Annotated in this window: 71 protein-coding genes (2 of these 71 running past the window's edge); 13 read left to right on the top strand and 58 right to left on the bottom strand. The window is 44.1% G+C overall.

What is annotated here, in order from left to right; genetic code table 11:
* The 23 genes from NCCP2331_RS08065 to NCCP2331_RS07955 form a co-directional block, all read right to left on the bottom strand.
* On the bottom strand, positions 1-1,414 hold the 5' portion of the coding sequence (locus tag NCCP2331_RS08065; protein ID WP_251669859.1) for a phage/plasmid primase, P4 family. 893 nt of this gene lie to the left of the window's left edge; only the first 1,414 of its 2,307 coding nucleotides appear in the window; its start codon is at positions 1,412-1,414; its stop codon lies off the left edge, out of view.
* 34 nt (positions 1,415-1,448) lie between these two features.
* A complete protein-coding gene (locus tag NCCP2331_RS08060; RefSeq protein WP_376776808.1) occupies positions 1,449-1,832 on the bottom strand; it encodes a MazG-like family protein in 384 nt (127 codons plus the stop codon).
* 11 nt (positions 1,833-1,843) lie between these two features.
* The gene (locus NCCP2331_RS08055) at positions 1,844-2,038 is read right to left on the bottom strand and encodes a hypothetical protein (RefSeq protein WP_251669857.1); all 195 of its coding nucleotides are present in this window, start codon (positions 2,036-2,038) and stop codon (positions 1,844-1,846) included.
* A complete protein-coding gene (locus NCCP2331_RS08050) occupies positions 2,035-2,256 on the bottom strand; it encodes a DUF3310 domain-containing protein (RefSeq protein ID WP_251669855.1) in 222 nt (73 codons plus the stop codon). Before NCCP2331_RS08050 ends, NCCP2331_RS08055 begins: the two co-directional genes overlap by 4 nt.
* 5 nt (positions 2,257-2,261) lie before the next feature.
* On the bottom strand, positions 2,262-3,047 hold the full coding sequence (locus NCCP2331_RS08045; RefSeq protein WP_251669853.1) for an FAD-dependent thymidylate synthase: 786 nt from the start codon (positions 3,045-3,047) through the stop codon (positions 2,262-2,264).
* Entirely contained in the window at positions 3,031-3,207 is a 177-nt protein-coding gene (locus NCCP2331_RS08040) for a hypothetical protein (protein WP_251669845.1), read from the bottom strand. The genes NCCP2331_RS08045 and NCCP2331_RS08040 overlap by 17 nt, the downstream gene beginning before the upstream one ends.
* A complete protein-coding gene (locus NCCP2331_RS08035; protein ID WP_251669843.1) occupies positions 3,204-3,413 on the bottom strand; it encodes a hypothetical protein in 210 nt (69 codons plus the stop codon). Before NCCP2331_RS08035 ends, NCCP2331_RS08040 begins: the two co-directional genes overlap by 4 nt.
* Complete coding sequence (locus NCCP2331_RS08030) at positions 3,410-3,829, bottom strand: hypothetical protein (RefSeq protein WP_251669841.1); 420 nt, start codon at positions 3,827-3,829, stop codon at positions 3,410-3,412. Before NCCP2331_RS08030 ends, NCCP2331_RS08035 begins: the two co-directional genes overlap by 4 nt.
* 159 nt (positions 3,830-3,988) lie before the next feature.
* On the bottom strand, positions 3,989-4,153 hold the full coding sequence (locus NCCP2331_RS08025; RefSeq protein WP_251669839.1) for a hypothetical protein: 165 nt from the start codon (positions 4,151-4,153) through the stop codon (positions 3,989-3,991).
* Positions 4,154-4,317: 164 nt separating this feature from the next.
* Positions 4,318-4,800: a DUF669 domain-containing protein gene (locus NCCP2331_RS08020; protein ID WP_251669837.1), complete on the bottom strand. Its 483-nt coding sequence runs from the start codon at positions 4,798-4,800 to the stop codon at positions 4,318-4,320.
* Positions 4,800-5,741, bottom strand: coding sequence for an AAA family ATPase (locus tag NCCP2331_RS08015; RefSeq protein ID WP_251669889.1), 942 nt, complete (start codon positions 5,739-5,741; stop codon positions 4,800-4,802). Before NCCP2331_RS08015 ends, NCCP2331_RS08020 begins: the two co-directional genes overlap by 1 nt.
* 45 nt (positions 5,742-5,786) lie before the next feature.
* Positions 5,787-6,143 carry an organic solvent tolerance protein OstA gene (locus tag NCCP2331_RS08010; RefSeq protein WP_251669836.1) on the bottom strand — a complete coding sequence of 119 codons (357 nt, stop codon included), beginning with the start codon at positions 6,141-6,143 and terminating at the stop codon, positions 5,787-5,789.
* A 45-nt stretch (positions 6,144-6,188) separates the two neighbouring features.
* Complete coding sequence (locus tag NCCP2331_RS08005; protein WP_251669835.1) at positions 6,189-6,743, bottom strand: host-nuclease inhibitor Gam family protein; 555 nt, start codon at positions 6,741-6,743, stop codon at positions 6,189-6,191.
* Positions 6,743-6,991: a hypothetical protein gene (locus NCCP2331_RS08000; RefSeq protein ID WP_251669833.1), complete on the bottom strand. Its 249-nt coding sequence runs from the start codon at positions 6,989-6,991 to the stop codon at positions 6,743-6,745. The genes NCCP2331_RS08005 and NCCP2331_RS08000 overlap by 1 nt, the downstream gene beginning before the upstream one ends.
* 74 nt (positions 6,992-7,065) lie before the next feature.
* Positions 7,066-7,401 (bottom strand): hypothetical protein, encoded by a 336-nt coding sequence (locus tag NCCP2331_RS07995; RefSeq protein WP_251669830.1) that lies wholly within the window; start codon positions 7,399-7,401, stop codon positions 7,066-7,068.
* A 15-nt stretch (positions 7,402-7,416) separates the two neighbouring features.
* Positions 7,417-7,701 carry a hypothetical protein gene (locus tag NCCP2331_RS07990; protein ID WP_251669828.1) on the bottom strand — a complete coding sequence of 95 codons (285 nt, stop codon included), beginning with the start codon at positions 7,699-7,701 and terminating at the stop codon, positions 7,417-7,419.
* 3 nt (positions 7,702-7,704) lie between these two features.
* Positions 7,705-7,944, bottom strand: a complete 240-nt coding sequence (locus tag NCCP2331_RS07985) for a hypothetical protein (protein ID WP_251669826.1) — start codon at positions 7,942-7,944, stop codon at positions 7,705-7,707.
* Positions 7,941-8,150, bottom strand: coding sequence for a hypothetical protein (locus NCCP2331_RS07980; RefSeq protein ID WP_251669824.1), 210 nt, complete (start codon positions 8,148-8,150; stop codon positions 7,941-7,943). The genes NCCP2331_RS07985 and NCCP2331_RS07980 overlap by 4 nt, the downstream gene beginning before the upstream one ends.
* The gene (locus NCCP2331_RS07975) at positions 8,151-8,825 is read right to left on the bottom strand and encodes a FliH/SctL family protein (protein ID WP_251669822.1); all 675 of its coding nucleotides are present in this window, start codon (positions 8,823-8,825) and stop codon (positions 8,151-8,153) included.
* Entirely contained in the window at positions 8,822-8,968 is a 147-nt protein-coding gene (locus NCCP2331_RS07970; RefSeq protein WP_251669820.1) for a hypothetical protein, read from the bottom strand. Before NCCP2331_RS07970 ends, NCCP2331_RS07975 begins: the two co-directional genes overlap by 4 nt.
* Positions 8,965-9,213 (bottom strand): hypothetical protein, encoded by a 249-nt coding sequence (locus NCCP2331_RS07965; RefSeq protein ID WP_251669818.1) that lies wholly within the window; start codon positions 9,211-9,213, stop codon positions 8,965-8,967. The genes NCCP2331_RS07970 and NCCP2331_RS07965 overlap by 4 nt, the downstream gene beginning before the upstream one ends.
* Positions 9,210-9,389, bottom strand: a complete 180-nt coding sequence (locus NCCP2331_RS07960; protein ID WP_251669816.1) for a hypothetical protein — start codon at positions 9,387-9,389, stop codon at positions 9,210-9,212. The genes NCCP2331_RS07965 and NCCP2331_RS07960 overlap by 4 nt, the downstream gene beginning before the upstream one ends.
* 267 nt (positions 9,390-9,656) lie before the next feature.
* Positions 9,657-9,890: a helix-turn-helix transcriptional regulator gene (locus NCCP2331_RS07955; RefSeq protein ID WP_251669814.1), complete on the bottom strand. Its 234-nt coding sequence runs from the start codon at positions 9,888-9,890 to the stop codon at positions 9,657-9,659.
* A 156-nt stretch (positions 9,891-10,046) separates the two neighbouring features.
* Here NCCP2331_RS07955 and NCCP2331_RS07950 point away from each other — a divergent pair, with 156 nt between their 5' ends.
* The 5 genes from NCCP2331_RS07950 to cls all read left to right on the top strand — a co-directional run bounded on the left by NCCP2331_RS07950 (position 10,047) and on the right by cls (position 15,415).
* On the top strand, positions 10,047-10,451 hold the full coding sequence (locus NCCP2331_RS07950; protein ID WP_251669812.1) for a helix-turn-helix transcriptional regulator: 405 nt from the start codon (positions 10,047-10,049) through the stop codon (positions 10,449-10,451).
* A 129-nt stretch (positions 10,452-10,580) separates the two neighbouring features.
* Complete coding sequence (locus NCCP2331_RS07945) at positions 10,581-10,805, top strand: helix-turn-helix transcriptional regulator (protein ID WP_251669811.1); 225 nt, start codon at positions 10,581-10,583, stop codon at positions 10,803-10,805.
* Positions 10,806-10,973: 168 nt separating this feature from the next.
* Positions 10,974-12,095, top strand: coding sequence for a tyrosine-type recombinase/integrase (locus NCCP2331_RS07940; protein WP_251669809.1), 1,122 nt, complete (start codon positions 10,974-10,976; stop codon positions 12,093-12,095).
* Between the two features lie 598 nt (positions 12,096-12,693).
* Positions 12,694-13,863 (top strand): MFS transporter, encoded by a 1,170-nt coding sequence (locus NCCP2331_RS07935; protein WP_153723208.1) that lies wholly within the window; start codon positions 12,694-12,696, stop codon positions 13,861-13,863.
* A gap of 100 nt (positions 13,864-13,963) precedes the next feature.
* On the top strand, positions 13,964-15,415 hold the full coding sequence (gene cls / locus NCCP2331_RS07930) for a cardiolipin synthase (RefSeq protein ID WP_153723207.1): 1,452 nt from the start codon (positions 13,964-13,966) through the stop codon (positions 15,413-15,415).
* A 644-nt stretch (positions 15,416-16,059) separates the two neighbouring features.
* Here cls and NCCP2331_RS07925 read toward each other — a convergent pair.
* Positions 16,060-16,986, bottom strand: a complete 927-nt coding sequence (locus NCCP2331_RS07925) for a M15 family metallopeptidase (protein WP_153723206.1) — start codon at positions 16,984-16,986, stop codon at positions 16,060-16,062.
* 178 nt (positions 16,987-17,164) lie between these two features.
* On the opposite strand from NCCP2331_RS07925, the gene NCCP2331_RS07920 reads away from it, so the two are divergent.
* Positions 17,165-18,328, top strand: a complete 1,164-nt coding sequence (locus tag NCCP2331_RS07920; protein ID WP_251669807.1) for an MFS transporter — start codon at positions 17,165-17,167, stop codon at positions 18,326-18,328.
* Positions 18,329-18,365: 37 nt separating this feature from the next.
* Here the strand turns inward: NCCP2331_RS07920 and NCCP2331_RS07915 are convergent, their stop codons facing one another.
* The 4 genes from NCCP2331_RS07915 to NCCP2331_RS07900 form a co-directional block, all read right to left on the bottom strand.
* The gene (locus NCCP2331_RS07915; protein ID WP_153723204.1) at positions 18,366-18,614 is read right to left on the bottom strand and encodes a hypothetical protein; all 249 of its coding nucleotides are present in this window, start codon (positions 18,612-18,614) and stop codon (positions 18,366-18,368) included.
* An 82-nt stretch (positions 18,615-18,696) separates the two neighbouring features.
* Complete coding sequence (gene yidC / locus NCCP2331_RS07910) at positions 18,697-19,479, bottom strand: membrane protein insertase YidC (protein WP_153723203.1); 783 nt, start codon at positions 19,477-19,479, stop codon at positions 18,697-18,699.
* 57 nt (positions 19,480-19,536) lie between these two features.
* The gene (locus NCCP2331_RS07905) at positions 19,537-20,319 is read right to left on the bottom strand and encodes a helix-turn-helix domain-containing protein (RefSeq protein ID WP_194841197.1); all 783 of its coding nucleotides are present in this window, start codon (positions 20,317-20,319) and stop codon (positions 19,537-19,539) included.
* Between the two features lie 177 nt (positions 20,320-20,496).
* Positions 20,497-20,877 (bottom strand): hypothetical protein, encoded by a 381-nt coding sequence (locus NCCP2331_RS07900; RefSeq protein ID WP_228551132.1) that lies wholly within the window; start codon positions 20,875-20,877, stop codon positions 20,497-20,499.
* Between the two features lie 295 nt (positions 20,878-21,172).
* Between NCCP2331_RS07900 and NCCP2331_RS07895 the strand changes: the two genes are divergently transcribed.
* The gene (locus NCCP2331_RS07895; protein WP_194841196.1) at positions 21,173-21,670 is read left to right on the top strand and encodes a GNAT family N-acetyltransferase; all 498 of its coding nucleotides are present in this window, start codon (positions 21,173-21,175) and stop codon (positions 21,668-21,670) included.
* A gap of 35 nt (positions 21,671-21,705) precedes the next feature.
* Here NCCP2331_RS07895 and NCCP2331_RS07890 read toward each other — a convergent pair whose 3' ends face one another.
* From NCCP2331_RS07890 to mntR, 5 genes are all read right to left on the bottom strand, one after another.
* Positions 21,706-22,179 (bottom strand): DUF4064 domain-containing protein, encoded by a 474-nt coding sequence (locus NCCP2331_RS07890; RefSeq protein ID WP_153723199.1) that lies wholly within the window; start codon positions 22,177-22,179, stop codon positions 21,706-21,708.
* A 116-nt stretch (positions 22,180-22,295) separates the two neighbouring features.
* Positions 22,296-22,610 carry a GNAT family N-acetyltransferase gene (locus tag NCCP2331_RS07885; protein ID WP_153723198.1) on the bottom strand — a complete coding sequence of 105 codons (315 nt, stop codon included), beginning with the start codon at positions 22,608-22,610 and terminating at the stop codon, positions 22,296-22,298.
* Positions 22,611-22,668: 58 nt separating this feature from the next.
* Complete coding sequence (locus NCCP2331_RS07880) at positions 22,669-23,553, bottom strand: DUF1002 domain-containing protein (protein ID WP_153723197.1); 885 nt, start codon at positions 23,551-23,553, stop codon at positions 22,669-22,671.
* Positions 23,554-23,617: 64 nt separating this feature from the next.
* A complete protein-coding gene (locus NCCP2331_RS07875; protein ID WP_153723196.1) occupies positions 23,618-24,472 on the bottom strand; it encodes a CvfB family protein in 855 nt (284 codons plus the stop codon).
* A gap of 15 nt (positions 24,473-24,487) precedes the next feature.
* Positions 24,488-24,895: a transcriptional regulator MntR gene (mntR, locus tag NCCP2331_RS07870; RefSeq protein ID WP_153723195.1), complete on the bottom strand. Its 408-nt coding sequence runs from the start codon at positions 24,893-24,895 to the stop codon at positions 24,488-24,490.
* 111 nt (positions 24,896-25,006) lie between these two features.
* Here mntR and NCCP2331_RS07865 point away from each other — a divergent pair, with 111 nt between their 5' ends.
* Complete coding sequence (locus tag NCCP2331_RS07865) at positions 25,007-25,162, top strand: lmo0937 family membrane protein (RefSeq protein WP_153723194.1); 156 nt, start codon at positions 25,007-25,009, stop codon at positions 25,160-25,162.
* A gap of 39 nt (positions 25,163-25,201) precedes the next feature.
* Here NCCP2331_RS07865 and NCCP2331_RS07860 read toward each other — a convergent pair whose 3' ends face one another.
* The 9 genes from NCCP2331_RS07860 to NCCP2331_RS07820 form a co-directional block, all read right to left on the bottom strand.
* Positions 25,202-26,299, bottom strand: coding sequence for a GNAT family N-acetyltransferase (locus NCCP2331_RS07860; RefSeq protein WP_251669804.1), 1,098 nt, complete (start codon positions 26,297-26,299; stop codon positions 25,202-25,204).
* A gap of 52 nt (positions 26,300-26,351) precedes the next feature.
* On the bottom strand, positions 26,352-26,714 hold the full coding sequence (locus NCCP2331_RS07855; protein WP_153723192.1) for an ArsR/SmtB family transcription factor: 363 nt from the start codon (positions 26,712-26,714) through the stop codon (positions 26,352-26,354).
* A gap of 959 nt (positions 26,715-27,673) precedes the next feature.
* Positions 27,674-28,051 carry a Na+/H+ antiporter subunit G gene (locus NCCP2331_RS07850; RefSeq protein WP_153723190.1) on the bottom strand — a complete coding sequence of 126 codons (378 nt, stop codon included), beginning with the start codon at positions 28,049-28,051 and terminating at the stop codon, positions 27,674-27,676.
* Positions 28,029-28,313 carry a Na(+)/H(+) antiporter subunit F1 gene (locus tag NCCP2331_RS07845; protein ID WP_153723189.1) on the bottom strand — a complete coding sequence of 95 codons (285 nt, stop codon included), beginning with the start codon at positions 28,311-28,313 and terminating at the stop codon, positions 28,029-28,031. Before NCCP2331_RS07845 ends, NCCP2331_RS07850 begins: the two co-directional genes overlap by 23 nt.
* Positions 28,310-28,792 carry a Na+/H+ antiporter subunit E gene (locus NCCP2331_RS07840; protein ID WP_251669800.1) on the bottom strand — a complete coding sequence of 161 codons (483 nt, stop codon included), beginning with the start codon at positions 28,790-28,792 and terminating at the stop codon, positions 28,310-28,312. Before NCCP2331_RS07840 ends, NCCP2331_RS07845 begins: the two co-directional genes overlap by 4 nt.
* A 15-nt stretch (positions 28,793-28,807) precedes the next feature.
* A complete protein-coding gene (locus NCCP2331_RS07835) occupies positions 28,808-30,292 on the bottom strand; it encodes a Na+/H+ antiporter subunit D (RefSeq protein ID WP_153723187.1) in 1,485 nt (494 codons plus the stop codon).
* Positions 30,285-30,617, bottom strand: a complete 333-nt coding sequence (locus tag NCCP2331_RS07830) for a Na(+)/H(+) antiporter subunit C (RefSeq protein WP_153723186.1) — start codon at positions 30,615-30,617, stop codon at positions 30,285-30,287. Before NCCP2331_RS07830 ends, NCCP2331_RS07835 begins: the two co-directional genes overlap by 8 nt.
* Entirely contained in the window at positions 30,617-31,042 is a 426-nt protein-coding gene (locus NCCP2331_RS07825; RefSeq protein ID WP_153723185.1) for a Na(+)/H(+) antiporter subunit B, read from the bottom strand. The genes NCCP2331_RS07830 and NCCP2331_RS07825 overlap by 1 nt, the downstream gene beginning before the upstream one ends.
* Positions 31,029-33,443, bottom strand: coding sequence for a Na+/H+ antiporter subunit A (locus NCCP2331_RS07820; RefSeq protein ID WP_194841195.1), 2,415 nt, complete (start codon positions 33,441-33,443; stop codon positions 31,029-31,031). The genes NCCP2331_RS07825 and NCCP2331_RS07820 overlap by 14 nt, the downstream gene beginning before the upstream one ends.
* A gap of 245 nt (positions 33,444-33,688) precedes the next feature.
* Between NCCP2331_RS07820 and NCCP2331_RS07815 the strand changes: the two genes are divergently transcribed.
* Positions 33,689-34,363 carry a universal stress protein gene (locus tag NCCP2331_RS07815; protein WP_153723184.1) on the top strand — a complete coding sequence of 225 codons (675 nt, stop codon included), beginning with the start codon at positions 33,689-33,691 and terminating at the stop codon, positions 34,361-34,363.
* 263 nt (positions 34,364-34,626) lie between these two features.
* Here the strand turns inward: NCCP2331_RS07815 and murB are convergent, their stop codons facing one another.
* Positions 34,627-35,547 carry a UDP-N-acetylmuramate dehydrogenase gene (gene murB / locus NCCP2331_RS07810; protein ID WP_251669798.1) on the bottom strand — a complete coding sequence of 307 codons (921 nt, stop codon included), beginning with the start codon at positions 35,545-35,547 and terminating at the stop codon, positions 34,627-34,629.
* Positions 35,548-35,710: 163 nt separating this feature from the next.
* Here murB and NCCP2331_RS07805 point away from each other — a divergent pair, with 163 nt between their 5' ends.
* Positions 35,711-36,229: a YceI family protein gene (locus tag NCCP2331_RS07805; protein ID WP_251669795.1), complete on the top strand. Its 519-nt coding sequence runs from the start codon at positions 35,711-35,713 to the stop codon at positions 36,227-36,229.
* A gap of 112 nt (positions 36,230-36,341) precedes the next feature.
* Here the strand turns inward: NCCP2331_RS07805 and NCCP2331_RS07800 are convergent, their stop codons facing one another.
* Positions 36,342-37,046: a DsbA family oxidoreductase gene (locus NCCP2331_RS07800; RefSeq protein ID WP_251669793.1), complete on the bottom strand. Its 705-nt coding sequence runs from the start codon at positions 37,044-37,046 to the stop codon at positions 36,342-36,344.
* 98 nt (positions 37,047-37,144) lie between these two features.
* Between NCCP2331_RS07800 and NCCP2331_RS07795 the strand changes: the two genes are divergently transcribed.
* Complete coding sequence (locus NCCP2331_RS07795) at positions 37,145-38,524, top strand: FAD-dependent oxidoreductase (RefSeq protein ID WP_251669791.1); 1,380 nt, start codon at positions 37,145-37,147, stop codon at positions 38,522-38,524.
* 49 nt (positions 38,525-38,573) lie between these two features.
* On the opposite strand, the gene NCCP2331_RS07790 is transcribed toward NCCP2331_RS07795, so the two are convergent.
* Positions 38,574-39,500, bottom strand: coding sequence for a manganese-dependent inorganic pyrophosphatase (locus NCCP2331_RS07790; protein ID WP_251669789.1), 927 nt, complete (start codon positions 39,498-39,500; stop codon positions 38,574-38,576).
* Positions 39,501-39,564: 64 nt separating this feature from the next.
* Entirely contained in the window at positions 39,565-40,011 is a 447-nt protein-coding gene (locus NCCP2331_RS07785; protein WP_153723178.1) for an RrF2 family transcriptional regulator, read from the bottom strand.
* A gap of 190 nt (positions 40,012-40,201) precedes the next feature.
* Here NCCP2331_RS07785 and hmpA point away from each other — a divergent pair, with 190 nt between their 5' ends.
* Positions 40,202-41,413: an NO-inducible flavohemoprotein gene (gene hmpA, locus NCCP2331_RS07780; RefSeq protein ID WP_264879234.1), complete on the top strand. Its 1,212-nt coding sequence runs from the start codon at positions 40,202-40,204 to the stop codon at positions 41,411-41,413.
* Between the two features lie 1,074 nt (positions 41,414-42,487).
* Here hmpA and NCCP2331_RS07775 read toward each other — a convergent pair.
* The 12 genes from NCCP2331_RS07775 to hflX form a co-directional block, all read right to left on the bottom strand.
* The gene (locus NCCP2331_RS07775) at positions 42,488-43,540 is read right to left on the bottom strand and encodes a YkvI family membrane protein (protein WP_251669887.1); all 1,053 of its coding nucleotides are present in this window, start codon (positions 43,538-43,540) and stop codon (positions 42,488-42,490) included.
* Positions 43,541-43,581: 41 nt separating this feature from the next.
* Positions 43,582-44,178, bottom strand: a complete 597-nt coding sequence (locus NCCP2331_RS07770; RefSeq protein ID WP_251669785.1) for a DNA-3-methyladenine glycosylase — start codon at positions 44,176-44,178, stop codon at positions 43,582-43,584.
* A 19-nt stretch (positions 44,179-44,197) separates the two neighbouring features.
* On the bottom strand, positions 44,198-45,922 hold the full coding sequence (locus tag NCCP2331_RS07765; protein WP_153723677.1) for an ABC transporter ATP-binding protein: 1,725 nt from the start codon (positions 45,920-45,922) through the stop codon (positions 44,198-44,200).
* A 23-nt stretch (positions 45,923-45,945) separates the two neighbouring features.
* Entirely contained in the window at positions 45,946-46,608 is a 663-nt protein-coding gene (locus tag NCCP2331_RS07760; RefSeq protein WP_251669783.1) for a uracil-DNA glycosylase, read from the bottom strand.
* A gap of 108 nt (positions 46,609-46,716) precedes the next feature.
* Positions 46,717-47,859, bottom strand: coding sequence for an MFS transporter (locus tag NCCP2331_RS07755; protein ID WP_251669885.1), 1,143 nt, complete (start codon positions 47,857-47,859; stop codon positions 46,717-46,719).
* A gap of 525 nt (positions 47,860-48,384) precedes the next feature.
* Positions 48,385-48,579 carry a hypothetical protein gene (locus NCCP2331_RS07750; protein WP_251669781.1) on the bottom strand — a complete coding sequence of 65 codons (195 nt, stop codon included), beginning with the start codon at positions 48,577-48,579 and terminating at the stop codon, positions 48,385-48,387.
* 74 nt (positions 48,580-48,653) lie between these two features.
* Entirely contained in the window at positions 48,654-49,637 is a 984-nt protein-coding gene (locus NCCP2331_RS07745; RefSeq protein ID WP_251669779.1) for a siderophore ABC transporter substrate-binding protein, read from the bottom strand.
* Between the two features lie 22 nt (positions 49,638-49,659).
* Positions 49,660-50,421, bottom strand: coding sequence for an iron ABC transporter ATP-binding protein (locus NCCP2331_RS07740; RefSeq protein ID WP_153723672.1), 762 nt, complete (start codon positions 50,419-50,421; stop codon positions 49,660-49,662).
* Complete coding sequence (locus tag NCCP2331_RS07735; RefSeq protein ID WP_251669777.1) at positions 50,418-51,368, bottom strand: iron chelate uptake ABC transporter family permease subunit; 951 nt, start codon at positions 51,366-51,368, stop codon at positions 50,418-50,420. Before NCCP2331_RS07735 ends, NCCP2331_RS07740 begins: the two co-directional genes overlap by 4 nt.
* Entirely contained in the window at positions 51,361-52,311 is a 951-nt protein-coding gene (locus NCCP2331_RS07730) for an ABC transporter permease (RefSeq protein WP_153723107.1), read from the bottom strand. The genes NCCP2331_RS07735 and NCCP2331_RS07730 overlap by 8 nt, the downstream gene beginning before the upstream one ends.
* Before the next feature lie 236 nt (positions 52,312-52,547).
* A complete protein-coding gene (locus NCCP2331_RS07725) occupies positions 52,548-53,420 on the bottom strand; it encodes a DUF6612 family protein (protein WP_153723106.1) in 873 nt (290 codons plus the stop codon).
* Positions 53,421-53,711: 291 nt separating this feature from the next.
* Entirely contained in the window at positions 53,712-54,977 is a 1,266-nt protein-coding gene (gene hflX, locus NCCP2331_RS07720; protein WP_153723105.1) for a GTPase HflX, read from the bottom strand.
* Positions 54,978-55,198: 221 nt separating this feature from the next.
* On the opposite strand from hflX, the gene NCCP2331_RS07715 reads away from it, so the two are divergent.
* On the top strand, positions 55,199-55,449 hold the 5' portion of the coding sequence (locus NCCP2331_RS07715) for a nucleoside deaminase (RefSeq protein ID WP_251669775.1). 217 nt of this gene lie beyond the right edge of the window; only the first 251 of its 468 coding nucleotides appear in the window; it begins with the start codon at positions 55,199-55,201; the stop codon falls past the right edge of the window.

The raw sequence follows: 55,449 nt of genomic DNA, 5'->3' as shown, positions 1-55,449 counted from the left end.
ATTCGAGCCATAACGAGCAGCCGATCTTATCGGTAAATTCCACACTGGAAATTTTCGTGAAATACTTTGATTTATCATGTTCCAGAAGGTTCGATTTTTCTAAATCTAAGTAACCGTTTCTGACGTTGAATAAATCCACCTCGCTGTCGAACTGCGATGGTTGAACAGCTGTTAAATGCTCGGTTTCTTTCAACATATTTGTTTTCCCTTTACTACTGCGAGTAGATTTCACATGTTGCTGAAAATTCTTTTTAACAACATCCTCATCTACATCTTCCGGAATGAAAAGAGCTTCGTTTTTCATTTTCGCGACAGTTTTATCTACCAATTTTTTGATCATTCCTTCTTGATCAATCTGCCATATCTTACCGTCATAGTAGTACCAATTTTTCCGTACATATGAATAACGGATGAAATCACCGTAAGCATCTTTGAAGCGCTGGGCATTTCCAGTATCGTCGAAACTGTAATATTTCCGTTCAACTTTCCTGGTGTTCCCTTCTAGTTCAAAAAAGTCATTTTCTCCTTTTTTCTTAGGTTCAGGATCAAAAGTATTCGTACAATCATTTATTGCTTTTCGTATTGTTTCATCACCATATGTGGAGGCATTTTGTTTTCTTTCCCATTTATCTCTCATAAGAGAAGAACGCCGGAAAATGCTGTCCATCATGGTGTAATCGCAATTTGTCCAGAAAGCCAAATCATTGGCGAATGCCATATCAGCTTCTGATTGAGAACTATAAAACTGTTCCCATCCACCATTTAAAAATATTTGAAAACGGCCGCCGATTTTACTTTTTAATGCAATATTTATTAGCTCATCTTCACTAAAGCTTGTACCATATGATTCGCTAACCGAATTTCGACTTTCTGGAACTTTCGGTTTGTGAAGGTATTTATTGTGGAGGTAATTGATTTTGTTATATTCATCTTCTTCCACACGCGAATAGGGACCAATTTGATTCCCCGTCATAACGAAAAATCGACCACTATCATACATTTCAATATTTCCGCGTCTGCGAGCGCCTTTCGGCAAATCACCTTTCGCGATAATGTGAAGGCCTGTCCCACTTACCGATATTTCACTATAGCTGCACATCATATCGATGAATTCAGAAACAATATTATTGTCGTGATCGTCGTTATGAAATCTTTCAATTTCTTCTTTTACATTGTCGATGTCAATACCGAAGTATGGAGCTTTAAAGAAGAAACCTAAACCATCTAAATTGAACTTTTCAACCGCTTCTATTGCTGTTTCGAAGTCTGACCAAGTGTTTTCATCATTACTCTTGGCTGGCGATCCATCATATGCACTCACTGGAATTTTCGTCATTTTTTCTTCGCGGGGCTGCAACTTGAAACAACACCACTGCTTTAATTCTTTTAATTCTTCAGGTATTGCTTCGTACAATTTATCCACCCCCTTTTTCTTGCAAATATATTTGTCATTTCAAATCAGCTTCTTTTACAAACACGCCATTGACCATTTTGCCTTTCCGGTCTTTGATTTCTTCGTAAGCAATGGCTGCACACTCTTCAATACTTGTCCCAAGCTGCATAGCCAGGATAGTGAGGACGACAAACGCGTCACCGATACCGTCCTTCAAATCTGCCGGCTTGTTTTTCAGTAGCGCGGTGGCAATCTCGCCTGTTTCTTCATGTAGCTTGATAAACTGATCGCGCGGGCTTGCTTCATCCAAACTTCGATAAATGGCCCAGTTGCGAATTTTATTTGTAGTTTGCTGCAGATCGGCAGCATTCATAAAATTAAAGGCTTCGGCTAGCGCATTCTGCTTATCTTCATAAGTTAAATCTTCATATTTTGTCATTTTATATCCCCCTATTGAACTTCGAATTTTTTATATCTATTTTCATTTTTCTTAGATTTCGTTTCGTGATTAGCGCACATAATGCAAACACTGTCTCGATGGCACACGCTGCCTATTTGCGCCTGTTGCTCATCGCCGCATATTTTGCAGTTGATCGTTTTAAAGGCTACCTGACGAGTAACGCCTTTGTCGTTAGTACGTTTCATGATTGGCCCTCCAATTCGATTAATTTATTAACATAGAAATTCGCCTTGTGAAGATCCTGCACGCCATTTTTTTGGTCATAACGGGTGATATATTTTAAAGCATTGATCCGGCAAAATCCTTTTAATTCAGCAGGATCAAATTTCATGCCGGCGAATTCAATCACGTCTATACCGCCTTTGTGGTAGTGGTTTGGTTTTTTGATTAAATCCTCACCCATATCCATCACCACATACTTTTCTGTTCGCCGTATAATTCGACAAGCATATCTTCTAATAATATATTTCCATCAGCATTACTAGTTCGTTCTACGAATTCTTCAAGTGTGATTTTCTTCTTTTTAATTTTCCGGCGAACCTCTACCCAATCTGTGGACGGCTGCCCGTACCATTCGTAAAATGTCGTCCACAGTTGAGAGTCCATAAATTCAACTAGTTCATACATGGCCTGTACCACTTTTGCCGTATTACCTTGTGCGCCTTTTTCCCAGATGCGCTGTTTAAAGACGGATTGTCCGAGAGTAAGGAAATTAAATTGAAAGACGAACGTGTTCATTTTGGCATTGACCGGCATTGCAGAGCGGGCTACTTGTGGCGTCTCTTTGTGGTCTAGTAAGCAATGGTAGCTCTCCATAGAATTCTCGATCCATGTTTTGACCATTTCCGGATCTTGCATTCTATCACTAGGCATTGTGTAACCATCACTCTTCAGTGCCCGATTACCGCCTGCTACTCGCATGTTTGCCGTACTGTAGGTTGCCAGATGGTCATAGACTTCCTTGCTCACATCCACAAACTCGAATTCTGCCATTTCTCCACGGAATATAGCCGGCACATGCCCCATGCGAATGATAGATAATGGACGTCGGATATTATCTATGTCTGATTTACCTAAATAACGGGCGGCGTTACGTGCTGCATGTAATCTGTCTGGATCACTGTATCTTGCAAGTTTGATGGTAAAAGTATCTCCATAATAAACAGGTAGGCCGTTTTTAATTTTGATGGTCATTATTCTTCCTCCTAATTTGTTTACTACTCCGCGGCTGCTGATCCTGTATGAACCGCAGGCCATCATATTCGATGACCGTGGGTTTATTATTTTTACGTTTAATCACCGTAACTGTGGGCGGCGGATTGATTATGATGGCGCCGTGGAGTCCTGGGATCATACGGATGCTCCTTTCTGATTCGCCTCTTCTTTACCTATATATTTCGCGCATTTAATCGCTAAATCGTATTGTTCCAGTAATTTGAATCCTTCATCCACCGGTAAGCTAGTAGATAACTGGTAGATTGATTTACGCATATCTTCGATACCTTTTTGAGCGCCAACACTTGCAGCAGCCTCTAGGAATTTACTTAAAGTGATTGTCATTCGGATTCTCCTTTCAGGGCTTGACGGGCTAATTCCCCATGATCTTGATTAATAAGGATAAGTGGTTCCCATTGATTTGTTGTATTCACGTTGTAATTTTCTTCGTCCGCATAAAACTCCAACGCATCCAGCAGACGAGCGTTTTCTAGTTTCAATAAATGAATTTCATTGCTTCTGTTGGAAAGTGCTGTGCCTTGCTCGTTATAAAGCTTACATAATTTCTCGGCGTGTTCGGCTTGTTGGATAAGGTATGTCAAGTCTTCGCACATCTGCGTCTTACCATTTTTTCGAGCAAGTGCTATAAAAGTATTTTGAAGATAGTCTTTAGCTCGTTCCAACCGCTCTGTATTCGTTTCAGTCGGGAAATGCTTTTGCAAGACTTTATCGAATAGCTGTTTATTCGTTTCAATTGTCATAATATCCCCCTCTCTTTCCTGCTCTTCCACATTCAAGGCAAGTGGTCTGGATTTCACTGTTGAATTACAAACAACCTGAGCAGAATTCACGTCCGCAATGATTACAAGCGAGCATTTCGTCATTCGACTCGCCACAGATGTAGCAGCTGTGATTCTCCATCATTCCGACCCCTCCCGATAATTTCTTTCTGCATCCACAATCGATGTCATCCGAGTTACATCCTGCCGCAGATGCAATATTTCCTGATGCTGCAGCTTGATTCTGTCATCACGTTCTTTTATCTGGTCCTGCAATGTAGTGATTAATAGTTGTGTGTTTGGCATTACATTTCCCTCCCTCTTAAAAATCCAAGTCCATATGCAAAGATAAATATGACAGCAGCAGTAAGACCAAAAATTAAATCTCCATCCATTTTCATCACCAATTTTCGATTTTTGGGTATAAAAAAGAGAGATCCGCTAAAACAGACCTCTCTATTTGATTTTATTTAGAACGGAAGATCATCATCTGTGATTTCAATCGGCCCGCCGCCTGGACTGAATGGATCATTACCAACTTGCGATGGAGCTTCAGCATTTGAAGGATTATAATAACTAGCCTTAGCGTACGTATTACCGTTATTTCCTTCTTCATGTTTTACGCCAATCTCTAAATTGCGATTGATTAATAGATTCGCCATTTCTTCACAAGATGAAAATGCGTAGTTCGGCGGTACTCCTGCTGATGTACAAAGGCTTTTTACAATTCCTTGCGCCGTCGGGTGTTCAAACGTGAAATTGTTGTATAAAACTTTCGCACCTTGTGATTCTTGTGGAACATCTGAACGAATTTCAAAATCTACAACCAACATGTCCTTCCCTGCATTTGTCTTTTTTGCGACTGCGTTAATGATGACCGCTTCATACTTGCCTGGCTTCGGCAGCTGGAACCCTTTTACTTCTTCTACTTCTTCCATTTTAAAAAATGACATTATTTATCTTCTCCTTTTAATCGCTCGATAGCGGTTTTTAATAATACTTTTGAAAAGTTTTCTAATTTTTGATTTGCCTTGAATTCGAAATTTGTTACTTTACTTTCTAAATTCGGATCGGCGCTAACCATGGATTGAATCGTGTGGATGAGTGCCTGCCTTTCTTCTTCTGCAGCTGCACGTTTCGCCTCTTCTTCAGATTTTACGTCTACTCCTAATTCGACCCAGCGATACAATTTTCCGCCGTCTTCTTCTGTTATGATTTTTGATTCACCTTCAAATAATCGAGTGTTATCTTTTGAAGTTTCAGAAACACCTTCCATATTGACGATGAAATTAATCATGAACTCATATTCAAATTCATCTTTTTGGACGGGCTTCGTTCCGACTTTTCTAGGGGCCATTTTTCCATGTTCATTTAATTCGACAACGTATTCAGTTTTTGTTCTCATCGTACAAATAACATGGACATTATTCGTAGTGAGAGTTTCTATTAAACTTGTAGTCTCACTGGACAACTTGCCCCAGTTCTGAAAACTGTTACCCGTCATATTGCTATGCGTTTCAATTATTCCGCCCTTTCCCTGCCAGTTATGCGACAGAGAATCTACTATAATAACTTCGCAACCCGTTTTCTTTAAAGCTTGTACAGCAGCATTGTAACGATCCGTTGTATAAGGCGGTGTAAAGTCGATATGAAGAAACTCTCCAACTCTCATATCTCCGAATTGTTCATTCCAGTAAAGTAGTGCGCGTTTATGTTCCGTATCAGCTACTCCAATTTTTGACCATAATTCCTTTTCATCTGCATCTGGATAAGCTTCTTTCATCATCCCGTATGCCAAGCGCAAAGCTGATACTGTTTTACCTGATCCAGACGGACCAATGAAACCAATTACAGCTTTTTGTTTTTCTCGTCTTGCTACTGCAATTTCAAATATTCCTTCATCAACTTCATATCTCAATTCTTCCACACTCCTTTTCTATTAAAATGGCACGTCAGTTGATTCAGCCGTTTCAGGATCGTCTTCCACAACTTCATCAATAGAAATCTGATTCGGATCTACCTGGAACGAACCGTCACAGTCTTGGGTAACTTTCACACCATCATGTAAAATATGGTTAGCTGCATCTTTAGCGGCTTCCGTTTCCATTATTTCACGAGGAACGTTATAGCTGTAAGTCAGATCGACAAGGAAATACGTACCAAACTTATTATGTTTTTCACTGATTTTGTGCATGGTTAGATAGATGGAATCTTTAGCAGCCAATACGATTTCTTCCGCCTGGTCCCGATTACCTGCATAGTGCTGTTCTTTTTGGTTTAATTTTTCTTTTGTCATTTTGATAATCTCCTTTTAGCGAATAAATCCGCTTTAATTTTTTAATTAATTCAACTCAATTTTGTAATTGACGGTTTTCGGTTTGACCTTTACGCCCTTTACAATTTCACCACTTTCATCGACAACATTTTCACCACTTACCATGAGAGATTTCTTCAATTCTCCCCATCTTACAGATTCTTCAACTTTCAAAAACTTGGTTAAATTGTTTTCTTTGACGTATTCCAATAACTTTTCATCGTCGGCCTTGTCTGGTTGTTCGGCGGTAGTGGTAGTTTTGCTTTCCCCATAAGGTGTGGATAGAGTTTTTTTGGAATCATCTTTACTCAATAAAGTCATATGATATTCACGGATAAGATGATCGAAATATTCAATAGACTGCAATAGAGGATTAGTTTCTTTTTCCAGCCAAACATCGACAAGTTTACGGTCTTCATCAATCCGGTCATATTCCAATTTCGCAAGTTCTTCTTTTTCGGCAATTTCTCCTTTCAACTCTCGCATTTTTCTAAAAGTCCAATGGAGCGAGCTTTCATCTGTAATTTCGAAGCGTTCTTTTTCTTCGACTTCGGCTACTTCCTCATTTTGAATAACGTTCATTATTTATCACTCTCCTTTTCAAAGTAGCCTTCAGAAAACGCCTTGACTTCTTCCACTGCGTCAATCATGCCAAGTACACGTTTCTGCATAAGCTCATAACTTCGATGCGATTCAATGATGGCCCTATCAGCAAATGGTAATCCGCTAGCAGTAGACATGGCATTAACAGCCATATTTCTCAACTTCTCATTTTCTTCTTTCAGCATGTCATCCAGATGATTGATAAGCTGTTCAAAATTGTTTCCCATAATAAATCCTCCTACTTTGTGATATATTAATAGAGATAGATGTTTTACAATTCGTCCGGTTGCCGCCGGGCGTTTTAATATTCATCAGACTTTCTCCAATCTCGATAATTAGTTATGTCAGCAATGTCAGAGCCAACTGTTAAATGTTCCGGCACGGGATAAAATCCGTTATAAAAAGTGCTGCCGTCATCACTGATCGGGAAAGCATCGCCGTCAGAATCTTCAACTCGATAAACACTATATTTTCTTTTCGGATTGGGGTAAGGCTTACATGTCTTCGTCACATACCTAGCTTTAGCAATTTGCACAATACCGTAATTAAAGTTGCCGGCTTTGCCTAAATAAACTACTTTGATTTCTTCTGGACCTTCTGTAGATGACCGTAAAAAATCTAGTATTTTTCTATCCATCCTTCTCACCTCCTTTCAATTAATCGGTAAAGCTAAATCTCTACCGCACATCGGGCAAAATTTGATATATCGTTTCATGGTAAAACCATTATTCCGATACATTAATTTCCCGTCTGCAGACCAATCTTTAGAACTTATGCCGATGAAATATTGTTTTTTATTGTTCGGCTGCCGGTAGATTTTCAATATGTTTCTCTTGATTTTCGGCATGCTGTGATTTAAAGGAAACTCTTCTGTATCTAACGGTAGACGGCGACCGTGTTTATCTGGCGTACAGTATTTACACATCTCACTCACCACCTTTCAATCGCCTCTTTCACCCGTAAAAGCCTGTCCAAATTTATAATGCAGACCATGGACTCGTTTCGGTACGCCATACAATTCGCCAATTTCTTCGCGTTCCATACCATGCTCCAGACGGCAATGTGATAACGTGATTAAATTTGCTCTATGATGACAATCAGGAAACGGACATTTCAGAGTTTCGCCAGATTTACCATGCCAGGAGTTTTCCGTTTTGAGTACGATCTTTTCGATGTTCATTCGAGCAGCACCCTTTCCAAATTTCCTTCTTTCAACATTTGATTTCCGACACAATCTAATGAGCAGTAATAATGATTTTCTGACGGGAATGCATATACTTCTTCGCCTTTTTGCATTTCATCATCGCAATATGTGCAATCAACTGTAGACGGTTCTCTGTGTGGATGGCCGGTTAATATTGTGCGTTCAATGTCTGGATGGAGCATTCAACTCACCTCATATTCGGCGTTGGAATCATCGATGATTAAAGACTCATCCGCATATTGTGAAAAATAATTAGCCTCACTCACATTTAGAATTCTTTTATTTGCTGTTAAAGTTACGGACCTGCCAATTGCGGGATGGCATACAATCATGCCCGGTACTTTTTTATCCGGCTGTACAGCTTCCAAAAACTCGACAGGAACATCAATCTCTAATGCTCTTGCTAGTGCGATAGCTTTACCAATCCATTCGTTAAACACTTCGCCTGGCATGCATTTGGCTATGCCTTTATTTAGAACTTCGTTTTTGTTTACATAGCGCAACAGAGCTACTACCGTCCCTTTTTCCGCATTAACGATGAATTCTATTTTAGTAACGTAACTGGAGTAAGTCGGATTTTCTCGCATCTTAACTTTCAACCCGCCATTCACAACGGTTGAATCTTTCAACGAATCAAGTTTCACCTCCACAAACTCCCTAGCCCGCTGGATCAATTCGGCACGTTGTTGGTTGGCTGATTTGATAGTTGCGACTTGATCCATCGCTTCATCAAACTGCGCTTCACCTTTCCCATCCTCATATCCTTTCGCATACGCCTCAGTGATCAAATCATTTACAGTCTTAGTGGCATGTGCCTGTAATCCTTGCAATCGATTAGTTCGCCATGTGTTCTTCATAAAATAAATCCCCCTATCATTTTGATAATTTCCAATGACCCTGTGACCATGTATCTCGTCCACACAAGACCTATCCATGCAAGGACCATAACAACAATCATTACGGGCAGCAGCCAGACAAACAGTTCTACATCTTCATTCATGCTGTTTCTTCCTGGATGCAGTTAATTAGACGGGCGAAGTATTCAGCGCCTTGCATACTGATGATGTCTTCAGCTGTCATTAAGCACATGTATGTTAAACCTCTAAATTTCTTAGAAAATTGAAACGAGTGAAACTGATCTTTGTATACTGCGATTTCGTAAGTATCAAACTCTGAAAAAAATGCATCATTTTCGATAAGTACGAAGTTTTGTTTTTGTCGAATGATGTCTGATTTTCTAATCACGCCAATCCCTCCAATTCATATTCAATTTCTGACTGCAGCCAATTGACTATTGGCGAATTAATAGTTTCCAAGTCTGTTTTAAATGCAATCAATCTACTGCGTTTGATACTTTGATTGGTGCAAGCGATGATGTCATTCAGGCGTTTATTGAGTAGTGCGATTTCGTCTGATGTCATTTAGATCACCTCTCTTTCATCGATCCACTTGTCGATCGCGTCCAAGTCGAAAATTAATATTCTTGATGATGGGCGAATGTGTGGGATCTTTTTTTGACGCAATAGATTAAAAATTGTGGACTCCGACATTGGACAACCAATGGAGTGTAGATATTTAGACAGATCGTTTGCGCCTCTTACTCGTCTACGTGTCATACGGATACACCTCCCTGTATTGATTGCTGAATTTTTCTAGTCCGTGATCCAGCGCAACCTTTGATGGCTGTATTACAGTTGATTACACTCTTCTGTCATTGCAATATTATTGCAGTCAGGAGGTAAAAAAATTTCATCCATGCTTTTATCAAAGTAATCTTTCAACAAAAACATTTCTTTTGCTTGGAATTGATGTGTCCCGCGTTCTTTGTTAGAGTATGTCGTTTTATTGATCCCAATGATATTTGCCATATCTTCTTGCGACAACCCCGCTTCTTTTCGAAGCCTAATCAAATTCCACTGCATGTCGAATCACCTCTTTCGTTGTCTATGAACCTACTATAATGCAATATAATTGCACTGTCAACAATAAATGCAATAAAAATGCATAATATTTGTTTTTTATTGCAAAATAACAGTAAAGACTGCATTATTAAGAGATGAAGGGGAGGTTAAATTGTCGTGTTAGACGAAAAAGAATTACAGCTCTATATAGGAAAGAAGATAAAAGAGTATCGAAACAAGGCGGGATTGACTCAAAAACAAGTCGGTGAAAAAATCGGAGTACAGAATAATTCTGTATCTGCGTACGAAAGAGGGGCAGCATCACCAGATTCTGATGTTTTTTTCAAACTGGCGCATATCTTCGGCGTCCGTGTGGACGATTTCTTCCCACCAGTACAACACGATGGTTCTTATTTGGATAAATTGAGGGAGACAATGGATCACGGAACATTGGACGCGGATCAGATGAGATTTTTGCAGAAGCTTATAGAAAAAGCCCTTTCGCTCGAAGATGAGGAAAGGGATAAATTTTTAGAAGGAATCAAGTTTACGGTTGAGTATTACGAGAAAATGAATCAATAGCAGCTCGCTCCGCATCCGTATCGAGTGGTTCTTTTTTAATCTCAACAATCTTGACGAATTGGACGAGTATATTAAAAACATCATCTGTCATAACAACACCGCCTATATTATATTTTGTGAGGTGTCTATTTGGCTTACAAAGTCGGAAGATGCTTACTTCGCGAAATTTTAGATAGTAAAGGTATGAGTCAAAATGATTTGGCAATCAAATTAAATAAAACTAAACAACAGGTAAATAAATACGTAACCGGCAGGCAAGGGATGTCGATGGAAGTCGCCAAGAATATCTCCGCTATTTTAGATTGCCATATAGAAGACTTATACCAGTGGGACGAAGTAAGCGATAACGAGTAGAGTTATGGTCTACTCGCATCCGCATGTAAGCTAAATAGCTTATTGGGATTATACCTCATTTTCACCAATAAATATGTATATTTTTTATTTTTTGACCTGCTATGCGATTCTAATATATCATAAACAGAACGAGTGTTCCACTTTTAAAGTAATGAAGGAGGAATTTATATGGCGTCCACAGAGCATTTACACGGTGACAAGTACAAGATATATGTAGAGTTAGGTACAGACGATTACGGCACGCGCAAACGACGCACCAAGACGGTGACAGCTACATCAGCTCGTGATTTAAAAAAGAAGGCATTGGAATTTGAATTAGAATGCCTAAATACGCCTATTGAGAATTTGGAGACAATAAAATTCAATCGCTTCGTTGATCGATGGTGGTCTAATCATGTGCAACAATATTTAACGGTTGGTACGCAAAATAATTACAGTAACCACCTGAAACATGTACGCGAGTATTTTGGCAATATGCAGCTGCGGAAAATTAAAAGATTTCATATTGACGAATTTTTCATCAATGAAAAGAACTGCGGTAGAAAATCGGAGACAACCAAGGTAACCATGCTGCAAAGTATATTTGGTAAAGCGGTCGAATGGGATATACTCCTCCACAATCCGACGCAGAGATATAAGCTAAAACATCGCACACAACCTAAAAAGGCAGATGTTTATACGGCAGAAGAATTAGAGTTGTTTTTTAAGCTACTGGATACGGAAAAGACACGTAATCGAATCATGTTGCTGGCTGCGTCTCTTGGAGCTTTACGACGTGGAGAAGTACTAGGTATAGCGGAAGATGTAATTGATTATAAAAACAATACGATAACCATTAAACGGTCCCTCAATTATGATGAAACTAAGAAAGAAAAATACCTCGGATTGCCAAAGGGAAAGAAAGAACGGGTAATTGTTTATCCAGAAGAATTTATGAGGGAATTAAAGTTGTTCGCTTTTAGCCTGAATGAAAAACGCTACCAGCATGGAGATCTATGGGAAAAGATAGATGGCGTTGATCTACTGTTTAGGACGCAAGGTAAAGTCATGCATCCGAATTATTTTAGTCAGATGTGGAAGAAGGCATGTGGAAGAATGGGCCTCCGCGTAATCAATCTGCATAGTTTACGGCACTCATCTGCTACCTATCTGCATAGGCAAGGCATGGATATTAAGGCGTTACAGGAGTTCCTGGGACATGCTAAATATGAGACAACTGCAAATACTTATGTACATGTGGAAGAATCGGATATGCATAAACCGGCAGATACATTTACAAAACTACTGTAGCCTGTCACTTTTGCGTCACTCGATGACGGCGACACCATGCCGACCGTCCACAAACCGCATTATATCAACCTCAAATGACTGACAATAAATGTTACTTTCATTTATGTTACAATTGTATATTTTTTGCAAAGTTTTAGTTTGAATTGGGTAAAATAAAAACTCCAGCGTCCCCCCGCTCGTATAGTAGGGTGAATTTATACAAAGGAGGCGAGATGCTGTAGACAAAGTCCAGAAACGAAAACACACCAACTAAATCTGCATATTGCAAAAGAGCAATATGCTATACCTTCTCCACACCAGCGAAGGCGCAACTGCGGGGTCGACCGTTTAAACTGCAAACTCACACTTCAATTAAAATCCCTACAAAGTCGAGAAACGAAATCCGCACATATTACATCCACACACTGCCAAAATGCACGTGACAGGTCGTCAAGCACATGTTTTGGTGAAGAGTCATAAAATAAGAAGCAAAGGCCGCTTTACACGATATTTTGCTGCCGGTTCTTTATTCGGAATTAAACTGTTCTCCATACTTGAACGCTCTCCGCATTCATCGTACGATGTGAAAGACACAATATACGCAGAAAGCAGGTTTGCTATGAAGAAAACGATACTCTTGCTGATGTCTGTGCAATTCTTTGTTTATTTAGGGTTCGGCATCATTATTCCTATTTTACCGGAAGTTATCCTGGCGGAAGGCTATTCTGAGGTTCACGTTGGCGGATTGCTGACTATTTATGCACTGTCCTCATTTTTCACTGCGCCGCTGTGGGGTGCTCTGTCTGACCGCACAGGCCGAAAAAAATTAATCATGATTGGATTGCTGGGATTCAGCGCCAGCTTCTTTTTATTCTCCGCGTTCATGAATCATCTAGTACTGCTGTATGTATCGCGCATTGTCGGGGGTGTTTTTTCAGGCGCGCTTTACACTGCAGTCACCGGCTTTGTTGCTGATTTGACGACGGAAGAAAACCGTAATAAATATATGGGTCTGCTCGGCATGTCGATTGGTCTCGGCTTTATTTTCGGACCGGCAATCGGAGGAATCCTTGGAAATATCCATCTGCAAGTTCCATTTATCGCTTCAGGAGCTCTGACACTTTTATTGACAATTTATGCATTCATCATCTTGAAAGAACCGGAGAAACACAACACGGCGAATAAACGGGCCATTCTTCCAAAAGGTGCTTCGACACTTTGGACATACCGCATTCGTTACTTGTTTATCACTTCTTTCATCATTACGTTTTTATTAGCGGGGGTTGAATCGACTTTCCAGCTGTTTCAGATTGATAAAATTCACATTACACCTTTGCAGCTCGGCTATTTATTCATGGCAAGCGGTTTAGTTGATGCCGCGATTCAGGGCGGAGTCGTGCGGCGTGTTAAGAACGGACAGGAAACATCTTGGATTATTGTTGCCCAAGTCGTTACGGCGATCGGTTTATGTCTGATCCCGTTTTCAACGAACTTAATTTGGGCAGGCTTTGCGATGAGTGTATTCACTGCCGGAAATGCACTTGTCCGGACCGTGCTCGTTTCCCTGACTACGAAAGAAGCAGGCGGGATGTACGGAACAGCTGCCGGCCTTTCCTACTCGATGGACAATATGGGACGGATCATCGGGCCCTTGCTGTTTACGTGGATCTTCACGGTGCAGGCCGGAAATATGTATTTCATTTCCGCTGTTATTGCACTTTTATCAATCATTCTCGTATGGTTTTTCAGGAAATCCAAGTATTCATTGAAAGAGGCCTCAGCTTCTTAATATGCAGCAGGCTTGGCAATCAATCCATTCGGTTATCCTTTCTTTTCCTGCTAACTCCGCTATACTATAGGAATAGCATAACGTTCATGGGAGGAAGCTTATGACGCAAGTGATTAGTATAATGATCACAAGTACGCTGATCATCAACATCTTTTTGGCAATTGCTTTAATCTTTCTCGAGCGCAGGGATCCGGCGAGTACGTGGGCATGGCTCCTTGTCTTATTTTTCATCCCAATCTTTGGATTCCTCATTTATTTATTGCTGGGTCGCCAACTCCGGGAAAAACATTTATTCCGCTGGGAAGGCAGGAGTAAGATTGGAATTGAGAAACTTATCGATTATCAACTAGAGGCGATAGAAGATGAGTCCTTTGAATTTTTAAAGACCGACACGGAAGATTATTACGATATGATATATCTTCATTTAAAAAACAATCATTCAGTCCTTACGCAGGACAATGATGTGCAGATTTTTTCGGATGGAAAAGATAAGTTTGAGGCGTTAATAGAAGATTTGGAGCATGCGAAAGATCATATCCACATCCAGTATTATATCTTCCGTCTGGATGGCATCGGCACGCGAATCGTAGATGTTTTATGCCGCAAAGCGAAAGCTGGTGTTAAGGTGCGCATGCTGTTTGACGATATTGGTTCCAGAGGCCTTCACGTCAAACATCTTCATAAATTAACAGAAAGCGGAGGAGAAGTGGCGGCTTTCTTCCCTGCCACCATGCCCTTGATCAATCCACGGCTGAATTATCGAAATCACCGCAAGCTCGTCATTATCGACGGACGCATCGGCTATATCGGCGGCTTTAATGTCGGCGATGAATATCTCGGTTTAAGCAAGAAGTTCGGGTACTGGCGCGACACGCATTTACGAATGGAAGGAAGCGCTGTGCATCCGATGCAGACACGCTTTATATTAGATTGGAACCAGGCTGCCGTAAAAACAAACGTTCAATATGACGAACGTTTTTTCCCGGCTATTCCGCGCAAAGGGACTGTCGGCGTCCAAATTGTTTCGAGCGGGCCCGACTCTGAATGGGAAGATATTAAAGACGGTTATCTTAAAATGATTTTCTTGGCGAAAGAGTATATCTATATTCAATCACCTTACTTCATCCCCGATGTCAGTGTGCTGGACGCCTTGCGGATTGCTTGTCTATCAGGCGTGGATGTACGCATTATGATTCCGAATAAACCTGATCACATGTTTGTTTATTGGGCGACCTATTCAAATGTCGGTCTTTTGCTGAAGGCCGGGGCAACAGTATATATTTACGAAAATGGTTTTATCCATTCTAAACAGATTGTCGTGGATGATAAAGTGTCTACAGTTGGAACCGCAAACTTTGATGTGCGGAGTTTCCGTTTGAATTTTGAAGTGAATGCCTTTATCTATGATCGTGAAAAATCTCATGAACTAGCGGAAATCTTCGAGAAGGACATTCAGTTCTGCACCGAGCTGACGTACGAAGACTATCTCAACCGCGAGCGTTTCATTAAGGTCAAAGAATCCGTTTCCCGTTTATTATCACCTATTTTATAGGCTCTTCACCAGAACATGTGCTTGACAGTCTATTTCATGAGCAGTTTAAGATTTGACTGTGATTGCGTAGGACAGGATGGGAGTGGAGGGATACCGTTTCCCTGCGTTCCAGGCGGACGCGTGTCTTGCGGGCCCGCGGTACACTGGCTGGTGTTTTAATACTTTGTATGTGAGTAGGCAGTATGAGCATCATATTTGAAATGATTACGATAGGTTAGGTGTTTCATGCAATACTTATCATTCTGCAAAGGCTTAAGTTTTTGTGATCAATGCGTTTGTAAAGTTGAGCAACGGTAACACATCAACTCAACACGCTACTCTGTAAGAAAGCAACATGTCATACATTCTACACACCAGCGAAGGCGCAACTGCGGAGTTAGCCGTTGCTAAGCGAACAGCGAAGGGTCCGCTTTGCCGTATTTCTGCGCTATTTGCAGAAATTAAGGCAGTGAGGCGCGTTCTTCGCCAGCTGGCTCACTGCGTAAGGCAATCCCCCAGCGCCGAAGCGGGTTTAAACTGCAGCATGATTTTCGCAATACATACATGACAAGTTGTCAAGAACCGATTTTGATGCAGATCTATTTTATAATAAAAAAAAGCTGTCCGGTCTGTCATCTTGACATGTCGGACAGCTTTTTATTCGGTTATCTAATTCCCAAGTATTCTTCCAGTGTAATATTTCGTTTAAAGATTTGCTCTGCCATATCCTTGCCCACGTAACGGTAGTGCCAAGATTCGTGCATATAACCTGTGATATGTTCTTTGCCTTCAGGATAGCGGAGGACGAAGCCGTATTTATAGGCATTCCCCCCCAGCCACCTCGCCGCTTCTGTATCCCCAAAAGAAGTAGACGCCCAGTGCTTTTCGTGATTGACTTCACCAATGTCAAACGCCAATCCTGTCTGATGCTCTGAATAGCCGGGCCGCGCACTGTAGCGATCAGCTGCTTTCTCCCCGTCTCTTTCTACATAGCGGTTATATAACGTCACTTGATAGTCATAAGAACGGTACGTACTGAATGCCTGCAGATTAATCCCTGAAGTCACTGCAGCGGCAGCTAATTCGTCAAACGCCGCTCTCGCTTCTTCACTCTCACCGGGTGCAAAATCTTTTGGCAGCGGATATTGCTTATTCGCAACCAATACCCCTTTTACGTATTTCGGCTCCTTGGGAAGTTCCTGACCCTCAATGTAACCTGTCGGGCTAGATGGCTTTTTCTGTACTTCATCCGGTTTTTCCGGCTTCTCGCCGTCTTTCAGGTCTTCTTCCAGTGCAGCTGGTGCTTCTTCTATTTTCTTAAGCGGAGTATTCGTTGCTTCGTCCGTTTTTCCCTGGTCTGTTTCCATATCATCTGTATTCGGCACTTCTGGTTTCGGTTCAATTTCTAAAAACTCATCTGGACGGTCTGGATCACCTTTCAGACTTTCAATCGCGGTGCCTATGTTCCAGCCGTTCGCCCCAATCCAAATGACGCTTCCAGCCAGAATTAGTAGAATGATCCCTGCTATTATATTGGTCCATTTATTTGTTTTACTGCGTTTCCGTGCCGTGAATCTTCCTCTTTTTTTCATAAATTGTTACCCTGCTTTCTTTCTAAATCCCCTGTCAAACTACAATTCCCCTTATCCGCACAAATTAGATCTGTGCTTTATCTTTTTCTCTAGTGTATCATCATTTCTCTTTTTCGTCTGTCTATGCTAGTATTTTCTAAGCTAGTATTTAATGAAATCTATTGCGAGGTTATCAAATTTGAACAATCAGCGTTGGCTTTCTATGAGCTTTTTTGTATTTTTCTTTACGTGGGGAATTTTCTTGCCTTATTGGACAGGCTGGCTGACTTCGGCAAAAGGTTTGTCCGTTACAGATGCGAGCATTATTATGGGCGCCGGCATGATTGCCCGGTCGTTTTCTACATTCTTCTTATTCCCGCTTGCCATGCAGAACCTGTCACTCCTGCGCGTCATTCGCTGGACAACGCTTCTATCTTTCGTCATCGCCTTGTCCTATTTGCCTGAAAGCCCTTTTTATGTATTATTCGGATTAACTGTTCTTTTCAGCGCAGTATATCCTGTTATTTTGCCGAGCGTAGAAAGCGGCGCTTCGCTGTTGATGCAGAGCGAACGTATTCACTATGGCAAAAGCCGTTCTTATGGTTCAATTGGCTATACTATTGCACTCTTACTGATCGGTATCGCAACGGCTGTTTGGGATGAACAGGCAATCCTTTATATGATGATTGCCGGTTTGGCCGCAGCTTTATTGTTTTTCTTCCGGCAGGCCCCTGTTGCTCTGCAGCAGCCTCCTATAAAGAATACTGCCGCCGCAAATTCAGGACAGCTGAAGTCTCTTTTCTCCAATAAACCATTCGTCTTAGTACTCTTCATTTCAATCTTGCTGCAAGGAGCCCATGCTTCTTACTATAATTACGGCTTTATTTTCTTGGATGATATGGGTATCAACGGATTTTATATCGGTATTATTTTAAATATCGCTGTCCTGTTTGAAATACTTTTTTTCACACAGGCCGATCGTTTATTGGCAAACGTCAGAACTTCTACTGTTTTTTTACTTGCAGCTGCTGGATCTACTGTACGATGGGTTGCGATATTCCTTTTCCCTGTAACAAGTGTTTTTATCGCTACGCAGGCACTGCATTCCGTCTCATTCGGCATGGCGCATTTTGCTTTCATCCAGTATATTTCAAAAAACTTGCCGCATTCGCTGATTGCCTCAGCACAAGGTGTGTATGCTGCTGTTGCGATGAGTCTCAGCGTTGCAATCCTGACATTTCCCGCTGGCTATCTGTACGACCTGTCGCCGCGCTACGCTTTTCTGAGCATGGCGGTATGCTCGGTTGCGGCATTATTCCTCATTTTATGGTCAAAGCAACGGATTACCCCCGCAGATAAATAAAAGGAAAGGCCAAACAAACGGCCTTTCCTTTTTATTGTTAAAACATCCAGATATAAATCAAGGTGCCAAGTGACCCGGCAGCAAAGAACAACGACAGCCACAGCATCCATTTGGACTCTTTTATAAGCCCTTGATTTTTATACATGACGGCGCGTGCTGCATTCGTTAATGTGAACATGATCAGCATGGAAAGAATGGCGAATTCCAGATTCAGCTTAATGATAAAATATAATGATACAGCAGCAGACGCTGCAATTGCTGCACCCATGATCCACTTTGCCTTCATACGCGTCTTCCTTTCTGCTTCAGACATCCGCCTTTATCTGAATTCAGATAAAAAAAGCTGGTATGCACCAGCTTTCATGTCTTTATTTTTCTTCAGCAACTGGCGGATCTACATGCTTATAATAAAATTTACGTCCCAGATACGTCTGGAAAATTAACAGTAAACCACCGACTGCCCAGTATAATGGGAGCGCGGCCATGACGGTATAAGAAATAAACATAATCATAATCGGCGACATGTAAATAAACAGTTTCATTTGCTTTTGCTGCTGTTCCGGCATTGTCCATAATGATACGCGTGCCTGGACGAAATAGACAGCCCCTGCTACAAGCATCATGATAATATCCGGCTCACCTAATTTAAACCATAAAAATTCATGGTTCTTTACTTCAGGCGGTGAATACAGGATCGCAAAATACAGTCCCATAATAATCGGCATCTGAATCACAAGCGGCAAACAGCCCATATTCAGCGGATTGACTCCATGTTTAGAGTAAAGCCCCATCATTTCCTGCTGTAATTTCATCTGCTCTTCTTTATCTTCCGACTCTTTGGATACTTTCATTCGCTTTTGGATATCTTCCATTTCCGGTCGCAGCGCATCCATTTTTATTTTCATTTCTTGTTGAGCTTTATAGTTCTTCAGCATCAAAGGCATGAGGATTAAACGAATTGCGACTGTAATGAGGATAATCGCGAAACCGTAGTTTCCGTTAAACATTTCTCCAAGATAATGGAGAAGCCACGCCATCGGGCGCACAAACGTACTGTAGAAAAACCCTGTCTTATTTTCCACTCCAGAACAACCGCTCAAAAACACAGCAGTAATAGCCAACAAACTTACAAGCCCTATTCTCTTCTTCAATGATTTCACCTACGCTATCTCAAACTATAGAAAAGTATACAGCAAAAAGAGTGAAATTTACAGCGAATCATCTTTTTTCACCTCAAATTGAAAGTAATTTCCGTTCAAATCTTTACGGAAACGCCGGGGTGTCAAACCAGTATACTTTTTAAAGACGCGGGTAAAATAACTTTGATTACAAAAATGAAACCTTTCTGCGATCTCCGCAATCTTTTGATCGGTGAAGCGCAGATAGTATTGTACTTCTTCGATCTTTCGAATAGTGATAAACTCGACAAGTGTAACACCTGTATATTCACGGAAGATTCTTGAAAGATGGCTCGTACTCACATTGAAAAGTTTAGCTATTTCCTCGACAATAAGCTGTTTTTCTACATTTTCATGTATATACTTAATCACGCCATTTACTGTTTCGTGCGAAAGTGCAGGTGCTTCTTTTTCTTTCAGGACATAGTGAAAAAACTCAATTAACTCATCACCAATTTCGGGCGCGTTCCCGGCAGTTAAATTTTCTTCCACTAATCCAATACATGTTCCGCTGAATGTAAACGCATTTTCTTCATTCAATATAGATTCTTTCTTCAATCGTCTGGCAACCAATGAAGAGAGTACTATAAAGTAATAATGTATTACTTTGACGGAAAATCCGGGAGTATGCAATGATAAAATATATTGGATCTCTCTGAGTGTATTGCGGGCCTGTTCTCTTTCCAAATGAAAAATTTGCTTTAGGAGCAGTTCCTCAAGTTGAAAGAAAGTTTTAGCCTCTTTCGTGCTGTTTTCTTTTTCTGCAGCACTGATCAGTTCAAGACTAACGACTTCTGTCTTTTTACCAGTCATGAGTATCACTCCACTCATTTGCTCTATATCGTCCAATTGTCATGACGAAATGTTATATGTAAATCATTTTACCTTATAAACCAGTTTTATCTACTGTTTCTATATTTACTGACATATATAGATTAAAGCGCCTCTTAAAAAGAGGCGCTTTTAGTAAGAAATTGCTTATTTTGTTTTTCAGTCTTTCTCCGCTTCTTTAGTGGATTCATCTTTGTTGTAGAGTGGCTCATTGTCTGAGGTGTTTTTCTGTTTCTTATAGAGGCCGTCTTTCTCTGAAGATTTTTTATCGGGATCCTGTATCTCTTGATTGTAGTAATGCACGCTTGTCTGTGCACCCTCGGATACCATATTGTTATCGCCTAAATCATTGGGATCGGAATGACCGACTTTATCAGCCGATTGATCAACCAGCTGATTATTGTTCATAAAGGAATCCAGCTTGCCCTTTAATGTGCCGACTGTTTCCATTGCTTTGTCGCGATTTTCCTTCTTGCTGAAATATGCATATGCTCCAGCTGCCAAGGTTGCCATTAATAATCCATTTGATTTTTTAGCCATGTATACCATCCTCCATCATGATTAATTGTAGTGTTTATCTACTTAATGCTTAATATACCCGACAGTCGTATTTTCAAACGTAAACCATATGAGTTAGTTACTTATCTGCCCTATTTAGGTCAAGCCAGTGACAGAGTAAGTAAATGCAGGTAACGCAGCTCTTCTATAACTTGAGACGGAACAAGTGTATGCTAGGTAAATTGCCAGAATAGTATATTTCATTTTCATGACATCGTAGTTTTGAGACCGCTAATTTGATATACTGTATAGAAAGAAAGTTAGGAGTGAGATGGCCATGATCAGACACATGACGTTAGATGATATACAGGATGTTCAATATATTGCCCTCACCTCGTGGCGTTATATATTTCAAGAACATATTCCGCCGGAAGTGCTCGAGACATTTATTGACCGCTCCTATTCCGAATTGATGTTACGTAAACAGATGGAAAAAACGACTATACTGATTGCTGCAGACTTGCAGGGACTCCCTGTAGGCTATCTGAGCTACACGCCGATTGATGAAGACGGTGAATGTGAAGTAACGGCTCTTCACGTCCTACCTTCGCATTTGGATAGCGGCTATGAAGAATTACTCCTTAATGCAGCGTTAGAGCTTCTGCATCAAGCGACTTGCATTGATGTATATATTGATGAACACGCAAATGAACTGCAGCATTTCTATCTGAAACACGGATTTGTGCTCGTTGAGTCTTTCCCGGAATTATTTGAAGGAATTCCAGTAGACACCGCCCACTATTCCTTGCCAGTAAATCAGCTTGCCTATACATAAAAACCCATTCTCCTGAGAATGGGTTTTTTATGTCTTTAATTCATCCAAGTCGATTGTGCAGCTGCATAGTCATCTTGCAATGGTTCGGGTGCCATCGGCGGTTTCTTCGTGAAACAAAGTATACCTGCTATATAGAGCAGAATCGATGTCAAAGAGATAATTCCGCCAAATAAACCCGCAACAATGAACAAAATACCCGCTGCCTTTGGACTGGAATTGTTCCAAATCTTAATCGTGCCGATAATGTTCAACACAAGACTGATGAACGCTGCAATGACAGCAATCCAAATAAGTATATAGAATGAGTCAACCATTCCAATCATTACATCTACCTCAGATGGAGTAAACGTACCATCACCGGACAGGATTTGCCGCATTTCATCCTGAAATCCGGGTTCTGATACCGCTGCACTCATAAACAGTGCAATAAATACAGACGCCACGAGCCCGATCCCTGTAAGAATTACGGCTATAATTGAAAGTACTCTTTCTGCTGTCCGATTAATCATTTCCCTATCATCCTTTTCTGCCAATTTGCTTTTCTATCACCTATACGACAGGCAGATGAAAAGGTTTCAAAAGAGTGATGCAGAAAACTTACTGAAAGACATTCAGTACAATTGGCTTACGCTTTTACATCGTTATAATCATCACTTCGGTCGAATGCGTTCACTACATAAGAGCAAACCGCCTTCATTTTCAATCCCTTTTCACGTGCATTTTCTGCTGCTTGGTCAAGAAGCTTTTTCGCAATCCCCTGACCGCGCAATGAATCATCTACAAAGGTGTGTGTCATTGTCATGATGCCATTGTCTTCTGTCCATTCGATTTCAGCCGTTACTTTGTCATTTTCTTTGTGCTGGTACGCGTATTTATGTCCGCCCAGTTCAACAAGATCAAATCCGAAATCCTGGGGCAAATTCATGTCTTTTTCACTCATGCAAAATCTCTCCTTTTGTAGTTTCATCTCATATTCTTTAATCTACCACATTTACCGCTTAACTAAACAATGATTTGAGCGAATCAGCCATATTCCTGAAGAACTCTTTCACTTTCTCCCAAAAGCTCGGATCAATATCTCCCAGTTTGTCTTTAATTTTAGAAGCCATATCGGAAAGCTGCTCATTCAGCTTCGAGAAATCAATGTCCAATTTTGAAATCCGATCCATCAAGTCAATTAATAACTGGCGGTCCGCATCGCTTAATTGGATATTCAATTTACTCAATTGCTCATTGACAATCTTTTCGACATCCTCTTTTGTAGCCGGTTTTTGTTCTGCAATTTGCTTTTTGATGTCCGTCAGCAGTTTAGCCACTTCGTCTTTATCGACGCCCGCTTTTTCAGACAGCTTTGTCGCAAGATTCAACTCATCGTTTGCTGTATCGGTACGTTCAGTATCCAGTACTTCCCCCGATACTTCATAGGCTTTATAGATGCCGACCAGTGCAGAATGACCTGTGACTTTTTTCGGTGCGGCTACCTCCACAACGGCATCTTCAATACCCGCTGTCAGCATAGCTGTGGCGTACATATCCGCAGTGACTTGTGTAATATTATCAGGCGTCACGATGTTGATGACCAGTCCTTCGCCTTCTTCCTGGCGAGTAATTTTCGCTGAAGAATACATGCGCGCGTTACGGTCGCCGCCAGGAATATATTTAATCAGATCATTGCCGTCCACTGATAACTCTTCCACTTCAGCTTCTTCCGCTGTTTTCAAGTCTTTCTTGACGATCTCCAATTCACTTTCAGATAGATTCGCGCCATATACAACGATTGGCACACCCAATTTTTCATTGATGACGTCATCCGCTAAAGCAGTCGGAGTTACAATTCCCGCCATCAATATCACGGCCAATAAAAATGATAACCCTTTTTTCATTTGGTCTCTCCTCCTTGTTCCTTACAATAGATACGTTGAGGCAAGCCAAAAAGTTCCGTCTGATTTATGATTTACGGTGCGTCCAGCCGTCTTGCTGCTCGATCCGGCCTTCCTTCATCAGTTTCCCGAGCGCGCGTTTAAAAGCGCCTTTGCTCAATTGGAACATCTCTTCAATTTCTTCAGGCGTCGATTTATCGGTAAATGGCATCTTGCCGCCGGACTGCTCCAAATAGGATAAAATCTGCTCCCCGTCTGTCTGCAGCCGGTCCTGTTTTCTTGGAAGCAAAGAACCGTTCAACGTACCGTCATCACGCATTCCGATAATCCGCAGTTCCACTTCTTCACCCAGTCTCGGTTCCTGCAGACGTTCTGATTCATGAACAAAAATCCGGTACAGATCTTCCGTTAAAAAGAAGGAGCCCACCGGCAGTAAGCGATAAGCTCTCGCTTTCATATTCTGATTGTACAGATTTTCTTCAGCAATCGTAAAATGATCCTGCACACGTTCTTCTGTCACTAAACGTCCGAATAAATTGCCGCCCGGATCGCTGCGCAGCGTCATATACAATTCATCGCCCGGCTGTGGCCAAAGATTCTTCAGGCGCGGGAAGTCTGCGCGGTTCACCAGCACTTCAAATGAAGAACCAATATCCACATAAGCTCCTTCTTCTTGTTCCAAACGAATGACTTTTGCCCAGCCGAATGTATCATTCGTTATGTCGGGCAGCTGTCCGCTCGCTGTCAATTCGCCTCTTCTGTTCATATAAAGAAAGACTTCGACCGTTTCGTGCTCCTTTGCATCAGGTGCTTCAGAGACATTCAGGTAAATTTCTTCACCGTCTGCATTCAATACCCAGCGCGATCCCTCTTGGCGAATGATCTCGAGTTTCACACGATTTCCTGCTTGTAGTTGTGTCATATAGGATAATCCTTTCTAGAGTGCTTTGCTTTTTAGTTTCTTAATAAATTCCGGATCCTGCTGCAGCGTCTCCACTAAGTCCGTAATACGGTCCATGGCATTCCAGCTCAAATGATGTTCAATTCCCTCGACATCGCCATAGATATTTTCTTCTTCCACCCCAATGATACGCAGAAACTGTTCCAATAATTCATGGCGGTGTACAAGCTTTTTACCAAAACGCAGACCGCGGTCTGTCAGGACAAGTCCCCGATAGCGTTCATAGTGCACATACCCTTCTTTGTCCAGCCGCTGCGCCATTTTCGTAACAGAAGAAGGAAGCACAGAAAGCGCCTCTGCCACATCTGACACACGCGCTTCTCCTCTTGCTTCCAACTGTAAATAAATTTGTTCGATGTAATCTTCCATACTCGGTGTAGCCAAAACATCTCCTCCTTATTTGACCGCCATTTCATCGTGAACCCATGTTTGGAAGTTTAGGATTCTGTTGCTTGGGTAAATTAACATTACAACAAAGAAAAGGAGTGATATAAAATGGCTCGTTTATTATGGCTTGTTATTGTAGTTCTTATAGCGTTATGGGTTATCGGTCTGGTTGCAAAAATCGGCGGCGGATTTATTCATATTCTTCTGATCATTGCAGGAATTATCTTTGTCCTTCAACTATTAACCGGAAGACGATCGGTATAGTAACTACTGGTTTTACATCAATTAATGCTCTTTCTGCTTTCAGGAAATCCGTGCGTACAGACATGTATTGCACAGGTCTTTCCCGTTAGCAGAGAGAGCATTTTTGCGTAATATGCCTTCCAATTCGAAACCGGCACGTTTCGCTACCGCCCTGCCTTTACTATGCTTTTCATCACAATGAAATTCCACTCGCTGAGCCTGCAGTTCTTCCATAGCAAAATCCGTAAGTCCCTTTACAGCCTCTGTCATATATCCATGCCCTTCGAATCTTGTATCTATCCAATATTCCAATTCGAACTTGCGGATACGCCAGTCAATTTGATGCAGACCGGCACTGCCGATTAATTCACCTGTTTCCTTCAGATAGATATGGAAGATCAGTTTATTTCTGCTGATGAAATCCGCAACACACTGGCGGACATGCTCTTCCGAAGTTTCTATCGTCAGATCAGGCTGCGCCCAGCCGGTCCAGCGGCGCAAAGCGGGCATAGAGTGGGAGACGGCTTCCCAGACATCTTTCGCGTCCTGTAATTCTGGCGCGCGCAAGGATAAACGTTCTGTTGTGAACTGTTCATTGAAATCCGGAATACGCTTTTCATAGAGTTCCCGATCTTCCCAGTGAACCGGTGTGGTCGTTCCTCCCAGATAATCTTCTCTCGTCATGCCGTATGTCACAGCATCATAATAGGTGTTTTCTTTAGGGAAAAACCATGCCTGGCGCAAATGTGCTTCCTTCACGAATCCCGCACGTTCAAACGCTTTACGCATAGCCGCGTTATCGTGCCTTGTATGCCCCTGTATGCGGATCTTTTCTTCCGGCAGTTCGAACACGTACTGCGTCAGTTTCTTCAACGCGCGGGAACCATAGCCATAACCTCTGTATCGATCGGCAATCCGCAAATCAAACAGCGGCACATCCTCCTGCATGTCGTACACCTTCACGATTCCCACTTTTTCATCTTCATTATTCTCAATCCAGAAGGTCTTTACATCATCTGATGCATAGCCGCCTTCTTCAATCGACTTTTCCAGCAACTCTTGACCCGGCTGGCTGATATCATGGTACGGCCAGGAGTTCGTCGTCATAAATTGAATCAATAAATCTTGTTCCTCTATCGTCCATTCTTGTAAACGCATCAAAATTCCTCCATCGTACTCGCATTGCGGCTAGCGATTTACTGCCAAGGTATCATATGGTCTGTTCTGCTTCCACAGCATGTTCATGCGCGATTTTCACCAAATCAGCCACATGCTTGTCTGCTAGCGAATAGTACACCATTTTCCCACGTCTTTCTGATTTTGCCAATGAATGTTCACGCAAATAACGCAGGTGGTGAGAAGCAGTTGCCGATGATGATTGAATCACCGCAGCCACATCACAGACGCACATTTCAGATTCCAACGTAAGTGAGTAGGCGATGCGCAGACGTGTTTCATCGGCAAGCGCTTTGAATATCTTTGCCATCTCCCTTACGTCCGGCAGCTCTTTCTGTATTTTCCGTACTACATCTTCGTGCACAATTGTCACGTCACAAGCATCTTGATTTGTCACATTGCCACCCCATTCGCAAGACTTAATATTACGGCCATTATATAGATTGCAGTATGAAAAATCAATTTACTTCAATAGTGTTTTGGTCCTTTGCCAAACGTTTCTTGATTGTTTATTCAGTATAGGAGGGTAAGTAGGAAGAGACCGTTCCCCTGCGTTCCAGGCGGACGCGTTCCGGAGGGCCCTCGGTGAGCCAACTTGAAGTGCAAAGATGTGCTCCTAACGCTTCGCTTTTACTCGCAAAAGCCGTTCTTCGTGACGGCTCTCGCTTCGCTCCCTTTAGTTGTCTCATCCTATCGGGCTGATCCTCCCCGAGTGTTTTTAGCCGCGGGCTCACACGAAGTGAGTCATGCAACCGTTGCCGCAGGATGCGGCGTACTTAGGTTGCCTTCCACTCCGGTACACTGGCTGGCGTTTCAATATTTTTTATGTGAGTACGAGAATGAGCATACAGTCTTAGATTATTATAATAAGTATGGTGTTCATGCAATACTTATCATTCACAAATGACTCAGATTCTTGTGATCAATGTGTTAGCAAAGTCGAGAAACGAAACCACACCAACTTCATTCGCACTCTGCAAAAAAGCAGCATGACGTATATTCCCAACATCAGCGGAAGCATAACTGCAGAGCGGCTATGAGCACGAAGACCGGTTCAATGATCACCTCGGGATGCGGTATGATCACGCGGCCGAGCCGAACGATCACGTGGCCGGTGTGTATGAGCGGCTGAGGTTGGTCTATGAGCGCTTGAGCGGATACTATGATCACCCGCCAAGCTTCTTTGGCAGATAGCCACGCTTTTCGCCAGTAGGTTCACAGCGTAAGGCAATCTCCCAGCGCCGAAGCGAGTTTAAACTGCAGACACATACCATATTCAAACCACTTGCAAAATCGAGAAACGGAATCGCACCACTTAATTCACGACTTGCAAAACAGCAGACCCGGTGTTTAGAATCAGTCTTCATTCGGCGGCATCTGTTTCTCGCCGTGAATTTTCTCGTACAGTTCGTCCTCCGTTGAGATATCCGCGAGTTTGACCTTCGAACGATAGGCAGCCCGGATGATGACGTGGCCTGCAACCGGCGCCGTCAAAAATACAAAGCCTATTCCGAGCAGCAGCCGAACACTGATAAAGTTTTCAGAGGACAGAAAATAGACGAACGCCCCTGAAAGGGTCAATAGGACAGCCAGAGTCGAGCTCTTTGTGGCTGCATGCGAACGGGTATAGACGTCCGGCAGCCGAATCAAACCAAATACACTTAAAATACTCGCAATTGCACCAGTTAAAATTAAGAGCGCACCTGCAAACTCACCCATCTCGCTTACGTTCAACGATTTTCCCCCTCTCGATAAACTTCGAAAACGCGATGGTCCCGATGAATGAAAGAATACCTAGAATCAAAATGGCTTCCAAGAATGCTTTGGTCTTCATCATCACTGACACCACCGCAATCGTCGCAATCAAGTTCACACCTATCACGTCCAGCGCTACAACGCGGTCCGGCAATGAAGGACCTAATATGATACGAATGACCGCCACTAAAATTGTCAGCGCAAATAATATGACAGATACAGTCAGCATGCCTTCAATCATCGTGTCACCTCCATAATCGCCTTTTCAAAGTTTTTCAGTTGCTTGATCAGTCCATCCCGCGATTCCTCTACATCCATCGCGTGAATATATAATTCATTACCTTCCGGGGAGACCTCCATTACGACCGAACCTGGCGTCAATGTTAGCAGCATCGACAGCATTGTCACTTCCACGTCACTTGTCAAAATAGTCTCGTACTTAAAGATTCCTGGTTTAATTTTTAATTTCGGCCTGATAATCTGTGAAATAATCACGATACTCGACTGCGTTAATTCGCGAATGAAAATGAGCAGAAGTTTACACGCTGCGTATATTCTCCGCAAATAAAAATGTGTGCCGAAAAAACGATTACTGAAAAAGATAATCCCAATTCCGACTAAAAAACCCATGAAGAAGGTTGTGAATTTCAGCTCGTCTTCATCCATCAGCAACATCCACAAAAGCGCGATGAATAAGTTCAGCAAAAGCTGCAACGGCATGCTACGTCCCCCTTTCTATTCTAGATTGTCACCGAGCACTGCCCGGATATAAAGTTCCGGATTTGCCAGCGTCTGTGCAGCGTCCTGGATATACGGTGCAAGGAGTTCTGTACCCACTCCCATTGCGACAACCAGCAATGCCAGCAGCACAAGCGGCAGGCCAAGCGACTTGTCAAAATGTTTCTGATCATCTTCACTGATCGTCGTCTCACCCCAAAAACTGTTGAGAAAGATACGAAGAAGTGAATACAGTACACCTATACTCGACAGAAATGCAACGGCAAGAAGAACATAAGCCTTTACCTCTATCGCCCCTAAACCGATATAGACTTTCCCAATAAAGCCGCTGAACGGCGGAATTCCAGCAACGGCAAGCATCGTCAGGAAAAACAGCCAGCCCACAAGCGGATAATTTCGGATCAGTCCGCTGATTTCATGAAACTTCGAGCGTCCCGTCAAATAGACGACCGTCCCTGCCAGTAAAAATAACAGCGCCTTGCTGACCATATCGTGAATCAAATAGTAGCTCGCTCCCTGAAATGAAGCAGTAGTAGAAATCGCTAGCCCCGTCAAAACGAAGCCAACAGAAAGAATGACATTGTACGAGACGATCTGCCGGATATCCGAATACGCAACCGCTCCTAAGCAGCCACCTACCATTGTAAGAATCGCCAGCACACCAATAATCTGAAACACCAGTGGATCATGAACAAAAATCAGTGTGAACATCCTGTACAGCGCATAAATGCCCACCTTCGTCAGCAAAGCGCCAAACAGCGCAGCCACAGCCGTGGGCGGTGCAGAATACGAACCGGGAAGCCAGAAATATAACAGCAGCCCCGCTTTCAAACTGAATACCAGCAGGAAGATGATACTGATCAGCGTGAGCAGAGGCCCCTGACCTGCTTCTGCAACACGCACGGCAATATGCGCCATATTCAGCGTGCCAAGCGCGCCATACAAATAGGCAATGCCTAATAAAAAGAACCATGAAGCGAGCACATTGATCAGTACATATGTAATGCCTTCTTTCAGTTGCATCTTCCGTCCGCCGAGTGTCAGCAAAACGTACGAAGCAAGCAGCATCACTTCAAAGCACACGAACAAGTTGAATAAATCACCTGTCAGAAACGAGCCGTTGACACCCGCCACTAAAAATAAGACAAACGGATAGAAAAACATTTCTTCTGTCTGTAAACCCGTTGTGCTAAACGCATAAATAAGTATGATACTCGAAACCACACAGGCAGCAAGCACTAGCAACATCGCAAACGAATCGCCAACAAATAAAATCCCGTGCGGCGGTAGCCAGTTCCCGAAATCCAGACGCATGATCCCTGTATGGCGGATATGTTCCAAACAATAAGCGGCAATTCCGGCTGAAGCAAGCAGCGTAACCAAACTCAACGCCCGCTGAAGCCGGATATATGGCCGTAAAAATACCAGCAGTACTCCCATTAAAATCGGCAAGACCATCGGCAGCACTAATAAATTATTCATCTCGCTGCCCTCGCAATTCTGATCCGCGGCCTGATTCCTGATAGACCCGGTAGGATAATACTAATAAAAAGGCCGTCACGGCAAAACTAATGACAATGGCCGTCAGTATCAACGCCTGCGGCAGCGCATCTGTATATTCTGCTGCCCCTTCCTGAAGCAAAGGGACGTCCCCTTTTTTCAAGCCGCCCATCGTCAGCAATAACAGATGAATCGCATGAGACAAAATCGCTGTCCCGAGAATAATCCGCAGCATTTCTTTCGACAGGAGCAAATAGACTCCCACCGCCACCAGCACACCAACCAGAAGGGTAATTAATGTTTCCATTACTCCACATCCTCACTGATCCCTAAAATAATCGTTACAACAGTTCCGAGCACCGTCAGCGCGACGCCTGCTTCAAAAACCGTCATCGTTCCAAGTTCCGTCTCACCGAAAACCGGCAGATCCACTACACGTGTCGCCTGCGATAAAAAAGGCACATTAAACACGATAGACAAAACACCCGTACCGACAGCCAATAAAACACCCAGCGCCGCCACACGTTTAAAGTCAAAAGGGGTCCCTCGGTGAACCGTTTCGATATCGTACACCAGATACAGCAGCACGAATGCCGAAGAGAGCACCAAACCGCCGATAAAGCCGCCGCCCGGATTATTATGTCCGGATAAAAACAGCTCGACACCGAACGTCAAAATAATAAAGAATACAATTTTGGTAACGGTCTGCAAGATCACATCATTTTTCTTCAGTTTGATCCGCTCCCCTCTTACGCCGCAACTTCACTAATGAAAAGACACCGAGTCCTGCGATAAACAGCACCAGTACCTCGAGCATCGTATCAAACGCCCGGAAGTCACCGAGTATCGTATTGACGACATTCAATCCGCCCGCCAAGCGCGAAGCTGTTTCATAGTAAATTGAAATGGAAGGATACAGCGAATGGCCCTGCACCAGCAATGCCACCACCGTCACAGCGATTCCTGAAGCTGTCGCAATCAATCCATTGCGCCATTTCGTTGAGCGTGATTTATGTTCCGTACGCCATTCCGGTAAGTAATAGAAACAAAGTAAGAACAAGACAGTCGTCACCGTTTCTACAATAATCTGCGTTAGTGCGAGATCGGGTGCTCGGAAGACCACAAACAGAATTGCGATAGAATACCCGAGCACTCCATTCAAAATGATAGCTGTAATACGAGAACGCGCAAAAAGAATGGCGATACTCGAACACATCATGACAAAAACAATTAGGCCTTCATTGATTTCAACCGGTGCATCATTTGAGAAGTCAAAAACAAACTGCTGAAAACCGGCGAGTCCAATCCCAATTAACGCAATGAAGATCAGCATAATATAGGCTACATAGTCTCGGACAGATCCTGTCATATAGGTTCTCGTGACAAGCGTACCGACTCTCTCTCCGAAAGTCAGAAATGCATTATACAACCGGTCGAGCGTCCATTGCAGAAACCCTAAACGATATACACCTTTCCAGTAGCCCAGGAAACGATAAAGCAGGATACCCGCTATGATCACACCAAGCGTCATGAAGATCGGCATATTCCATCCATGCCAGACATGAATTTCCGGCACCAGTCCTTCGATCGTCCTGAACTGCGGATACACAGCAACCATTGCCGGTCCTAAAATATAAGTACCGAGAATATTAGGGAAGAAGAAGAACAGTACGACAAGACTCGCAAGCACGAGCGGCGCAATCAGCATTTTAATTGGCGCTTCATGAGCTTCCCGCTGCCCTGGAAATGGCTCAGGTATTTTCCCGAAAAACGATTGGAATACAATCACCATACAATAGATGAATGTAAAGATACTTCCTATCCACGCGATGATCGGGAATAACAGAGCAAGTGAATCAAGTGTCAGTAAATTAGCATTTTGAAGTGACAGCATTGCTTCAAAAAATAGTTCCTTACTCAAGAAACCGTTAAAGGGCGGAAGACCTGCCATGGAAAAACTGCCGATTAAGGCAATCGAAAACGTAATCGGCATGATGGTCGCGAGTCCGCCTAATCTTTGAATATTCCGAGTACCGAGCTCATGGTCTAAAATCCCGACAACCATAAACAGCGAACCTTTAAAGGTCGAGTGATTAATCAAATGAAACAGCGCAGCAAATGTTGCGGCTGTAAACAAAGCGATATGCGCACTTTCAGAAGACGCAAATGCGAGCGATCCGACTCCGAGCAGACTCATGATCATCCCGAGCTGACTCACCGTCGAAAAGGCGAGCAGAGCTTTCAGATCCGTCTGCTTTACAGCGTTTACTGAACCCCAGAGCATCGTCAGCAGACCGACACCGGAGACCACATAAAACCACACTGCGTGACCTGCAAATACCGGTGTGAAACGGGCAACCAGGTAAATTCCGGCCTTGACCATCGTGGCAGAGTGCAAATAGGCACTGACGGGTGTCGGTGCCTCCATCGCATCCGGCAGCCATATATGGAAAGGAAACTGCGCAGATTTCGTGAAAGCACCGAGCAATACGAGAATCATCGCCGGAATGAATAACGAGTCTGCAGCAATAACTTCTCGCATCGCAATCAATTCACGCAGGCTGAATGTTTCGGTCATCGTATACAGCATTAAAAAACCCGCCAGCATGAAAAGCCCACCTGTCACAGTGATCAGCATCGATTTCTTAGCTCCGTATCTGGACTGTTTCCGGTGATACCAGAAAGCAATCAGCAAGAAGGACGAAATACTCGTCAACTCCCAAAACACATACAGCACGATTAAGTTATCGGATAACACCACTCCGAGCATCGCACCCATGAACAACAATAAATATGTATAAAAGCGACCAATGGCTTCCCGTTCAGAAAGATAAAATATCGAATAAAACACTACCAAACTGCCTATGCCTGTAATCAACAGCGCAAAAATCATACTCAACCCATCTAAATACGTCGAAAAATAGACACCTGCTGAAGGTATCCAGGGGAAAGTATATTGATAAACAGCATCATTTGAAAGTGAAGGAACTAAACGAAGAAGTAACAAGAAAAGAAACAGTGGAACCGTCATCACAAACCAGCCAATACGCCGGCCCGTCAAAAATTTATGTATAAATGGCACGAGACACGCTGCGATAAACGGCAGAAAAATCGCCAACAAAACGGTAATCAACCTTACACCTCCAAGAGAAATTTATCATAAGATGCCTCATCCTCTTGACTGAACATCATACGTTATGCATAATGAGACCTTAAGAAGAGAATGCATTCTCTACTGGAAAGTATACACTATTTTTCCGTAAACCGCATGCAAAGAGCGGTCAACCATGCTCTTGGACATCTGGACTAAGCTGTACAATGAGGTATGCTATATAGGAATCAAAAGTCTTATCTAATATGAAGAGGTGAAGAGTCATTATGGGCAAAATGAAAAGCCGTATGGACGAGAGCATTCTCGTTTGTGTGTATTACGGTCCAAATGGTGAACGTCTCATTAAAAGAGGATATAAAATTGCGGCAATCATGGACTGTCCGCTCTACATCTTAACCGTCGACCCGGCGCCGCTCGACGACTTCGATGCGGAGAAATCCGAGTACATCGAACGCTGGCAAGAGCTTGCGGAGGAACTGGATGTCGAAGCATTTATTATTCGCGATAATGAAAAAAGACCAACTGCTAAAGTCATCAAAGAGGTGGCTCATCAGCATGGCATCACACAGATCATCATCGGCCAGACCGCACAGAGCCGCTGGGAAGAAATCACGAAGGGTTCGTTTATGAATGTCCTGCTGCGCGAGATTTCTTTCGTTGACTTCCATGTAGTCTCTGTCGACAGAGCCATCAAAAATGAAGTCGAAGGAACATTTGAAAAAGGAGTCCGCGCATATCTGACAGCTGACGGCGAAGGATTCCGCATTAATTTCACCCTATCCAAGCAAGCACAGTATGAAGGGATCTTCTTCAAGGAAATCGGTACGGACTTTAACAACGGCATTTTTAAATTCATGCAGAACAATAAAATTTGCCAAGTTCAGATCGAAGACGATCAGGTCGTCGAAACCAATAAAATTCAGTGTAGAGTTCACGACTGACATTACAAAGGCTGCAGGAGCTCGCTATTAACTTCTGCAGCCTTTTTTGTCCGTGCTCGCCCGTGCGAAAACTGCGGTCCGCCGCACCAAAATTTGCCGGCACCGCACCATTCATGCGGAGCAGCGAACCAATACACTGTCCCAGCGAACTAAAAACTTGTTGAACCGCACCAATACCATGACATGCCGAACCAATCCCTCTCCCAAGCAAAAAAGCGGCACCGGCTGTCTCAAACTCAGACATCCGGTGCCGCGCCTATCATTTATTCCGAGAGCTCTTCCCCGACAATCTTCACTTCCATCTCGAGATCGATCCCGAACTTCTTCTTCACTTCTTCTTTCACCATTTGAATGGTCTGGATATAATCCGCAGCCGTCGCTTCATTCTTGTTGACGATAAAGCCGGCATGCTTTGTTGAAACTTCCGCACCGCCAAAGCCCTTGCCCTGCAATCCGCTGTCCTGAATCAATTTCCCCGCGAAATAACCCGGCGGGCGTTTAAATACACTGCCAGCAGAGGGATATTCCAACGGCTGTTTTGACTCGCGCTGAAAGGTTAAATCCGCCACAGTCGTATCAATATCACATTGTACACCCGGCGTTAACTCAAATTCAGCAGACAGAACGTAATAACCCTTTTCGGTGATGATGCTCTTTCGGTAGCCCAACTCCAATTCTTCCTTTGACAGCACAAAAATTTTACCCGTATTGTCCATCACAGTTGCTTGCGTAATAATGTCCTTGATCTCTCCACCATAAGCGCCGGCATTCATCGCCATTGCCCCGCCGATTGATCCCGGAATTCCACAGGCAAACTCCAAGCCTGACAAACAAGCTTTGGCTGCTGTTTTAGAAGCATCAATAATATGTGCGCCCGCATCTGCGATCATCGTATTTCCGTTGATTTCAATCTTATTAAAATTGGCCATGTACAGAACGATTCCGCGTACGCCGCCGTCGCGGACGACCATATTAGAACCGTTTCCCAGCAATAAAATTGGTATATTATTTTCGTATCCGTAAGTTACAGTGTCTTGCACTTCTTTTATAGTGGCAGGCGCCGCGACTACATCCGCCTTGCCGCCTAAACGAGTTTTAGTGTATTTATTCAACGGTTCATCCAGCAATAACCAGCCATCCTGTATTTTCATTTGAAGATCTTCAAACCAGCGATGTTTTGACATCTTTACCCAGTCCTTTCACTTTACCTGTTCCGGCTCACGCAGAAACAATCTTATCCCTTTATTAGTATGCTTGCAATGAGGATTTTTGACAAGGTTTTTCATTTTGACTTTTGCCGGATATTCCATTACAGTTTACATACTAAAGTCCCTAGGAGGAATAAAAGTGAGCAAGTGGAAAATAGATTCTGCGGCTTCATCTGTCGGTTTTTCAGTTCCTCATATGATGGTATCCACGGTCACAGGAAATTTCAGGGATTTTTCCGGAAACATAGAGGGTGATCCCGCTGACCTGTCAAAGAGTACGGTGCAGTTTCAAGTGTCTGTAGCCTCGATTGACACAGACAATAAAGAGCGTGATATCCACCTGTGCTCAAAGGATTTTTTTGATGCAGCAGCATTTCCTTACATGACGTTCATTTCACGTTCAATTTATTGGATGGAACAAGAAGGGATGTATCGGATGAACGGCGATCTGACCATTAAGCAGACAACAAAGAAAGTCCTATTCTGTGTCACGCCTATAGATCCGGGGAATTTTGAAGCCTGCTATGAGGCAGACGCCAAGCTCAAACGCAAGGAGTTTGATCTTACTTGGAACCGGGCGATAGAAGCCGGCGGTGTCATGGTCGGTGATACTATCGATATTCAGCTGACGATTGCCGTGAGGAAGAATCTTTTTTAATTGAAGAGGTTACCACCGCATGTTTCAAGCGACTTTCCGGCGGGTATGGGCCATAATAGGCTCTGTATGAACAGTACAAAACAGCAGCCGTATTGGCTGCTGTTTTTTTGCATCAGATGTCGCATGATCCGTCATCACACTGCAAGTTCTCTTCTCCGAGAACTTGCAATGAAGGCTGAACACTTTCTTCTTTTGCCGCCTTTTTCAGTGACTCTGCAAATGTTTCGGCAGATTGGGCGCCGGAAATTGCATATTTCCGATTGATGACGAAGAATGGAACACCTTGTACACCGATTTGCCGTGCTTCCTCTATATCCGTCTGCACCTCATCTTTGAAGTCATCACTGCGCAGTACGGCTTTCGTCCGCTCTGCATCTAAGCCTGCTTCTTCCGCGATTGCCAGCAGCACTTCTTCCGTGTCGATCTGCTCGCCTTCAGCAAAATAACCATGCAGCAGTCGCTCTGTAACCTGCGCTTCTTTACCATGCTGCTGTGCAAGCTTCGCCAAACGGTGCGCATCCAACGTGTTCGAAGTTTTCATTTTATCCGTCTGATAATGAAGTCCCACCGTTCCCGCCAGTTCTTCGATGTTCTTCATCATGTTTTCCGCTTCTGTCCTGCTGACGTTGAATTTAGCAGCTAATCCTTCCAGCAGCGACTGACCGGAAGCAACCGGTGTATGCGGATCCAGCTGGTACGCCTTAAATTGCACATCCACCTGCCCCTCCAGTCCTGTCTGCTTCAGCGCCTGTTCCAATCGTCTTTTTCCGATATAGCAAAACGGACAAACATAGTCTGACCATACTTCAATTTTCATTTATTCCGCCACCTTCCTATATTCTATTTTAGATTTAAGAAAACGTGGCAACAATATAAATGCCTGGAATAGTAAAACTTACAGAATGAGGTGTTGAAATGAATGAATCATTATGGCTGGCTACAGCTGGCCCGCAAGAAAAATATCCCCCTGTACAAGATGATCTTTCCTGTGAAGTAGTAATTATCGGCGGAGGATTGAGCGGAATTGCGAATGCCTATTTTTTGGCGAAGCAGGGAAAAGACGTAGTACTCTTGGAAAAGAACAGTGTACTGCACGGAGCGACCGGCAATTCCACGGGTAAACTGACTGCGCAGCATGATCTGGTGTATGCAGATCTGATCAAGCATTTTGATACCGAGAGCGCAAAAACTTATTTCAATGCCAACGAAGATGCTTTGCAATTCGCCCGCTCCATAGCGGATACCAATGAACTGCAAGCAGCTCATTCTGCTCTTTATTCGCAGACTGCAAAAGGTACAGAAGATTTAATGAGGGAAAAGAAAGCCTATGAGGAAATTGGAATACCGTTCAAATTATCAGGCAAGGCAAGTGATCTGCCTTTTGAGACAGCGAATACACTGATTATAGAGGACGAAGCACAAATTCATCCGGTACGTTTCGGTCAGAAGCTTCTGAAGCTTGCAGAAGAGGCAGGCGCCCGCATTTTTGAACACTCACAGGTCGCTAAGCTTGATACCGACCGCCATTTCGTCAAACTCGCTTCTTCTAAGCAAGTCAGTTATCAGCAGCTCATCATTTGCTCACATTATCCGATTGAAGCGCTCGCAGGCATGCAGATTATGAAACTTGATGTCGAACGTTCTTATATCGCGGCGGCAAAAACGGAAACTTCTTTTATGAATCAGTATATTGCCGTAGACAATCCTAAACGCTCTATCCGCACAGCAACGATTGACGGGCAGTCATATTTGCTGCTGAGCGCAGAATCTCATCCGGCAGGTGCTGAGAAAGACACGCAAATTCATTATGACCGGATCGCAGAAGACTTGAAAACGACGTTCCAGCACTCGGACATTGTCTATAAGTGGTCTGCACAGGATCCTTCCACCCCTGATCTCGTACCCTATGCCGGTGTGATTTCGGATTCATTGCCCCATGTCTTTATCAGTACAGGCTATAGGAAATGGGGACTTTCCAATTCATTGGCAAGCGCGCGTGTCATTTCGGATGCCATCTTGGGCAGAGAAAACCAGGCCGCTGAGCTGTATTCGCCGGGCCGTACGGATTTCGGCGCCTTATTCAGTCAGGCTCTGCTATTGACAGGCCGCACTGTCAAAGAATTCGCGGGCGGACATATCGCACGTACAGATTCACCGATCTGCACACATATGGGCTGCCGGACCCGCTGGAATAAAGGGGATCAGACATGGGACTGCCCTTGCCACGGTTCGCGCTTCCGGGCTGATGGTTCAGTATTGGAAGGTCCCGCTACCGAGCCGCTTGACCTGGGATAAAAAAAGACTGCATGGAGACGGTTTTGCCGTTTTCCATGCAGTCTTATACTTATGAAAGTGCTTCAGTCAATACCGGCACAATCTGTTTTTTACGTGACACAATGCCTTTCAGCAAAGCGGAGTTATTATTGAACGAAACGTTAAACGCAGATCCTGCGCGTTCTGCTTCTTTCCCGAGCGCGATGATAACAGAATCACTGTTGATGATATCTGTCACAACGAATAAAAACAGGTCCAGGTTCTTCTGCTCGATGACTTGTAAAAGCAATTCCTCAAGTTCTGCCTGGCGTCCGAGAATATCCTGCAAATCCACTGCGTTGACTTGGGCGATTTCTATTTTGACATCGCCGAATGAAAACTCTTTTGCATCCAGTCTGACTAATTCATTGACAGGAGTTGCACTTAGATCCGCTCCCGCTTTCAGCATGGCCAGCCCATATTCAGCCGCATTCACTTCAGCAATCGCAGTCAATTCATCAGCCGCCGCTTGATCTTGTGCAGTGAATGTCGGTGATTTGAATAATAATGAATCGGAAACAATGGCAGACAGCATAAGGCCTGCAATATTTTTGGGAATCCCGACGCCGTGTTCCTTAAATAATTTATTCAGGATAGTTGCCGTGCAGCCTACAGGCTCAGCTCGGTAATATAATGGATCATTCGTCTGAAAATTCGCGATTCGGTGGTGGTCAATAACCTCCGTAACTTGTACCTCGTCCAGATCGTCTACACTTTGCTGTTTTTCATTGTGGTCAACCAGAATAACCTGTGATACTTCCGGCGAAGCTTTTTCAATCAGACGCGGCGCTTCAAAACCGAATGTTTCCAATGCATACGCCGTTTCTTTTGAAATGTTTCCTAAACGCACCGCTTCTGCATCCACACCTATTTGCTGCTTCAGATATGCATACGCAATGGCAGACGCGATGGAATCTGTATCCGGGTTTTTATGCCCAATGACTAACACTTTTGACATTTCTTAATTCCTCCTAGTACAATCAGTTCTTCCAAAAATGAATACTTATATTCTACCACATTACTCAGGATTGACTAGTGGGAAATAATAACGCATGAATCTCCTCTTTATTATGAAGGAAATCTGCGATCGTATAACCGTCAAGCACAGAGAAATAGGCTTGCAATGCTTCATATAATACACCTTTCAACCGACAGGCTGAGGATAAGACACAGAGGTTTTTATTTGGATCAAAACATTCGACCAGATGAAAATCGTCTTCCGTTTTACGTACGAGTTCACCGACGTTTATGTCTTTCGGGTCAACGCTGAGACGTATTCCCCCGCCGCGTCCGCGAATTGTCTCGATCAGCTCGAGTTTTCCTAGCTCGTGGACAATTTTGGTGAGGTGATTTTTGGAGATTCCATAAGCATCCGAAATTTCCTGAACGGTAGACAGTTCATCAGGGCGCTTGGAAGCAAGAAAAATCAGAACGCGCAGCGAGTAATCAGTATACATTGTCAAACGCATCGTATCACCACTTTCAGTTCTATTTCAAGTATAGCATTTTCAAACGGATTTTCCTTATTTCGCAACCGCACGCCTGTCAGGAAATCATGGCAGCTTTTTGAATGAACTGTGTCCAAATTTTGTATTTCATTTAAACATGTATTTTAAATATAGCTTTAAGCGAAATAATGTTTTATGATGAGAGTATCAAATCCGGAAAGGTTGTGCATTCCCCATGTTAGATCAAAAAACTATCGACATTATCAAATCCACAGTACCTGTTCTTGAGCAGCACGGTAAATCCATTACAACAGTTTTCTACAGAAATATGTTCGAAGCCCATCCAGAATTACTAGATATATTCAATCACGCCAATCAATCACAAGGGCGTCAGCAGACAGCTCTTGCGAACACTGTATACGCAGCAGCGCAACATATTGACAACTTAGGCGCTATTTTACCGGCAGTTGTCCAGATTGCACACAAGCACGTATCTTTAGGAATTAAACCTGAACATTACCCGATCGTAGGAGAATATTTACTTGGTGCGATCAAAGAAGTTCTCGGCGACGCAGCAACTCCTGAAATTATTGAAGCATGGGCGGCAGCTTACGGCGTAATTGCAGATGCGTTCATCGGTGTTGAAGCAGAAATGTACGACAATACTGAAAATGCAGAGGGCGGCTGGAGAGAGTTCAAGGATTTTGAAATCGTAGACAAAGTAGAAGAAAGCGACATTATTACTTCCTTCTATCTAAAGCCGGTAGACGGAAAGAAATTACCGTACTACTTGCCAGGACAGTACATCACAGTTCGTACATCAATTCCAGGCGCAAAAAATATCGTCAATCGTCAATACAGCTTGTCACAGAAATCTAACGATGAAACATTCCGTATTTCGGTAAAACGCGAAGATACATTGCAGCCGAACGGCGTGGTTTCTTGCTATTTGCATAACGAAGCATCAGTCGGAGATATCATCGAAGTAAGTGCACCGGCAGGCGATTTCTATCTAGAGCCTACAGGTACAGAACCTGTTACATTAATCAGCGGCGGTGTAGGCATCACGCCAATGAAAGCTATGTATTCTACAATTGCAGACTTGTCTCCAGAGCGCGAAGTGGCGTTCCTTCACTCTGCACGTACTCGCAGCCAGCAGGCATTCGCGAACAAGTTGGAGCAGCTGAACGCCAAGTTGCCGAACTCCACGTATAAAGCTCTTTATTCAGAAGAAGGAGACGGCATGTTTACCCGCGAGTTCCTTGAAGAGAACGTTATCCAGGGAAGCGACGTGTATGTATGCGGACCTACCGGCTTCATGGAGTTCGTCATCCAGCAGCTTCTTGCAATCGGCGTACCGGAAGATAAAGTACACTACGAGTTCTTCGGGCCTGCAGTACAGCTTGAATTAGCAACAGTTTAATAACAACAGGCAAAAGCCCGCGATCTTCATTCCGCGGGCTTTTTGTATGGTGTTATTGAGATTGTAAGCTATATAGAGACCGTTTCCCTGCGCTTCAGGCGGACGCGTGTCTTGCGGGCCCGCGGTGAGCCGACTTGGTCGCAAGTCGTCTCACCTGTCGGGCTGATCCTCCCAGAGTGGTTTTAGCCGCAGGCTCACACGAAGTGAGTCATGCAACCGTTGCCGCAGGACGCGGCGTACTTAGGTTGCCTTCCGCTCCGGTACACTAGGCTTATTTTTCAAAGTTTTTATGTGAGCAGGAGCATACCGTCTGGGACCTTTTTGACATTTGTTGTTTCATGCATTACATATCATTCTGCAAAGGCTCAAATTCTTGTGTTCAATGCGTTTACAAAGTCGAGAAACGAAACCACGCCAACTCGACTCACACTCTACCAAAAAGCAACATGCCTTACATATCCCACACACCAGCGTAGGCGCAACTGCGGGGTCGGCCGTGGCTATGAGACTGCTGGCACGCCTTTCGCCAGCAGGCTCATAGCGTAAGGCAATCCCCCAGCTCCGAAGCGGGTTTAAACTGCAAACGTATACTTCATTTAAACTTCCCGCAAAGTCGAGCACCGAAACAACACCACCTAAATCCACACACTGCAAAAAAGCAGCTTGACATAAATTCTCCACACCAGCGTAGGCGCAACTGCGGGGTCGGCCGTGGCTGTGAGCCTGCTGGCACGTTCTTCGCCAGCAGGCTCACAGCGTAAGGCAATCCCCCAGCGCCGAAGCGGGTTCAAACTGCAAACGCATACTTCATTTAAACCTCCCGCAAAGTCGAGCAGCGAAACAACACCACCTAAATCCACACTCTGCCAAAAAGCAACATGCCTTACATATCCCACACACCAGCGCAGGCGCAACTGCGGGGTCGGCCGTGGCTATGAGACTGCTGGCACGCCTTTCGCCAGCAGGCTCATAGCGTAAGGCAATCGCCCAGCGCCGAAGCGGGTTTAAACTGCAAAACTCACACTTTATTTACACACTCTGCAAAGTCGAGCAGCGAAAAGGTGTTCATTCCACTTACCCTCTCTTCTTTTTTAGTCCAAACGAAGCAACAATCAGCGCTCCAACCAGAAACAGCCCCAGATATCCGACGAGCGGGTAGAAATTGCTTACCAGATTGGTAAAGCCAAAGAAGCTGAGGCCGTAGCCGATGACCAGTGCGAAAGCGGTGAACCACCTGAACTTAGCTGTTCCCGCCTTGATAAACCGCGCACTAAACGCATAGAACATGCTGACCGCCGTGTTGAAAATCATACCGTACAGCACTAGAGACATAAATATCGCAAACACGGGTGAAATATCATTTATGATGGCAAGCATCGGCAGTTCTGTTCCTGCCACCGATTCCACCTTTGAAAAAATCGCCAAATGACTCAGTAAAATTAAACCGCCTAAACCCAGGCCTCCGACAAAACCGCCCCAGCCTGCAATCCGTTCATTCCTTTCCGCACCGCCCATGACAATCGCCATCGAAGCACCGAGTGCAATATTGAACGATACATAATTAACGGCAGACAGAAACCAGTTCGGCAGCGTGGTAGGCACTGCCTGCGCCACAGGATCCAGCACGGCAAACGTCGTATCCATCGTCGTCAGACAATAGACAGATACGCCAATCACAGTGATAATCAGAAATGGCGTAATACTGCCGATTACCGATACTACTTTATCCACATCCAGCAGCATCGTCAAAAACACCAGCACGATCATCAGCAAGCTGCCTGCAAATGAAGGCAGTGCGAATTGCTGCTGCAGATTGGCCCCTGCTCCGGCAAGCATAACGACACCTACACCGAACAGCGTGAAAATGATGATCGCATCTACCACAAAACCTAAATAACGCCCGCTGATTTTATATATAACATCTTTATGAGAACTGGTATGCATGCGGCTGCCTAAACGGGTAAGCGTCATACCTAAGTAGGCGAACAGCGCTGTGCAAAAAACCGCACCCGCTATTCCCCATAATCCAAAACTTGTGAAATACGTCATGATTTCATTGCCCGAAGCAAATCCTGCTCCGACAATAATGCCGATAAAGGCGCTTCCCATCTTCAATATGTCTTTCATTTTCTCCCGATCCCTCTCTAGATTGGACATACTTTACTCATTTATTTTCTATATTTCGAGACGAACGGGTTGTCTTTCTCATAAAACCGCCATGGATAATGAACAGCCTCACCAGAGTTACCGATGCCTACACGCGGGCCGGTTTCTACTTCATTTTGCGCCAGACCATCTGCAATATATAAAGGTTTTTCAGCCCAGCTGTGGCCATAGTACTGCATGGTGACGCCAAGCGCTTTGGACAGTTTCCCCGGGCCATTAGTCAAATCGACTGCTTTCTTAATATGACTGCCTCGGTTTACTTGCATCAGCTCCAGACCTTCCACCGGCTCGCCGGCGCGCAGAAGCACAGCGTGTGGGGTTCCTTCAGCCGCTGCGACTACGTTCATCAGGACATGCGTGTGCATCTGATATGTATATACCATGCCCGCTTCTCCGAACATCACCTCTGTCCGCTTGGTGGGACGGTTGCTGAAGCTGTGCGCCGCCCGGTCTTCCGGTCCGTGATAGGCTTCCGTTTCCACGATTCGGACTGCCAGAAGGCCAGCCGGTGTTTCATGAACTAGATATTTGCCGATCAGACTGCGGGAAAGCTGCAAAACCGGCTCCTGAAAAAAAGATGCATCGATCGGTTCATACATAATATCTTCTCCTTTTTCTTCAGGCGAGGCCCTGACCTGCAGCAAATTCTCGATAGAGCATATGTGTATCAACCAGCTCTTTATGCGTCCCTCTGCCTGTAATTTTACCTTTTTCCAAAAATAATAATTGATCAGCGTGCAATACAGTCGCAAGCCGATGAGCAATAATGAGCGTTGTGCGGCCTTTCATTAAGTTCTGCAGCGCTTCCTGAACATGCGTCTCAGAACCACTGTCTAAATTAGAGGTCGCTTCATCAAGCAATAAAATCTCAGGATCATGCAGCAAGGCGCGCGCAATCGCAATTCGTTGCCGCTGACCACCTGACAGTTTCATCCCCCGCTCTCCGACCAGCGTTTCAAATTGATCAGGCATATCTTCTATAAATGAATAAGCGTTGGCTGCTTTTGCCGCTGCAATGATGTTTTCCATCGTCGGACGCCGTTCCAGTCCATAGGCAATATTATCGAGGATTGAACCGCTCAGCAGCGGACTTTCCTGCGACACATAGCCGATGCGCCCGCGCCAGTTGGATAAGGAGATTTCATTTACGGGAATGTCACCCGCCAGAATCTCTCCGGCGACGGGCTGGTAAAAGCGTTCTACAAGCGAGAAAATAGTCGTTTTCCCTCCGCCGCTCGGTCCGACAAACGCTGTCACTGTTCCCCGTTCAGCGGTGAATGAAATGCCGTTTACAACTTGTTTCCCCTCTTCATACGCAAAGTGAACATCTGAAAACGTCAGTGCGGCGCCCGGCTGGACAGACGACTCTCCCGCAGCCGGTTCAGATTTCATTTGCAGAATTCCCTGGATGCGTTCGGTGGCTCCCACCGCTTTTTGAAACGATGTGAAGAACTGCGCCATTTGGGCAAACGGCATAATGATCTGGAACAGCAGGAAGATGACGGCGACGAGAGTCCCTGCGGATAATGCCCCCTTGGCGACCTGTGCTCCACCGTAACCGAGAATTACAACTAGGATGCCCATCATGGTCAGCATCATGATCGGCGAAATGACCGCCTGGATTTTCGCTTCTTTTAAACCGTAGCGAAACAGCGACTGAATGGCGGACTTTCCTTTTTCACCTTCCGCCGGCTCTGCACGGTATGCTTTTACTAAACGGATATCGCCGAGAACTCTTCCCAGATGCCCGGAAAACTTCGCCATTTCCGCCTGCGTTGCCTTTGCTACTTTATGCATCAGACGGCCGAGCGGATAAAGTACGGCCATGCTGACCGGCACACTGACCAGCATAATAATCGTCATTTTCCAGTCAAGCACGAGCAAGATCACGACAGCACCGATAATCGAGATGACGCCTGAAATGAACGACACCAGATGCTCAGACACCAGCGATTTCAATACGGTCGTGTCCTGCGTGATACGGCTCATCGTCTCTCCTGTTTCATTCTGATCGAAATACGGCACGGGCAGACGCAGGACCTTCTGCCATAACTGATTCCGCAGGTCTGCCACAACCGTCTCTCCTATGTAAGCAAGCATATAGTAGGAAAAGCCTCCAGTAATCGCCTGGACGACAAATAAAATGAGCAGGAAGACGCCTGTTTTCCAGTTCATCAGTTCACTGGTGAATGAGTCTACCAAATCTTTGGTGATCAGGGGAACGGCCAGTCCCGCCACTGTTTCAACAAGCGAAAGGAATAAAGCAATCGCTGTGACAGCGACAGGCCAATGCAGAGTTTTAATAAGACTTGTAAAGTTTTTCAAGGATCCTTCTGTTTTCATTTACGGCCGGCCTCGTTTCAATTTTATTCCCACGGTTTCAGCTGCAGCCCTTGAAGATATTCTCCGATTTTCACCCAGTCTTCTTCGAGATCCGGCCTGAGTGACGGCCGGTAGAATACAGATGCCGGGTGAAATGTCGGCAGAATGGTGTATGACTGTTCTGTCCAGCTGTACTGCTGATCATCAAGTGAATGCAAATACTGAACCGGCTGCTTCAACAAGCGGCCATGCAATTCTGTCACTTTAGCCTGTTTTCCCAGCAGCCGTTGCAGTCCGACATTGCCCAGCGTGACAATGAGGCCGGGCTGCAGGTTGGCGACTTCATAATCTAGAACAGGCGCATGGGCCAGCTGCTCCTTTTGCGTGGGCGGCCGGTTATATTTTCGTTCCGTCAATGTGCCGTCACGTTCTTTTTTTGTACCCCACCGGTAAGGACGGCTCCGGAATGAACTCGTCATATAGACGTCTTCCCGCGACAGGCCGACGGAATCAAGTGATTTCATCAATTCATTGCCTGCACGTCCGATGAACGGCACGCCATGTATAGCTTCATGTTCGCCCGGTGCCTCTCCGATTAAAAGGATAGCGGGTGCTGCGGGACCTTCTCCGTGAACAAAGCCTTCCACTGGAAAACCTTCACTGCGCTTCAATGCTAGACGGGCAATTTCATCTGGAATCCGAAACATCGTATCAACTCCCTTTAGTAATTATAGAGCTTTTGGAGCGGAATAAAAAATATTAACCATTGAAAAAGCCGTCCCCATTTATGGTAAATGGAAACGACTTACGCTATTCTATGCCAGCTCTGTCTGTTTGGTTTCTGTTCCGAGCAGCACAACGGACAGCACACCGACCATAATCGCCGCACAGAATATGCCGAATATGATGCCAAACCCGTAACCCGCCGTCAGTAGTGAACCGACAAGCAGCGGACCGAATATACCGCCAACCCGGCCTATTGCCGCGGCAACGCCCGAACCTGTCGCGCGAATTGCAGTCGGATACTGTTCCGGTGAATAGGCGTACAGTGCCCCCCATGCCCCTAAATTAAAGAATGACAGAAATGCTCCTGCGATCATTAACGTCACTAATGTATCGGCATTTCCAAATGCCAGCGCGCTGAGTGCCGTGCCGAATAAATAAGTTGCCAGAACAAACTTGCGTCCTGCACGCTCAATCAGCCAGGCCGCACTGAAATACCCGGGCAATTGGGCGAGTGTCATAATCAGCACGTAGCCGAAACTTTTAATCAGGCTGAAACCCTTTAAGACCATCACGCTCGGCAGCCATAAAAACATGCCGTAATAAGAGAAGACCACTGCAAACCATACAATCCACAGCATGATCGTTCGCTTTCTGAATTCCGGCGCGAGTAATTGCTTAAGTTTCTGACCAGTGGATTGCTCTGTTTTCCCTTCCTGAATGAATTTCTTGGAATCAGGCAAATTCCGCCGTAAATAAATTGCATAAAATGCCGGCAGCGCAGTGATGATCAGCGCAACCCTCCAGCCGTAATCCGGAATAACGAAGTAGGCAATCAGTGCGGCGATGAGCCAGCCGGCCGCCCAGAAACTTTCGAGCAGCACAACCACGCGGCCCCGCTCTTTTGCAGAAACACTTTCTGAAACTAATGTAGAAGCTACAGGCAGCTCCCCGCCAAGCCCTGCGCCAACTAAAAAACGCAGTACGAGGAACGCCCATAATGCAGTCGTCAGCGCAGACAGTCCGCTGGCGACGGAAAACAGCACTAATGTAATCATGAATACCTGCTTGCGGCCAATACGGTCTGCCAGCAGTCCGAAACCGAATGCTCCGACGGCCATCCCGATGGAGTTCACACTGCCGATCCAGCCCATCTGGGATGAGGTTAAATTCCAGTCCACTGCAATGGCTGCAATGACAAAGGATAAAATTCCGACATCCATCGCGTCAAACATCCAGCCGGTGCCCGCTATGCCGAGTAATTTATTTCGCGACAGCTCTTTTGTTTTCACTAGTCTTCTACCTTTCTCTTGAAAAGCGTTATGGTGTCTTTACACATGTAATTATATCACTTTTTGAAGAGATTTGACTATATAAGTTGAATTAATAAATTTACATTCTATAAGTTACCTAGTACCGTTGATTTCCGTTCCAGGCGGACGCTTTCTGGAGGGCCCGCGGTGAGCCAACTTGGTCGCTTTGCTCCCCCAAGTTGTCTCACCTGACGGGCTGATCCTCCCAGAGTCGCCGCCTTGCACTCCAATCAACTGAGCAGGTAGAATGTAGCCTCCTTGTGATGTAAAAAGTTTAGTTCAACTTATATAGTTTTGTTTTAGGATGGCGGACAGGTATGAGCCCTAGAGAGGATGTTATGATCGGGCGGCGCACGGGTATGAGCGCTGAGAAGGATGGCATGATCGGGCGGCGCATTGATATGAGCGCTGGACAGGGTGGTATGAGCGCTCTGCGGGATTCTATGATCAATGCCGGAAACATGCATCGGCTACGGCTTTTATTTTGGAAAATAAAATGCGCGGTGCTTCTTCAAACGCGCGAAAATGTCTGCTATCCGCGCGAAAAACGACTGGAAGCGAACCAAAAACGTCCAGCGCCGCACGTTTCACTGGCTGCACCGCACCAATCCGCATTTCCGCCGCGCCAAAAGCGCCCGGCACCGCACATTCCCCCCTTTACAGCGAAAATCTCCATACAAAAACCCCGAAAGGCTGAGCTCCCGGGGTAAAACTTCTTATAGTGCTACTTCTACTTCTTTGATCATTTCTTTCACTGACTGAAGTCCGCCGCCTGAAAGGTACCAGTATTCACCGTTCAGGTAGATCATTTTGTCATTTTTGAATGCATTTGTTTTCTTGACTAGGTCGTTTTCAACAGAATCTTTTGCTGAAGCACCGTTGCCGATTGACGCGTCACGGTCAATGATGAACAAAATATCCGGATTTGTGTCCAGGATGTATTCAAACGTGATGTTCTGTCCGTGAGTAGAAGCCTCGATCTTTTCATCAGCCGGCTCAAAACCAAATACGTCGTGAATGATTCCAAAACGTGAGCTTGGTCCGTAAGCACTTATTTTTCCTTCAGTTGCAAGGATCATTAATGCTTTGCTGTCTGATTCAGCCGTTTTCGCTTTAATTTCTTCGATACTTGCATCAACATCCGCTAATTCTGTGTTCATTTCATCTTCTTTATCAAAAATAGTTGCAATCTTTTCCATGTTCTCTTTGAATGAATCCATGTAGCGCGCAGTATCTACACCCATGAAGATAGTTGGCGCAATTTTCGAAAGCTCTTCATATGAGTCAGACTGACGTCCGGAAATGAAGATTACATCCGGTTTCATTGCGTTGATTGCTTCGAAATCCGGCTCTTTCAGGCTTCCAAGATTTTCGTACTTTTCATCTTCATATTTCGATAGATATCCAGGAATATTAGCCTGCGGCAAACCTGCCACTTCGATCCCTAATTCATCCAATGTATCCAATACACCAAAATCGAATACCACTACTTTCTCAGGGTTTTTCTCAAGAGTTGTTTCGCCAAGTTCGTGCTCGATTGTGATTTCTGTGCTGTCAGTTTTCTCGGCACTTTCTTCTGCTGCAGGTTTATCTTCTGATGCCGCGTTGTCAGCCGGCTTGTCTTCTTCTTTCGTGTTGCCGCAAGCAGCAAGTGCAAGCATTAAGATCAATGCGAATAGGGAAAGTGTCAGTTTTTTCATTTGAATTAGTTCCTCACTTTTTTTAAGAGTTGAAATAGACGCAAATACGGCAATTTTTCATTTGTTGAATCGGGATATCCATATCATAGATTTCCCGCAGTGATTCTGAATTGATAATATCGTTCGTCGGTCCATCTTTGACGATCCGGCCGTTTTTCAGTGCCACAATGCGGTCTGAATAAACGGAGGCAAAGTTGATGTCATGCAATACGATAACGACTGTCTTGCCAAGGTCATTGACGAGCTGACGTAAAATTTTCATGATCTGTACGGAATGTTTCATGTCCAAGTTGTTCAGCGGCTCATCAAGTAAAATATAATCGGTATCCTGTGCAATGGTCATCGCAATAAACGCGCGCTGACGCTGACCGCCCGATAATTCATCCAAATAGGCTTCCTGCATATCCATCAAGCCCATGTATTCCAGCGCCTGATCCACCATCCGCTCATCTTCTTCGTGGAGACGGCCCTTACAATGCGGGAAACGGCCGAATGCCACCAGTTCGCGGATGGTCAATTTGACGTTCATGAAGTTTGATTGTTTCAAGATGGCTACGCGCTTGGCGAATTCATTGGACTTCATATCCTTCACTTTACTTTTGTCCAGCAATACTTCACCTGTATCGGCATCCATCAATCTGCTTACCATCGAAAGAAGAGTAGATTTACCAGCCCCGTTCGGTCCAATAAATGATGTGATTTTTCCGCGGTGGATGTTCACATTGACCTTTTCGACGACTGCCTTTTTCCCATAAAATTTCGTTAGCTCACGAACTTGAATCATGAAGATCGACTCTCCTTTAATAGTAAATAGATGAAGTAAATGCCACCGACAAAGTTGATGATTACGCTCAATGTCGTGGAGAACGAGAAGACCCGCTCTACAATCCACTGGCCGCCGACCAATGCTACCACACTCATCAGCGCAGCTCCGGCAATTAAGATGGAGTGCTTGAACGTGTTAAAGAATTGATACGACAGATTGGCGACAATAAGCCCAAAGAAAGTAATCGGCCCGACCAGCGCAGTCGAAACAGCAATAAGAACAGCGGATAATATCAGCATGACCTTCACGACCGTCTGATAAGATACACCTAAGTTAATCGCGGTATCCCGTCCTAATGAAAGAACATCCAGCTCATTAATATAGCGCCAGCCGATGATCAGCGTCAGCACGAGTATCGCAAATGCCCACCAGACGAGATCGCCGTTGATATTGTTGAAGCTTGCAAACATTTTATCCTGTACACGCAAGAATTCATTCGGATCGATCAATACTTGCAGGAATGTCGAGATACTGCCGAAGAACGTTCCGACGATAATACCGACCAACAGCAAGAAGTAGATCGGCCGGTTGCCCTTGCCGAATAAAAAATGATAGAGCAGTAAAGCAAACAGTACCATGGCCCCTACCGACAGCATAAAGTTGAATTGCTGATTAATCAGTACAAAATGGGTAGAACCAAAAAAGAAAATAAGGACAGTTTGAAGTAAAATATATAGGGAGTCCAGCCCCATTATGCTTGGCGTCAAAATCCGGTTATGCGTAATCGTCTGGAATATGACCGTAGAATAGGCAACCGCCACGCCTGTCAAAATCATCGCAATCACTTTGACCGCTCTTCGAGGAAGCGCGTAATCATAGCTGCCGTTCAATCCTTGAAATAAATACAATCCGCAAAACACCAATGCCAAAGCGGCTAGAATCAATAACTTTGTTCTGTTACGCATATGCCTTCCCCCTAAACAACAGATAGAGGAAGATTCCGCTTCCAATCACACCGACCATTAAGCTGATCGAGATCTCATACGGATAAATAATGACTCTCCCTAAAATGTCGCAAATGAGAAGAAAGATTGCGCCGAGCAAAGCGGTGTGCGGCAACGTCTTTTGCAGATTATCTCCTTTAAAAATCGAAACGATATTCGGGATGATCAGCCCTAAGAACGGAATCAAGCCCACCGTCAAGACAACAGTTGTCGTAATTAACGCTACTAATACAAGGCCAATATTCACAATCCGTTTGTAAGCCAGCCCTAAGTTCTTGGAGAAATCCTCTCCCATTCCAGCCACCGTAAAGCGATTCGCATATAAATATGTAATGATCAGGACCGGTATGCTTATATATAAAAGTTCATAACGGCCTTTCATGATCATAGAAAAATCACCTTGCAGCCAAGCTGACATATTCTGAATCACATTTGCTTTATAGGCGAAAAATGTGGAAATGGATGACAGGATATTCCCGAACATCAAGCCGACGAGCGGAATGAAGATCGCATCCTTAAATTTGATCCGGTCCAAGATTTGCATGAACAAAAATGTACCGAGTAGGGCGAATGTAAAAGATACCGCCATTTTTTCTAATAGTGTTGCATTCGTAAAAATAATCATCGAAACCAAAATCCCAAGTTTCGTTGCGTCCAACGTTCCTGCTGTTGTTGGGGAAACAAATTTATTGCGGCTTAGTTGCTGCATGATAAGCCCGGCAATACTCATTCCGGCACCCGCCAGCAAAATAGCAACCAGCCTCGGCAACCTGCTGATTAAGAAAATCTCTGTTTCTTCTGATCTCCAATCCAGTAAATCCGCTGGTGTGATACTGCTTGCACCGACGAAAAGCGAAAGGAGTGAGAGTAGTATGACAGCTGTAATTAAATAACGTTTCTTCATGAAGAACTCCGATATCGAATATTTGAGCTTTCTCACTTAAATGAAAATGATTATCATTCGCTCATAAACTACTTTAAGCGTTTTACGATACGAAGTCAATAGCTAATTGAAAATCATTATCATCACTTTGTGACAATCGTTTTTCCACAGTATGCTGTGTGCTGACTGCTGAAAACACTATTGTACAGCGAAAAAACTGCCCTCCGGTAATTCGGAAGACAGTTTTGTCATGTTACTTATTGCTGCTGCATGGCTTCATTCATGTCAACTGCATTATCAATCACTTCTTTTGGCACTTTGATTTCATCAATCTCATTGATTTTCGAGATATCGCCTTTGATCTTCTGTGAAATCTTCACTTGCTGGCCTTCTTCTTCCATTGTCATGACCATATCCATGTCAAAATGATTTGTGAAGAATGTTTTCTTGTCAATGGTGAATTCCACATCAATACTTTCAATTTTCATTTGAGAGATGAGATCCAACTGCGCTTCTTCCATTCCCGCAGGCATGTTTTGCTCCATCATATCCTTCATTAATTCACTGAACTTCTCGCCAGACCCTTTCAAATGAAGAATATATTCGTCATTTGTCTGTTCAAAAGTGAAATCATCGGCAAACTCTTCATACATAGAAAAGTCTACTTGTGTATTCATAGAGCCGGCCATCTGCCCTGCAACTTCTTCATACATTTCATTCGGCAATTGCATCCAGTCGCCTGACTCAGGATTTTTCATGAAAAACCCGTCTTCAGTCATAAACATTTCTACAGCCGTCTGTTCTTCGCCCATTTGCATATTCATCGTCTGACGCATAGCAAGCGGTTCAAGAATCATATCCATATCGATTGTCGAATGAACTTCCTGCTTATCTTCACCCATCTCAATGTTCTGGTCCATCTCCATGTCAGCGTGCATGCTTTGCTGTGTTTCTGACGCAGCATTCGCCTTCTCCATTACTTCTTGTACAGTGAGGTCACTTTTTACTACAACCTCTTCTTCTTTTCCAGGGTCGGTACTGGCATCCTCTTTCGGTGTTGCTGTCTGTCCGCAAGCACTTAGGGCAAATGCCAGCGCGCCGGCACCTATAAATGTTGTCCACTTTTTCATATTTGCATCTCTCCTCTTATTTTGGCTTCAATTAGTTGTACGGCCGAAAAACGTAAAAGGTTCAATTTCCCTTACTTTTCGACATAATCCGAACCATTGTACCAAATCTATCCAGTGACTCTGTAGGTAATTAAAACGAGCGTGTTAGGTAATTACACCTTATTTTGCCAGAAAGGTTTAGATACAGCAGGAGCGGGCATACTAGAAACATCCCACCCCCTTTCTCTTCTTATAAAGATAAAAGGATTTGGCTGCATGCATTGCGCATGCAGCCCTTTTTTGATTCATTATTTACAATACAAACTCCTGGAGACGTTCGCATTCGCTGACCGGCATTTCCACTGTCAGCAAAGTGCCTTCTTCTTCATAAGCAGTCTCCTTAATCGCAGCTGTCTCATTCAAATGGGACACGAGCTCTCCGCGGTCATAAGGGATGAGCAGTTTGCACGTAACATATTCTCTGAAAAGATTCTGTTCAATCAGCTTCAGCAGTTCAGGCACTCCTGCGTTTTCTCCGGCGGACATCCAGATGTTCTGATCCTGTACGCGGGGATAAGGCACTTCTGCCAAGTCTGCTTTATTGTACACATTGACTGTCGGAACACTTTCCACTCCAATATCCTGCAATGTTTCATTGGTAATATCCATCATATAACCATGTTCTTCATTTGAAACATCCACTACATGTAATAACAGATCTGCATTTTTTGCTTCTTCCAGCGTAGAACGGAATGCTTTGACCAGGTGGTGAGGGAGCTTGGAGACGAAGCCTACTGTATCCGTCAAAATAAATTCCTTCTTGCTCTGCAGTTTAATTTTTCGGACGGCCGTCTCTAATGTCGCGAACAGCATATCTTTTTCGCTGACCTGCTTTGATTGATCAGCATCTACGTATTGAAGCAGCCGGTTCATCAACGTCGATTTTCCCGCGTTCGTGTAACCGACAATCGACACTACCGGAATTCCGCTGCGCACTCGCTGTTTGCGCTGCGTCTCCCGCTGTTCACTGACATGATCCAGTTCTTTGCGCAATTTTGCAATCTGATCTTCAATCTTCCGGCGATCGAGTTCCAGTTTCGTCTCACCGGCCCCTTTGTTCTGCAGGCCTCCGCCGGTTCCCCCGCCCTGCCTGCTCAATGAAGCGCGAAGCCCGACTAGACGCGGCAATGTATATTGAAGCTGTGCCAGCTCCACCTGCATCTGTGCTTCCCTGTTGCGTGCACGTCTCGCAAAAATATCCAAGATCAGCATGGTCCGGTCAATAATTTTACATTCCAGTTCTTTTTCCAGATTACGTAATTGAGACGGTGACAGTTCATCATTGAAAATCAGCAAGTTTGCACCTGTCTCTTCATATATTTCACGGATTTCATCAATTTTTCCTTTGCCTAAATAATGAGATGGATTTCTTCTTTCAAGATTCTGTGTCACTTGCCCGACGATCGTGACATCAATTGCTTCTGCTAAGTTGCGCAGCTCCTCCATTGCATATTCGAAATGAAGATCTTTCTGTTCATGAACGCCGACTATGACGGCTTCTTCTATTAATACATCCATTTCCGTATCCTCCCCGATGTTTTTTTACAAGTAGTTTACCCTTCAGAGCGCTAACTAACCATGACTGTTCTTTCATCATCATAACAAAGATGCATACATAAGCATTCATTTCGAATATCCTGCTGAATGTTTTGTCTGTATGGTGATTGTTTTGTATGATAAGGGCAGGAAACCAGACAATATTTCCCGGGAAATTTAATTATTCGACAGGAGGAAATGACATGAATCATGAAAAGTGGCTGAAGCATACAGTGGAAATGGCAACAGAAAATGTTTCAAATGGCGGTGGTCCGTTTGCAGCTGTCATCGTAAAAGATGGTGTGATTATCGGGTCTGGGACCAATCTGGTAGAATCCGCTTGTGATCCTTCTGCCCATGCGGAGCTGCTGGCAATTAAAGAAGCCTGTGCGAAATTACAGTCGCTGGATCTGTCTGACTGTGTATTGTACGCAAGCGGCGAACCTTGTCCCAT

Origin of the sequence: Sporosarcina sp. NCCP-2331 (genome assembly GCF_023707945.1) — a bacterium.
In the GTDB taxonomy this organism is placed as follows: Bacteria; Bacillota; Bacilli; order Bacillales_A; family Planococcaceae; genus Sporosarcina; species Sporosarcina cascadiensis.
This window is presented reverse-complemented; position numbering and strand designations above follow the sequence as displayed.

Excerpts from the sequence above, each read along its gene's own strand:
- NCCP2331_RS08060 (WP_376776808.1), bottom strand. The coding sequence starts at position 1,832 with ATGACAAAATATGAAGATTTAACTTATGAAGATAAGCAGAATGCGCTA.
- NCCP2331_RS08055 (WP_251669857.1), bottom strand. The coding sequence starts at position 2,038 with ATGAAACGTACTAACGACAAAGGCGTTACTCGTCAGGTAGCCTTTAAA.
- NCCP2331_RS08050 (WP_251669855.1), bottom strand. The coding sequence starts at position 2,256 with ATGGGTGAGGATTTAATCAAAAAACCAAACCACTACCACAAAGGCGGT.
- NCCP2331_RS08045 (WP_251669853.1), bottom strand. The coding sequence starts at position 3,047 with ATGACCATCAAAATTAAAAACGGCCTACCTGTTTATTATGGAGATACT.
- NCCP2331_RS08040 (WP_251669845.1), bottom strand. The coding sequence starts at position 3,207 with ATGATCCCAGGACTCCACGGCGCCATCATAATCAATCCGCCGCCCACA.
- NCCP2331_RS08035 (WP_251669843.1), bottom strand. The coding sequence starts at position 3,413 with ATGACAATCACTTTAAGTAAATTCCTAGAGGCTGCTGCAAGTGTTGGC.
- NCCP2331_RS08030 (WP_251669841.1), bottom strand. The coding sequence starts at position 3,829 with ATGACAATTGAAACGAATAAACAGCTATTCGATAAAGTCTTGCAAAAG.
- NCCP2331_RS08025 (WP_251669839.1), bottom strand. The coding sequence starts at position 4,153 with ATGCCAAACACACAACTATTAATCACTACATTGCAGGACCAGATAAAA.
- NCCP2331_RS08020 (WP_251669837.1), bottom strand. The coding sequence starts at position 4,800 with ATGTCATTTTTTAAAATGGAAGAAGTAGAAGAAGTAAAAGGGTTCCAG.
- NCCP2331_RS08010 (WP_251669836.1), bottom strand. The coding sequence starts at position 6,143 with ATGACAAAAGAAAAATTAAACCAAAAAGAACAGCACTATGCAGGTAAT.
- NCCP2331_RS08005 (WP_251669835.1), bottom strand. The coding sequence starts at position 6,743 with ATGAACGTTATTCAAAATGAGGAAGTAGCCGAAGTCGAAGAAAAAGAA.
- NCCP2331_RS08000 (WP_251669833.1), bottom strand. The coding sequence starts at position 6,991 with ATGGGAAACAATTTTGAACAGCTTATCAATCATCTGGATGACATGCTG.
- NCCP2331_RS07995 (WP_251669830.1), bottom strand. The coding sequence starts at position 7,401 with ATGGATAGAAAAATACTAGATTTTTTACGGTCATCTACAGAAGGTCCA.
- NCCP2331_RS07985 (WP_251669826.1), bottom strand. The coding sequence starts at position 7,944 with ATGAACATCGAAAAGATCGTACTCAAAACGGAAAACTCCTGGCATGGT.
- NCCP2331_RS07980 (WP_251669824.1), bottom strand. The coding sequence starts at position 8,150 with ATGCTCCATCCAGACATTGAACGCACAATATTAACCGGCCATCCACAC.
- NCCP2331_RS07975 (WP_251669822.1), bottom strand. The coding sequence starts at position 8,825 with ATGAAGAACACATGGCGAACTAATCGATTGCAAGGATTACAGGCACAT.
- NCCP2331_RS07970 (WP_251669820.1), bottom strand. The coding sequence starts at position 8,968 with ATGAATGAAGATGTAGAACTGTTTGTCTGGCTGCTGCCCGTAATGATT.
- NCCP2331_RS07960 (WP_251669816.1), bottom strand. The coding sequence starts at position 9,389 with ATGACATCAGACGAAATCGCACTACTCAATAAACGCCTGAATGACATC.
- NCCP2331_RS07955 (WP_251669814.1), bottom strand. The coding sequence starts at position 9,890 with ATGCAGTGGAATTTGATTAGGCTTCGAAAAGAAGCGGGGTTGTCGCAA.
- NCCP2331_RS07940 (WP_251669809.1), top strand. The coding sequence starts at position 10,974 with ATGGCGTCCACAGAGCATTTACACGGTGACAAGTACAAGATATATGTA.
- NCCP2331_RS07935 (WP_153723208.1), top strand. The coding sequence starts at position 12,694 with ATGAAGAAAACGATACTCTTGCTGATGTCTGTGCAATTCTTTGTTTAT.
- cls (WP_153723207.1), top strand. The coding sequence starts at position 13,964 with ATGACGCAAGTGATTAGTATAATGATCACAAGTACGCTGATCATCAAC.
- NCCP2331_RS07925 (WP_153723206.1), bottom strand. The coding sequence starts at position 16,986 with ATGAAAAAAAGAGGAAGATTCACGGCACGGAAACGCAGTAAAACAAAT.
- NCCP2331_RS07915 (WP_153723204.1), bottom strand. The coding sequence starts at position 18,614 with ATGAAGGCAAAGTGGATCATGGGTGCAGCAATTGCAGCGTCTGCTGCT.
- NCCP2331_RS07905 (WP_194841197.1), bottom strand. The coding sequence starts at position 20,319 with ATGACTGGTAAAAAGACAGAAGTCGTTAGTCTTGAACTGATCAGTGCT.
- NCCP2331_RS07900 (WP_228551132.1), bottom strand. The coding sequence starts at position 20,877 with ATGGCTAAAAAATCAAATGGATTATTAATGGCAACCTTGGCAGCTGGA.
- NCCP2331_RS07895 (WP_194841196.1), top strand. The coding sequence starts at position 21,173 with ATGATCAGACACATGACGTTAGATGATATACAGGATGTTCAATATATT.
- NCCP2331_RS07890 (WP_153723199.1), bottom strand. The coding sequence starts at position 22,179 with ATGATTAATCGGACAGCAGAAAGAGTACTTTCAATTATAGCCGTAATT.
- NCCP2331_RS07885 (WP_153723198.1), bottom strand. The coding sequence starts at position 22,610 with ATGAGTGAAAAAGACATGAATTTGCCCCAGGATTTCGGATTTGATCTT.
- NCCP2331_RS07880 (WP_153723197.1), bottom strand. The coding sequence starts at position 23,553 with ATGAAAAAAGGGTTATCATTTTTATTGGCCGTGATATTGATGGCGGGA.
- NCCP2331_RS07875 (WP_153723196.1), bottom strand. The coding sequence starts at position 24,472 with ATGACACAACTACAAGCAGGAAATCGTGTGAAACTCGAGATCATTCGC.
- NCCP2331_RS07865 (WP_153723194.1), top strand. The coding sequence starts at position 25,007 with ATGGCTCGTTTATTATGGCTTGTTATTGTAGTTCTTATAGCGTTATGG.
- NCCP2331_RS07860 (WP_251669804.1), bottom strand. The coding sequence starts at position 26,299 with ATGCGTTTACAAGAATGGACGATAGAGGAACAAGATTTATTGATTCAA.
- NCCP2331_RS07845 (WP_153723189.1), bottom strand. The coding sequence starts at position 28,313 with ATGATTGAAGGCATGCTGACTGTATCTGTCATATTATTTGCGCTGACA.
- NCCP2331_RS07840 (WP_251669800.1), bottom strand. The coding sequence starts at position 28,792 with ATGCCGTTGCAGCTTTTGCTGAACTTATTCATCGCGCTTTTGTGGATG.
- NCCP2331_RS07835 (WP_153723187.1), bottom strand. The coding sequence starts at position 30,292 with ATGAATAATTTATTAGTGCTGCCGATGGTCTTGCCGATTTTAATGGGA.
- NCCP2331_RS07830 (WP_153723186.1), bottom strand. The coding sequence starts at position 30,617 with ATGGAAACATTAATTACCCTTCTGGTTGGTGTGCTGGTGGCGGTGGGA.
- NCCP2331_RS07815 (WP_153723184.1), top strand. The coding sequence starts at position 33,689 with ATGGGCAAAATGAAAAGCCGTATGGACGAGAGCATTCTCGTTTGTGTG.
- murB (WP_251669798.1), bottom strand. The coding sequence starts at position 35,547 with ATGTCAAAACATCGCTGGTTTGAAGATCTTCAAATGAAAATACAGGAT.
- NCCP2331_RS07800 (WP_251669793.1), bottom strand. The coding sequence starts at position 37,046 with ATGAAAATTGAAGTATGGTCAGACTATGTTTGTCCGTTTTGCTATATC.
- NCCP2331_RS07795 (WP_251669791.1), top strand. The coding sequence starts at position 37,145 with ATGAATGAATCATTATGGCTGGCTACAGCTGGCCCGCAAGAAAAATAT.
- NCCP2331_RS07790 (WP_251669789.1), bottom strand. The coding sequence starts at position 39,500 with ATGTCAAAAGTGTTAGTCATTGGGCATAAAAACCCGGATACAGATTCC.
- NCCP2331_RS07785 (WP_153723178.1), bottom strand. The coding sequence starts at position 40,011 with ATGCGTTTGACAATGTATACTGATTACTCGCTGCGCGTTCTGATTTTT.
- NCCP2331_RS07775 (WP_251669887.1), bottom strand. The coding sequence starts at position 43,540 with ATGAAAGACATATTGAAGATGGGAAGCGCCTTTATCGGCATTATTGTC.
- NCCP2331_RS07770 (WP_251669785.1), bottom strand. The coding sequence starts at position 44,178 with ATGTATGAACCGATCGATGCATCTTTTTTTCAGGAGCCGGTTTTGCAG.
- NCCP2331_RS07765 (WP_153723677.1), bottom strand. The coding sequence starts at position 45,922 with ATGAAAACAGAAGGATCCTTGAAAAACTTTACAAGTCTTATTAAAACT.
- NCCP2331_RS07760 (WP_251669783.1), bottom strand. The coding sequence starts at position 46,608 with ATGTTTCGGATTCCAGATGAAATTGCCCGTCTAGCATTGAAGCGCAGT.
- NCCP2331_RS07755 (WP_251669885.1), bottom strand. The coding sequence starts at position 47,859 with ATGTTTGACGCGATGGATGTCGGAATTTTATCCTTTGTCATTGCAGCC.
- NCCP2331_RS07745 (WP_251669779.1), bottom strand. The coding sequence starts at position 49,637 with ATGAAAAAACTGACACTTTCCCTATTCGCATTGATCTTAATGCTTGCA.
- NCCP2331_RS07740 (WP_153723672.1), bottom strand. The coding sequence starts at position 50,421 with ATGATTCAAGTTCGTGAGCTAACGAAATTTTATGGGAAAAAGGCAGTC.
- NCCP2331_RS07735 (WP_251669777.1), bottom strand. The coding sequence starts at position 51,368 with ATGCGTAACAGAACAAAGTTATTGATTCTAGCCGCTTTGGCATTGGTG.
- NCCP2331_RS07730 (WP_153723107.1), bottom strand. The coding sequence starts at position 52,311 with ATGAAGAAACGTTATTTAATTACAGCTGTCATACTACTCTCACTCCTT.
- NCCP2331_RS07725 (WP_153723106.1), bottom strand. The coding sequence starts at position 53,420 with ATGAAAAAGTGGACAACATTTATAGGTGCCGGCGCGCTGGCATTTGCC.
- hflX (WP_153723105.1), bottom strand. The coding sequence starts at position 54,977 with ATGGATGTATTAATAGAAGAAGCCGTCATAGTCGGCGTTCATGAACAG.